This is a genomic window from Polaromonas sp. P1_A2 (assembly GCF_056406895.1).
The window spans coordinates 55,142-110,492 of sequence record NZ_JBFTZI010000008.1 but is presented as its reverse complement, the minus strand read 5'-3'; the positions used below and the strand labels follow the sequence as shown (position 1 = coordinate 110,492).

Annotated in this window: 54 protein-coding genes and 1 tRNA gene (1 of these 55 only partly in view); 31 read left to right on the top strand and 24 right to left on the bottom strand. The window is 65.6% G+C overall.

Going from position 1 to position 55,351, the window contains the following annotated elements; genetic code table 11:
* The 7 genes from AC1D09_RS22950 to AC1D09_RS22920 form a co-directional block, all read right to left on the bottom strand.
* A protein-coding gene (locus tag AC1D09_RS22950; RefSeq protein ID WP_477663886.1) for a helix-turn-helix domain-containing protein crosses the window boundary here: on the bottom strand, positions 1–206 show its 5' end (the start). Its footprint begins 496 nt before the window's first position; the window shows 206 of its 702 coding nt (coding positions 1–206); it begins with the start codon at positions 204–206; its stop codon lies off the left edge, out of view.
* Positions 207–216: 10 nt separating this feature from the next.
* Positions 217–1,254: a lipoyl synthase gene (gene lipA, locus AC1D09_RS22945; RefSeq protein WP_477663885.1), complete on the bottom strand. Its 1,038-nt coding sequence runs from the start codon at positions 1,252–1,254 to the stop codon at positions 217–219.
* A gap of 29 nt (positions 1,255–1,283) precedes the next feature.
* Positions 1,284–1,970: a lipoyl(octanoyl) transferase LipB gene (gene lipB, locus AC1D09_RS22940; RefSeq protein ID WP_477663884.1), complete on the bottom strand. Its 687-nt coding sequence runs from the start codon at positions 1,968–1,970 to the stop codon at positions 1,284–1,286.
* 19 nt (positions 1,971–1,989) lie between these two features.
* Positions 1,990–2,307, bottom strand: a complete 318-nt coding sequence (locus AC1D09_RS22935) for an HP0495 family protein (protein WP_413328639.1) — start codon at positions 2,305–2,307, stop codon at positions 1,990–1,992.
* 14 nt (positions 2,308–2,321) lie between these two features.
* On the bottom strand, positions 2,322–3,224 hold the full coding sequence (locus tag AC1D09_RS22930; protein WP_477663883.1) for a D-amino acid aminotransferase: 903 nt from the start codon (positions 3,222–3,224) through the stop codon (positions 2,322–2,324).
* Between the two features lie 73 nt (positions 3,225–3,297).
* Positions 3,298–3,828 (bottom strand): DUF2062 domain-containing protein, encoded by a 531-nt coding sequence (locus AC1D09_RS22925; protein ID WP_477663882.1) that lies wholly within the window; start codon positions 3,826–3,828, stop codon positions 3,298–3,300.
* Positions 3,825–4,271: a DUF4149 domain-containing protein gene (locus AC1D09_RS22920; protein WP_477663881.1), complete on the bottom strand. Its 447-nt coding sequence runs from the start codon at positions 4,269–4,271 to the stop codon at positions 3,825–3,827. The genes AC1D09_RS22925 and AC1D09_RS22920 overlap by 4 nt, the downstream gene beginning before the upstream one ends.
* Before the next feature lie 197 nt (positions 4,272–4,468).
* Here AC1D09_RS22920 and AC1D09_RS22915 point away from each other — a divergent pair, with 197 nt between their 5' ends.
* The 9 genes from AC1D09_RS22915 (at position 4,469) to AC1D09_RS22875 (ending at position 11,812) form a co-directional block, all read left to right on the top strand.
* Positions 4,469–4,969, top strand: coding sequence for an ATP synthase subunit I (locus AC1D09_RS22915; protein WP_074578713.1), 501 nt, complete (start codon positions 4,469–4,471; stop codon positions 4,967–4,969).
* A gap of 12 nt (positions 4,970–4,981) precedes the next feature.
* Complete coding sequence (gene atpB, locus AC1D09_RS22910) at positions 4,982–5,854, top strand: F0F1 ATP synthase subunit A (RefSeq protein WP_477663880.1); 873 nt, start codon at positions 4,982–4,984, stop codon at positions 5,852–5,854.
* A gap of 61 nt (positions 5,855–5,915) precedes the next feature.
* Positions 5,916–6,179: a F0F1 ATP synthase subunit C gene (gene atpE / locus AC1D09_RS22905; protein ID WP_007868969.1), complete on the top strand. Its 264-nt coding sequence runs from the start codon at positions 5,916–5,918 to the stop codon at positions 6,177–6,179.
* 74 nt (positions 6,180–6,253) lie between these two features.
* A complete protein-coding gene (locus AC1D09_RS22900; protein WP_477663879.1) occupies positions 6,254–6,724 on the top strand; it encodes a F0F1 ATP synthase subunit B in 471 nt (156 codons plus the stop codon).
* A gap of 12 nt (positions 6,725–6,736) precedes the next feature.
* The gene (locus AC1D09_RS22895; protein WP_007868963.1) at positions 6,737–7,267 is read left to right on the top strand and encodes a F0F1 ATP synthase subunit delta; all 531 of its coding nucleotides are present in this window, start codon (positions 6,737–6,739) and stop codon (positions 7,265–7,267) included.
* A gap of 64 nt (positions 7,268–7,331) precedes the next feature.
* Positions 7,332–8,885, top strand: coding sequence for a F0F1 ATP synthase subunit alpha (gene atpA, locus AC1D09_RS22890; protein WP_477663878.1), 1,554 nt, complete (start codon positions 7,332–7,334; stop codon positions 8,883–8,885).
* Positions 8,886–8,949: 64 nt separating this feature from the next.
* Complete coding sequence (gene atpG / locus AC1D09_RS22885; protein WP_007868957.1) at positions 8,950–9,816, top strand: F0F1 ATP synthase subunit gamma; 867 nt, start codon at positions 8,950–8,952, stop codon at positions 9,814–9,816.
* 49 nt (positions 9,817–9,865) lie between these two features.
* Complete coding sequence (gene atpD / locus AC1D09_RS22880; protein WP_477663877.1) at positions 9,866–11,272, top strand: F0F1 ATP synthase subunit beta; 1,407 nt, start codon at positions 9,866–9,868, stop codon at positions 11,270–11,272.
* Positions 11,273–11,395: 123 nt separating this feature from the next.
* Entirely contained in the window at positions 11,396–11,812 is a 417-nt protein-coding gene (locus AC1D09_RS22875) for a F0F1 ATP synthase subunit epsilon (RefSeq protein WP_007868942.1), read from the top strand.
* 373 nt (positions 11,813–12,185) lie between these two features.
* Here the strand turns inward: AC1D09_RS22875 and AC1D09_RS22870 are convergent, their stop codons facing one another.
* The 3 genes from AC1D09_RS22870 to AC1D09_RS22860 are packed head-to-tail and all read right to left on the bottom strand — an operon-like array spanning position 12,186 to position 14,289.
* On the bottom strand, positions 12,186–12,728 hold the full coding sequence (locus AC1D09_RS22870) for a TPM domain-containing protein (RefSeq protein WP_477663695.1): 543 nt from the start codon (positions 12,726–12,728) through the stop codon (positions 12,186–12,188).
* A 5-nt stretch (positions 12,729–12,733) separates the two neighbouring features.
* A complete protein-coding gene (locus tag AC1D09_RS22865) occupies positions 12,734–13,654 on the bottom strand; it encodes a TPM domain-containing protein (protein WP_477663696.1) in 921 nt (306 codons plus the stop codon).
* A gap of 32 nt (positions 13,655–13,686) precedes the next feature.
* Positions 13,687–14,289, bottom strand: a complete 603-nt coding sequence (locus AC1D09_RS22860; RefSeq protein WP_477663697.1) for a LemA family protein — start codon at positions 14,287–14,289, stop codon at positions 13,687–13,689.
* Between the two features lie 44 nt (positions 14,290–14,333).
* Between AC1D09_RS22860 and AC1D09_RS22855 the strand changes: the two genes are divergently transcribed.
* The 4 genes from AC1D09_RS22855 to AC1D09_RS22840 are packed head-to-tail and all read left to right on the top strand — an operon-like array spanning position 14,334 to position 17,267.
* Entirely contained in the window at positions 14,334–15,191 is an 858-nt protein-coding gene (locus AC1D09_RS22855; RefSeq protein WP_477663698.1) for a hypothetical protein, read from the top strand.
* Between the two features lie 40 nt (positions 15,192–15,231).
* Positions 15,232–15,678, top strand: a complete 447-nt coding sequence (locus AC1D09_RS22850) for a YybH family protein (protein ID WP_477663699.1) — start codon at positions 15,232–15,234, stop codon at positions 15,676–15,678.
* A gap of 23 nt (positions 15,679–15,701) precedes the next feature.
* On the top strand, positions 15,702–16,676 hold the full coding sequence (locus AC1D09_RS22845; RefSeq protein WP_477663700.1) for a YheT family hydrolase: 975 nt from the start codon (positions 15,702–15,704) through the stop codon (positions 16,674–16,676).
* Between the two features lie 21 nt (positions 16,677–16,697).
* Positions 16,698–17,267 (top strand): DUF2946 family protein, encoded by a 570-nt coding sequence (locus AC1D09_RS22840; protein WP_477663701.1) that lies wholly within the window; start codon positions 16,698–16,700, stop codon positions 17,265–17,267.
* A 53-nt stretch (positions 17,268–17,320) separates the two neighbouring features.
* On the opposite strand, the gene AC1D09_RS22835 is transcribed toward AC1D09_RS22840, so the two are convergent.
* On the bottom strand, positions 17,321–17,875 hold the full coding sequence (locus tag AC1D09_RS22835) for a c-type cytochrome (protein ID WP_477663702.1): 555 nt from the start codon (positions 17,873–17,875) through the stop codon (positions 17,321–17,323).
* Positions 17,876–18,108: 233 nt separating this feature from the next.
* On the opposite strand from AC1D09_RS22835, the gene AC1D09_RS22830 reads away from it, so the two are divergent.
* Positions 18,109–18,184: transfer RNA gene (locus AC1D09_RS22830), tRNA-Arg, on the top strand.
* 37 nt (positions 18,185–18,221) lie between these two features.
* Here AC1D09_RS22830 and AC1D09_RS22825 read toward each other — a convergent pair.
* From AC1D09_RS22825 to AC1D09_RS22800, 6 genes are all read right to left on the bottom strand, one after another.
* Positions 18,222–19,031: a sugar phosphate isomerase/epimerase family protein gene (locus tag AC1D09_RS22825; RefSeq protein WP_477663703.1), complete on the bottom strand. Its 810-nt coding sequence runs from the start codon at positions 19,029–19,031 to the stop codon at positions 18,222–18,224.
* A gap of 4 nt (positions 19,032–19,035) precedes the next feature.
* The gene (locus AC1D09_RS22820; RefSeq protein WP_477663704.1) at positions 19,036–19,830 is read right to left on the bottom strand and encodes an amino acid ABC transporter ATP-binding protein; all 795 of its coding nucleotides are present in this window, start codon (positions 19,828–19,830) and stop codon (positions 19,036–19,038) included.
* A gap of 21 nt (positions 19,831–19,851) precedes the next feature.
* The gene (locus AC1D09_RS22815) at positions 19,852–20,685 is read right to left on the bottom strand and encodes a transporter substrate-binding domain-containing protein (RefSeq protein ID WP_477663705.1); all 834 of its coding nucleotides are present in this window, start codon (positions 20,683–20,685) and stop codon (positions 19,852–19,854) included.
* Between the two features lie 51 nt (positions 20,686–20,736).
* Entirely contained in the window at positions 20,737–21,384 is a 648-nt protein-coding gene (locus AC1D09_RS22810) for an amino acid ABC transporter permease (protein ID WP_477663732.1), read from the bottom strand.
* A gap of 10 nt (positions 21,385–21,394) precedes the next feature.
* The gene (locus tag AC1D09_RS22805; RefSeq protein WP_477663706.1) at positions 21,395–22,063 is read right to left on the bottom strand and encodes an amino acid ABC transporter permease; all 669 of its coding nucleotides are present in this window, start codon (positions 22,061–22,063) and stop codon (positions 21,395–21,397) included.
* Positions 22,064–22,144: 81 nt separating this feature from the next.
* Positions 22,145–23,194, bottom strand: a complete 1,050-nt coding sequence (locus tag AC1D09_RS22800; protein ID WP_477663707.1) for a Gfo/Idh/MocA family protein — start codon at positions 23,192–23,194, stop codon at positions 22,145–22,147.
* Between the two features lie 111 nt (positions 23,195–23,305).
* Between AC1D09_RS22800 and AC1D09_RS22795 the strand changes: the two genes are divergently transcribed.
* The 6 genes from AC1D09_RS22795 to AC1D09_RS22770 all read left to right on the top strand — a co-directional run bounded on the left by AC1D09_RS22795 (position 23,306) and on the right by AC1D09_RS22770 (position 36,134).
* Positions 23,306–24,232 (top strand): LysR substrate-binding domain-containing protein, encoded by a 927-nt coding sequence (locus AC1D09_RS22795; RefSeq protein WP_477663708.1) that lies wholly within the window; start codon positions 23,306–23,308, stop codon positions 24,230–24,232.
* 354 nt (positions 24,233–24,586) lie between these two features.
* A complete protein-coding gene (locus AC1D09_RS22790) occupies positions 24,587–25,588 on the top strand; it encodes an alpha/beta fold hydrolase (RefSeq protein WP_477701249.1) in 1,002 nt (333 codons plus the stop codon).
* A gap of 134 nt (positions 25,589–25,722) precedes the next feature.
* Complete coding sequence (locus AC1D09_RS22785; protein ID WP_477663710.1) at positions 25,723–28,770, top strand: ShlB/FhaC/HecB family hemolysin secretion/activation protein; 3,048 nt, start codon at positions 25,723–25,725, stop codon at positions 28,768–28,770.
* 10 nt (positions 28,771–28,780) lie between these two features.
* Positions 28,781–32,686, top strand: coding sequence for a beta strand repeat-containing protein (locus AC1D09_RS22780; RefSeq protein WP_477663711.1), 3,906 nt, complete (start codon positions 28,781–28,783; stop codon positions 32,684–32,686).
* Positions 32,673–34,232 carry a lyase family protein gene (locus AC1D09_RS22775; protein ID WP_477663712.1) on the top strand — a complete coding sequence of 520 codons (1,560 nt, stop codon included), beginning with the start codon at positions 32,673–32,675 and terminating at the stop codon, positions 34,230–34,232. The genes AC1D09_RS22780 and AC1D09_RS22775 overlap by 14 nt, the downstream gene beginning before the upstream one ends.
* Positions 34,233–34,277: 45 nt before the next feature.
* Positions 34,278–36,134 (top strand): peptide transporter, encoded by a 1,857-nt coding sequence (locus AC1D09_RS22770; protein ID WP_477663713.1) that lies wholly within the window; start codon positions 34,278–34,280, stop codon positions 36,132–36,134.
* On the opposite strand, the gene AC1D09_RS22765 is transcribed toward AC1D09_RS22770, so the two are convergent.
* Entirely contained in the window at positions 36,086–37,360 is a 1,275-nt protein-coding gene (locus AC1D09_RS22765; RefSeq protein WP_477663714.1) for a cation:dicarboxylate symporter family transporter, read from the bottom strand. The genes AC1D09_RS22770 and AC1D09_RS22765 overlap by 49 nt on opposite strands.
* A gap of 186 nt (positions 37,361–37,546) precedes the next feature.
* Between AC1D09_RS22765 and AC1D09_RS22760 the strand changes: the two genes are divergently transcribed.
* The 3 genes from AC1D09_RS22760 (at position 37,547) to AC1D09_RS22750 (ending at position 40,279) form a co-directional block, all read left to right on the top strand.
* Positions 37,547–38,491 (top strand): LysR substrate-binding domain-containing protein, encoded by a 945-nt coding sequence (locus tag AC1D09_RS22760; protein WP_477663715.1) that lies wholly within the window; start codon positions 37,547–37,549, stop codon positions 38,489–38,491.
* 162 nt (positions 38,492–38,653) lie between these two features.
* Entirely contained in the window at positions 38,654–39,718 is a 1,065-nt protein-coding gene (locus AC1D09_RS22755) for a 3'-5' exonuclease (RefSeq protein ID WP_477663716.1), read from the top strand.
* Positions 39,719–39,796: 78 nt separating this feature from the next.
* The gene (locus AC1D09_RS22750; RefSeq protein WP_477663717.1) at positions 39,797–40,279 is read left to right on the top strand and encodes a hypothetical protein; all 483 of its coding nucleotides are present in this window, start codon (positions 39,797–39,799) and stop codon (positions 40,277–40,279) included.
* 21 nt (positions 40,280–40,300) lie between these two features.
* Here AC1D09_RS22750 and AC1D09_RS22745 read toward each other — a convergent pair whose 3' ends face one another.
* Both AC1D09_RS22745 and rsmI read right to left on the bottom strand, forming a co-directional pair.
* Positions 40,301–41,533 carry a multidrug effflux MFS transporter gene (locus AC1D09_RS22745; RefSeq protein ID WP_477663718.1) on the bottom strand — a complete coding sequence of 411 codons (1,233 nt, stop codon included), beginning with the start codon at positions 41,531–41,533 and terminating at the stop codon, positions 40,301–40,303.
* Positions 41,530–42,378, bottom strand: a complete 849-nt coding sequence (gene rsmI, locus AC1D09_RS22740; RefSeq protein WP_477663733.1) for a 16S rRNA (cytidine(1402)-2'-O)-methyltransferase — start codon at positions 42,376–42,378, stop codon at positions 41,530–41,532. The genes AC1D09_RS22745 and rsmI overlap by 4 nt, the downstream gene beginning before the upstream one ends.
* Positions 42,379–42,428: 50 nt before the next feature.
* Here rsmI and AC1D09_RS22735 point away from each other — a divergent pair, with 50 nt between their 5' ends.
* On the top strand, positions 42,429–42,881 hold the full coding sequence (locus AC1D09_RS22735; protein ID WP_477663719.1) for a YraN family protein: 453 nt from the start codon (positions 42,429–42,431) through the stop codon (positions 42,879–42,881).
* Between the two features lie 34 nt (positions 42,882–42,915).
* Here the strand turns inward: AC1D09_RS22735 and AC1D09_RS22730 are convergent, their stop codons facing one another.
* Entirely contained in the window at positions 42,916–43,224 is a 309-nt protein-coding gene (locus AC1D09_RS22730; RefSeq protein WP_477663720.1) for a hypothetical protein, read from the bottom strand.
* A 257-nt stretch (positions 43,225–43,481) separates the two neighbouring features.
* Between AC1D09_RS22730 and AC1D09_RS22725 the strand changes: the two genes are divergently transcribed.
* The 6 genes from AC1D09_RS22725 to AC1D09_RS22700 all read left to right on the top strand — a co-directional run bounded on the left by AC1D09_RS22725 (position 43,482) and on the right by AC1D09_RS22700 (position 51,277).
* Positions 43,482–43,748 carry a hypothetical protein gene (locus tag AC1D09_RS22725; protein ID WP_477663721.1) on the top strand — a complete coding sequence of 89 codons (267 nt, stop codon included), beginning with the start codon at positions 43,482–43,484 and terminating at the stop codon, positions 43,746–43,748.
* A gap of 240 nt (positions 43,749–43,988) precedes the next feature.
* A complete protein-coding gene (locus AC1D09_RS22720; protein ID WP_477663722.1) occupies positions 43,989–46,964 on the top strand; it encodes a hypothetical protein in 2,976 nt (991 codons plus the stop codon).
* 39 nt (positions 46,965–47,003) lie between these two features.
* A complete protein-coding gene (locus AC1D09_RS22715) occupies positions 47,004–48,545 on the top strand; it encodes a hypothetical protein (protein ID WP_477663723.1) in 1,542 nt (513 codons plus the stop codon).
* Positions 48,542–49,834, top strand: coding sequence for a hypothetical protein (locus AC1D09_RS22710; RefSeq protein ID WP_477663724.1), 1,293 nt, complete (start codon positions 48,542–48,544; stop codon positions 49,832–49,834). The genes AC1D09_RS22715 and AC1D09_RS22710 overlap by 4 nt, the downstream gene beginning before the upstream one ends.
* 184 nt (positions 49,835–50,018) lie before the next feature.
* Positions 50,019–50,618 (top strand): phosphoheptose isomerase, encoded by a 600-nt coding sequence (locus tag AC1D09_RS22705; RefSeq protein WP_007867672.1) that lies wholly within the window; start codon positions 50,019–50,021, stop codon positions 50,616–50,618.
* The gene (locus AC1D09_RS22700; protein ID WP_477663725.1) at positions 50,615–51,277 is read left to right on the top strand and encodes a BON domain-containing protein; all 663 of its coding nucleotides are present in this window, start codon (positions 50,615–50,617) and stop codon (positions 51,275–51,277) included. The genes AC1D09_RS22705 and AC1D09_RS22700 overlap by 4 nt, the downstream gene beginning before the upstream one ends.
* A 66-nt stretch (positions 51,278–51,343) precedes the next feature.
* Here AC1D09_RS22700 and AC1D09_RS22695 read toward each other — a convergent pair whose 3' ends face one another.
* From AC1D09_RS22695 to AC1D09_RS22685, 3 genes are all read right to left on the bottom strand, one after another.
* The gene (locus AC1D09_RS22695; protein WP_477663726.1) at positions 51,344–52,258 is read right to left on the bottom strand and encodes an NAD(P)-dependent oxidoreductase; all 915 of its coding nucleotides are present in this window, start codon (positions 52,256–52,258) and stop codon (positions 51,344–51,346) included.
* Between the two features lie 86 nt (positions 52,259–52,344).
* Entirely contained in the window at positions 52,345–53,481 is a 1,137-nt protein-coding gene (locus AC1D09_RS22690; RefSeq protein ID WP_413328589.1) for a PilT/PilU family type 4a pilus ATPase, read from the bottom strand.
* Between the two features lie 48 nt (positions 53,482–53,529).
* On the bottom strand, positions 53,530–54,573 hold the full coding sequence (locus AC1D09_RS22685; protein ID WP_007873468.1) for a type IV pilus twitching motility protein PilT: 1,044 nt from the start codon (positions 54,571–54,573) through the stop codon (positions 53,530–53,532).
* A 47-nt stretch (positions 54,574–54,620) separates the two neighbouring features.
* Between AC1D09_RS22685 and AC1D09_RS22680 the strand changes: the two genes are divergently transcribed.
* A complete protein-coding gene (locus AC1D09_RS22680) occupies positions 54,621–55,322 on the top strand; it encodes a YggS family pyridoxal phosphate-dependent enzyme (protein ID WP_477663727.1) in 702 nt (233 codons plus the stop codon).
* Positions 55,323–55,351 lie beyond the last annotated feature (29 nt).

The following is a 55,351-nucleotide window of genomic DNA, read 5'->3' as shown; positions in this document are numbered from 1 at the left end:
CGGCTGCCTTCGCGCGATTCAAAGTCGTGGTGCTCGCCGGGCGCGATCACGCAGCCCTGGCCGGCCGCGACGCGGCGCCCGCGCCCCCGCACTTCGAGTTCGAGCACGCCGTCCAGGCCCAGCAAGACCTGGAAATGCGGGTGCGCATGGCTGCCGTGGGAAGCACCGTAGCGGCGCAGCGACAGGGAGCCTTGCGGCGCGTTCATGCTCCGTGGATCAAAGGGCGGCGGCAGCCGCGTCGGCCTTGTCGGCCACGCCGGCGGCGTGGGCCTGCTGGTCGGCATGGTAGCTGCTGCGCACCATGGCGCCCACGGCGGCGTGGGTAAAGCCCATCTTGTAGGCTTCCTCTTCGAACATTTTGAAGGTGTCGGGGTGCACGTAGCGGCGCACCGGCAGGTGGCTGGTCGAAGGCGCGAGGTACTGGCCTATGGTCAGCATGTCGATGTTGTGGGCGCGCATGTCGCGCATCACCTGCAGGATTTCCTCGTCGGTCTCGCCCAGGCCGACCATGATGCCGCTCTTGGTCGGCACCTCGGGATGCAGGGCCTTGAACTTCTTGAGCAGGTTGAGGCTGAAGGCGTAGTCGCTGCCGGGGCGCGCTTCTTTGTAGAGGCGCGGCGCGGTTTCCAGGTTGTGGTTCATCACGTCGGGCGGCGCGGCTTTCAGGATCTCAAGCGCGCGGTCGTCGCGGCCGCGGAAGTCGGGCACCAGGATTTCAATCGTGGTGGCGGGCGAGAGCTCGCGGATTTTCTGGATGCATTCGACAAAATGGCCGCTGCCGCCGTCGCGCAGGTCGTCGCGGTCCACGCTGGTGATCACCACGTACTTGAGCTTCAGCGCCGCGATGGTTTTCGCCAGGTTCAGTGGCTCGTTGACGTCCAGCGGGTCGGGCCGGCCGTGGCCCACGTCGCAGAAGGGGCAGCGGCGCGTGCATTTGTCGCCCATGATCATGAAGGTGGCCGTGCCCTTGCCGAAACATTCGCCGATATTGGGGCAGCTGGCTTCTTCGCAGACGGTGTTGAGCTTGTTCTCGCGCAGGATCTGCTTGATCTCGTAAAAGCGCGTGGTCGGGCTGCCGGCCTTGACGCGAATCCAGTCGGGCTTCTTGAGCATTTCGCCCTGCACCACCTTGACGGGGATGCGCGAGAGCTTGGCCGCGGCCTTTTGTTTGGCCAGCGGGTTGTAGCCTTCCAGGGCCTGGACTTCGCGGACCACGGGGTTGGCCGTGGTTTGGAGGGGGTCGGGTGTGCTCATGAATGTGTTTCGTGTTGGCGGCAGGTGGCTCAGGGCGCCAGGTAGGTGGCGAGCTTGCGGCCCAGCACATCCGCGGCTTCCTGCCAGCTTGCCGATACCCCGATTGTAGAAAGGTCTGTGGTTTGCAGTCCTACGTAACCGCAAGGGTTGATGCGCGAGAAGGGTTCCAGGTCCATGGCCACATTGAGCGCCACGCCGTGGTAGGTGCAGTGCCGGCTGACCTTGATGCCCAGCGCCGCGATCTTGCCCAGGCCGCGAAACGGGTCGGCAGGGTGCAGCGGGCCGGTCAGTGCGGCGTGCGAGGCCGGGTCGTCCAGGCGCACATAAATGCCGGGCGAGCCGGCCACGCGGTGGCCGGTGACGCCGAAGTGCGCCAGGGTCTTGATGACGGATTCTTCGATGCGGTAGACGTATTCCTTGACGTAGTAGCCGGCGCGCTTCAAGTCCATGAGCGGATAGGCCACGACCTGGCCGGGGCCGTGGTAAGTCACCTGGCCGCCGCGGTTGGTCTGTACCACCGGGATGGCGCCGGGATTGAGCACATGGTCGGGCTTGCCCGCCAGGCCCTGGGTATAGACCGGCGGGTGCTCGCAAATCCACAGCTGGTCGGGCTCGCCCTCATCGGCGCCCGGGTGGCGGGCGGCCGTGAAGGCCTGCATGGCTTCGTAGGTGGGTAGGTAGTCGACCCGGCCCAGGTAGCGTGGTTCTGCCTGCATTTTGCGGCGCTATCGTGGCCTAGAGGACCACCTTGACCATGGGATGCGTGGACAGCGTGCGGTAAAGCTCGTCGAGCTGTTCGCGGCTGGTGGCGGTGACAGTGACGGTGACGCCCAGGTATTTGCCGCCCTTGCTTTCGCGCAGCTCTATGGTGGAGGCGTCGAAGTTCGGGTCGAACTGGTGCGCCACCGAGGTGATGGCGGCGACCAGCCCGTCGACCTTGTGGCCCATGACCTTGATGGGGAACTGCGAGGGGTATTCGATCAGCGACTCCTGGCGCGAAGGCTCGGAGCCGGGGACTCCGATGATTTTCGGGGTGTCGGGCGATGTGGTCATTACAAGGGGTCCTTTCAGGCCTGTTTGGCGCGCTGGTATTGGGCGTACAGCTTGGCATAGATGGGGCCGGGCTTGCCCTTTTCCAGCCCGTGGCCCACGGGCTGGCCGTCCAGCAGGGTGACCGGCAGCACTTCCTTGGTGGCCGATGACAGCAAAACCTCGTCGGCCGCCAGCACCTCGGCGCGCGTGATGCGGCGCAGCTCAAAGGGGATGCCGGCGGCGCGGCAGATTTCCTCGATGAGGCCGAAGCGTATGCCTTCGAGCACCAGGTTGTCCTTGGGCGGGCCCAGCACCTTGCCGTCCTTGACGATCCAGACATTGCTCGAAGCTGCTTCGCTGAGGTACTCGCCGCGAAACATCACGGTCTCCACCGCGCCGGCATCGACGCTGATCTGGCGCGCGAACACCGCGCCCAGCAGGCTGGTGCTTTTGATGTGGGCTTTTTCCCAGCGGAAGTCGTCGGCCGTCACGCAGGCCACGCCGGCATCGCGCTGCTGCGCGCCGGGCAGCTTCATGGTGTTGGCCATCACGAACACGGTGGGGGTGAGGCCGGGCAGCATGGGATGGTCGCGCATGGCGACACCGCGGCTGAGCTGGATGTAGACCAGCTGGTTGCCGCTGTCGGCCGGCGCCCCGGAGGATTGCGCGTGGGCCGCGATCAGTTTCAGGGCCACGGCCAGCCACTCGGCGCGCGTCATCGGGTTCGGGATGCGCAGCTCGGCCAGGCTGCGTTCCAGTCGCGCCATGTGCTGCTCAAAACGGAACAGCCGGCCGCCGTAGGCCGGCACCACTTCGTACACGCCGTCGCCGAAGATGAAGCCGCGGTCCATCACGCTGATCTTCGCGTCCTTGAGGGGGGTGTATTCGCCGTTCAGGTAGCAGGGCGTGTCGGGAAGGCTGGGGGAAAGCGTGGTCATGGTGGCTTGAAACGAAGAAAAAAAGGAAGAAAAAGAAAGAAGCGTAAATACCCGATTGTCCAGGGTCCGGCGTTCAGCGGCGGCGGCGCTTGAACCAGATGCGCAAACGCCAGGCCAGCTTGACCAGCAGGTAGCCGGCGGCGGAACCCAGCAGCGCGAACAGGCCCATGCCCAGTATGGCAGGCCCGCCAAACGAAGCCAGCCAGCTGATCACACCCGCGCCCTCGGACATGGGCACCGGCGGCGGCGCGTCCAGCAGCAGGCTGCCGGCCTGGTAGGCCAGCCAGAGCCAGAAGCCCACGGTGAAGGGGTTGGTGATGAAGGTGATGCCGACGGCGACCGGAATATTGGCGCGCCACCAGACGCTGTGGGCGGCGGCCGCGACGATTTGTGCGAAGGGCAGGGCAAAGGCCCAGAAGATGCCTATGGCCGCGCCGCGCGCCACGGCTTCGTGCTGCAGCCGCCATAGCTGCGGGTCCAGCAGGCGGTGCGCCACGGGCCTGAGCCAGGGATGGGCGGCCAGCGCCTCGCGGGTCGGCACCGAGGCCTTCAGGCGCTCCAGCCAGCCGGTTTTTTTCCGGGGTTCGGGCCGCGCCTTCTTCACGCGAGAAAAATGACGGCGGCGATCGCCAGCGCGCCCAGTGCGAGATTGGCCATGGCCAGGGTGGCGATCTGGCCGACACGGCGCCCGCCTTCGGGCCAGTCGGACGCGGCCACGGCCTGCTTGAGGCGGCGATAGGGGCCGAAATACAGGTGGCCGAACAGCGCGAACATCAAAAGGCCCAGGCCGAACATCATGTGCCAGCCGGTGGGCGCGCTTTTCATGCCGACGGCCAGCAGCATGGCCAGGCCCGTCAGCAGCAGGACCGCGATGCCGGCCCACACCCCGACGAAGAAGCGCCGCAGGACCTGCACGATCAGCGGCAGGCGCTGCGGTGGCGCGAGCTGTTCGGCCGCGGCGGGGCGCAGGGCGAAGAGCATGAAGGAAATCCCGCCCAGCCAGGCGATGGCGGCGGCGAGGTGCAGGAATTTCATCAGGGCGTGCATGGGGGGATCTTTCCGTGGGGCGTTGTTGGCCGGCCCATTGTGAACCACTGCCCGGCGCCAGCCCCGGCGCCGGTGTGAGAGGCCCCTAATTCACCCGGGAGCGGGGTTTTTTATGGGGGTGCAGGGGTTTCTACGTATAATCAAGGGCTTTGCTAATAGCGGCCCCTGTAACTTTCCCGTAATTTGTAGGTTTCAGAATGACAAATTCGGCGAATTCGGCGACGGACCCGGTCCCCCGGGCAGTTACATATGAGCTTGAGGCGGACGACGAGGGTTTCAAGACCCTGACGCGGGAAGAAGCCCAAAAGCTTCGTGAAACGAGTCCGTCGATCTCCCCCTGGTCGGTATTGGCGGGGCAACTGGTGGTCGGGGTTTTGGTGGCATGTGCCGCCTGGGCGCTGACAGGCCAGCGGTCCGCCGGCTGGTCGGCGCTCTACGGGGCGCTGGCGGTGGTGATTCCGGCCGCGCTGTTTGCGCGCGGCTTGACCGGCAAAGTGTGGTCCATGAACCCAGGCACTGCGGTGGCTGGTTTCTTTTTGTGGGAAATGGTCAAGATCGCCTTGACGGTGGCAATGCTGTTTGCCGCGCCAAGGCTGGTTTCGATGCTGAGTTGGCCGGCCATGCTGGTCGGCCTGGTGGTGACAATGAAAACGTCCTGGCTCGCGCTGTTGTTCGCGGTCAGGAAAAATAAACTTTGAGGCGAGCAATAAATGGCTGCTGAGAATGCTGCTGGACATGGCGGTCCAACCGCCGGTGAATACATCGTTCACCACCTGACGCACTGGCGCAACAAGGAACTTGTTGGCCCGTTCGATCTGAGCGTCATCAACCTGGATTCCACCGTTTTCACCATCTTGCTGGGCGTGCTCGGTTGCTTCCTGCTCTGGAAAGCCGCCCGCAAAGCCACCTCCGGCGTTCCCGGCCGCTTCCAGGCCGCGGTTGAAATCCTCGTCGAAATGGTCGACGCGCAAGCCAAGGGCATCGTGCACAACGCCGAAAGCCGCAAGCTGGTCGCGCCGCTGGCCCTGACCGTGTTTGTCTGGATTTTCCTGCTGAACGCCATGGATTTGCTGCCGGTCGACCTGCTGCCCGTCATCTGGGCCTGGATTTACGGCGCCGCCGGCCATGACGCGCACCACGCCTACATGCGCTCGGTGCCCACCGCCGACCTCTCCATCACCATGGGCCTGTCCATGGGCGTGCTGATCACCTGCCTGGTCTACAACGTCAAGATCAAGGGCCTGGGCGGCTGGATCCATGAACTGTTCACCGCGCCTTTCGGCAACCACTGGGCGCTGTACCCCTTCAACTTCCTGATGCAGGTCATCGAGTTCGTCGCCAAGACGGTCTCGCACGGCATGCGACTGTTCGGCAACATGTATGCCGGCGAACTGATTTTCCTGCTGATCGCCCTGATGGGCGGCGCCTGGTCGCTGTCGGCGACCGGCATCGGCCTGGCCATAGGCCACATCATCGCGGGCTCGGCCTGGGCCATTTTCCACATCCTGATCATCACGCTGCAAGCCTTCGTGTTCATGATGCTGACGCTGGTGTACATCGGCCAGGCGCACGATCACCACTAACCCGTTGTCCCCGTTTTCCGTTTTTCTTTTTCTCTCGTAACCAAAGTCCTAAGGAGTCATCATGGAAGTTATTAGTTTTGTCGCTCTGGCCGCTGGCCTCATCATCGGCCTCGGTGCTGTCGGCGCCTGTATCGGCATCGGCATCATGGGCAGCAAATACCTCGAAGCAGCTGCACGCCAGCCTGAGCTGATGGGCGAACTGCAGACCAAGATGTTCCTGCTGGCCGGTCTGATCGACGCCGCTTTCATTATCGGCACGGGTATCGCGCTGTGGTTCGCCACCGCCAACCCCTTCCTGGCGCAAATCGCCAACCTGCCCAAGTAAGCATTGACCCAAGTCCCAAGAATGTCATTCCTTCGGGCCGGCTTGCAGCTGGGCCCCAAGGGAAAGGATGAGCAGTGAGCATTACCGGTACCCTTATTGTCCAGCTGATCGTGTTCCTGATTTTGGTCGGGTTCACGATGAAGTTTGTGTGGCCACCCATCGCGGCGGCCCTGGACGCGCGTGCGCAAAAAATCGCTGACGGCCTTGCTGCTGCCGACAAAGCCAAATCCGAACTTTCCGTCGCCAACAAGCGCGTGGAAGAGGAGCTGGCCAAGTCGCGCAACGAAGCGGCCGTGCGCCTGGCCGAAGCCGAGCGCCGGGGCCAGGCCCTGATCGAAGAAGCCAAGGCCAGGGCCACCGAGGAAGGCAGCAAGATCATTGCCGCCGCCAAGGCCGAAGCCGAGCAGCAGGCCGTGAAGGCCCGCGAAGCCCTGCGCGAGCAGGTGGCTGCGCTGGCCGTCAAGGGCGCCGAGCAGATTCTGCGCAAGGAAGTCAATGCCGGTGTGCATGCTGACTTGCTGGGCCGCCTGAAGACCGAACTCTAAGCGAGCATCAACATGGCCGAACTAGCCACCATTGCCCGTCCCTACGCCGAAGCGCTGTTCAAGGCCTCCGGCTCCGACCTGGGCGGCACCGCCGCCTGGCTCGACGAGCTGGCCGCCATCGCTGCGAATGCGCAGCTGCAGCAGTACGCCGGCAACCCCGGCGTCACTTCGGCGCAGGCGTTCGACGTGATTTCGGGCGTTGCCAAGACCAAGCTGCCGGACGCCGCGAAAAACTTCCTGCGCACGGTGATCGAGAACGGTCGCCTCAGCGTCCTGCCGGAAATCGCCGCGCAGTTCCGTGTCCTGAAAAACGCGCAGAGCGGTTCTTCCGACGCGACCGTCTACAGCGCTTTCGCGCTCGACGGCGCGGCGCTGGCCGACCTGTCGGCAACGCTGGAAAAACGCTTCGGCAAGAAGCTCAACCTCCAGGTTGAGCTGGAGCCGGCCCTGATAGGCGGCGTGCGAGTCGTGGTGGGTGACGAGGTGCTGGACACCTCGGTCAAAGCCCGTTTAGAGCAAATGAAAGTGGCGCTGATCTCCTGAGCCCGGTGCTCAGGCGCCACCCGCAGGTTTTTAGCCAACAACATACTGAAAGAAGGAAAGAGTCATGCAACTCAATCCCGCAGAAATTTCTGAACTGATCAAGAGCCGTATCGAAGGCCTGACCGGCAGCAGCGACATCCGCAACCAGGGCACCGTGGTGTCCGTCACCGACGGTATCGTCCGCATTCACGGCCTGTCCGACGTGATGCAGGGCGAAATGCTGGAATTCCCCGCAACCGCCGACGGCACCCCCACCTACGGCCTGGCGCTGAACCTCGAGCGCGACTCGGTCGGCTCCGTGATCCTGGGTGAATACGAACACATCGCCGAAGGCGACACCGTCAAGTGCACGGGCCGCATCCTGGAAGTGCCCGTCGGCCCCGAGCTGCTCGGCCGCGTGGTGAACGCCCTGGGCCAGCCCATCGACGGCAAGGGCCCGATCAACGCCAAGATGACCGACGTGATCGAGAAGGTCGCGCCCGGCGTGATCGCCCGTAAATCCGTCGACCAGCCCCTGCAGACCGGCCTGAAGTCCATCGACTCCATGGTGCCCGTCGGCCGCGGCCAGCGCGAACTGATCATCGGCGACCGCCAGACCGGCAAGACCGCCGTGGCCATCGACGCCATCATCAACCAGAAGGGCAAGGGCGTTTCCTGCGTCTACGTCGCGATCGGCCAGAAGGCTTCCTCGATCAAGAACGTGGTGCGCGCGCTGGAACAAGCCGGCGCGATGGAATACACCATCGTCGTGGCCGCCGCGGCTTCCGAGTCCGCCGCCATGCAATACGTCAGCGCCTACTCCGGCTGCACCATGGGCGAGTACTTCCGCGACCGCGGCGAAGACGCGCTGATCGTGTATGACGACCTGTCCAAGCAGGCCGTGGCCTACCGCCAGGTTTCGCTGCTGCTGCGCCGCCCGCCAGGCCGCGAAGCTTACCCCGGCGACGTGTTCTACCTGCACAGCCGCCTGCTCGAGCGCGCAGCCCGCGTGAACGAGAAGTATGTTGAAGACTTCACCAAGGGTGCCGTCAAAGGCAAGACCGGTTCGCTGACCGCGCTGCCCATCATCGAAACGCAGGCCGGCGACGTGTCCGCGTTCGTTCCGACCAACGTGATCTCGATCACCGACGGCCAGATCTTCCTGGAAACCAGCCTGTTCAACGCCGGTATCCGTCCCGCGATCAACGCCGGTATCTCGGTGTCGCGCGTCGGCGGCGCCGCCCAGACCAAGCTGATCAAGAACCTGTCCGGCGGTATCCGTACCGACCTGGCCCAGTACCGTGAACTGGCTGCCTTCGCGCAGTTCGCCTCCGACCTGGACGAGGCCACCCGCAAGCAGCTGGACCGCGGTGCCCGCGTGACCGAGTTGCTCAAGCAGGCCCAGTACTCGCCGCTGTCGATCTCCAACATGGCTGCCACGCTGTTCGCCGTGAACAAGGGCTTCATGGACGACATCGAAGTCAAGAAGGTCCTGGCTTTCGAACACGGCCTGCACGCCTACCTGAAGGACAAGAACGCGGCCCTGATGGCCAAGCTCGAAGCCAACAAGGCCATGGACAAGGACGCTGAGGCTGAACTGAACACGGCCGTGACCGAGTTCAAGAAGTCGTTTGCCTGATCTCGCCTGACCTCATCGTCAAGCAGGTAATTAAGCAACCCTCAGGAACCCCTTAGGAATCCATATGGCAGCAGGCAAGGAAATACGCGGCAAGATCAAATCGGTGGAAAACACCAAGAAGATCACCAAGGCCATGGAGATGGTGGCCGCCTCCAAGATGCGCAAGGCGCAGGAGCGGATGCGCGCTGCCCGTCCTTACAGCGACAAGATCCGCAACATCACGGCCAACTTGAGTCAGGCCAACCCCGAGTACACCCACGCGTTCATGGAGTCCAACGACGCCAAGGCCACCGGGTTCATCGTGGTGACGACCGACAAGGGTCTGTGCGGCGGCATGAACACCAACGTGCTGCGCGCCGTGACGGCCAAGCTCAAGGAAGTGCAGGCCGCCGGCCATGACGCGCGGGCGGTGGCCATCGGCAACAAGGGCCTCGGTTTTCTGAACCGGGTCGGCGCCAAGGTGGTGTCGCACGCGACGCAACTGGGCGACAAGCCGCACCTGGAAAAACTGATTGGCCCCGTCAAGGTGCTGCTCGACGCTTACAGCGAAGGCAAGATCAACGCGGTGTACCTGTGCTACACCAAGTTCATCAACACCATGCGCCAGGAACCGGTGGTCGAGCAGCTGCTGCCTTTGACGGCCGCGCACCTGCAGGCCGACAAGGACCAGCACGGCTGGGACTACATCTACGAGCCTGACGCGCAGACCGTGATCGACGACCTGCTGGTTCGCTACGTGGAAGCGCTGGTGTACCAGGCGGTCGCCGAGAACATGGCGTCCGAGCAGTCCGCCCGCATGGTGGCCATGAAGGCCGCCACCGACAACGCCGGCAGCGTGATCGGCGAACTCAAGCTGGTTTACAACAAAACGCGTCAAGCGGCGATCACGAAAGAACTTTCGGAAATCGTTGCCGGTGCTGCAGCGGTTTAAGCCGCCACACCCGATTTAAAGATTTAAAGAAACGGAAAAGGATTCAATCATGGCTCAGGCTCAAGGCAAGATTGTTCAGTGTATTGGTGCGGTGGTTGACGTGGAATTCGCGCGCGACCAGATGCCCAAGATTTACGACGCACTCAAGATGGAAGGCTCCGCGCTGACCCTGGAAGTCCAGCAGCAGCTGGGCGACGGCATTGTGCGCACCATCGCGCTGGGCACCTCCGACGGCCTGCGCCGCGGCAACGTCGTGTACAACACCGGCGCCAACATCACGGTTCCCGTGGGCAAGGCCACGCTGGGCCGCATCATGGACGTGCTGGGCGCGCCCATCGACGAGCGCGGCCCGGTCGACCAGACCCTGACCGCCCCCATCCACCGCAAGGCACCCGCGTACGACGAACTGTCGCCCTCGCAGGAACTGCTGGAAACCGGCATCAAGGTGATCGACCTGGTCTGCCCCTTCGCCAAGGGCGGCAAGGTGGGCTTGTTCGGCGGCGCCGGCGTCGGCAAGACCGTGAACATGATGGAACTGATCAACAACATCGCCAAGGCGCACTCGGGCCTGTCCGTGTTCGCCGGTGTGGGTGAGCGTACCCGCGAAGGCAATGACTTCTACCACGAGATGGCCGACTCCGGCGTCGTGAACCTCGAGAACCTCGGCGAATCCAAAGTGGCCATGGTCTACGGCCAGATGAACGAGCCCCCAGGAAACCGCCTGCGCGTTGCGTTGACCGGTCTGACGATCGCCGAATCCTTCCGTGACGAAGGCCGCGACGTGCTGTTCTTCGTGGACAACATCTACCGCTACACGCTGGCCGGTACCGAAGTGTCCGCGCTGCTGGGCCGTATGCCTTCCGCCGTGGGTTACCAGCCCACGCTGGCCGAGGAAATGGGCCGCCTGCAAGAGCGTATTACCTCCACCAAGGTCGGCTCCATCACCTCCATCCAGGCCGTTTACGTGCCTGCCGATGACTTGACCGACCCGTCGCCCGCCACCACCTTCGCCCACCTGGACTCCACCGTGGTGCTCTCGCGCGACATCGCTTCGCTGGGTATCTACCCCGCGGTCGATCCGCTGGACTCCACCAGCCGCCAGCTGGATCCGAACGTCGTCGGCGAAGACCACTACAACACGGCCCGCGCCGTGCAGGGCACGCTGCAGCGCTACAAGGAACTGCGCGACATCATCGCGATTCTGGGCATGGACGAACTGGCCCCTGAAGACAAGCTGGCCGTGGCCCGCGCCCGCAAGATCCAGCGTTTCCTGTCGCAGCCTTTCCACGTTGCTGAAGTGTTCACCGGCTCGCCCGGCAAGTACGTCAGCCTGGCTGAAACGATTCGCGGCTTCAAGATGATTGTGTCCGGTGAGTGCGATCACCTGCCGGAACAGGCTTTCTACATGGTCGGGACCATTGACGAAGCCTTCGAAAAAGCGAAAAAGGTGGCGTAAAGCGGCCATTTGAGCGATCCGCGTTGTTGGCGTGCTCAATGTGCTTTCTGCACATTTCCGCGCGCCGCCTAGCGGCTCATCTCAACTGACCACTTTCCATCCCCCTTTTTAATTGGAGTACGTATGAGCACCATTCACGTCGACGTCGTATCCGCAGAAGAGTCCATCTTCTCGGGCGAAGCCAAGTTCGTGGCATTGCCCGGCGAGGCTGGCGAGCTGGGCATTTACCCGCGCCACACGCCGCTGATCACCCGCATCAAGCCGGGTGCCGTGCGCATTGAAAAAGCCGACGGCACGGAAGAGTTCGTCTTCGTGGCCGGCGGCCTGCTCGAAGTGCAGCCCAACTGCGTGACGGTGTTGAGCGACACCGCCATCCGCGGCAAGGACCTGGACGAGACCAAGGCCAGCGAAGCCAAGGCCGCTGCCGAGGAAGCGCTGAAGAACGCCAAGAGCGACATCGACATCGCCATGGCCCAGTCTGAACTCGCCGTCATGGCCGCGCAGATCGCCGCCTTGCGCAAATACCGCCAGAAGAAATAAAAACCAGCCTTCCGGCTTTATCGCCGGATCGCGCCAAGCCCCTGCCGAAAGCCAGGGGCTTTTTTCATGGGCGGCGCATGAACGCTAATCCTTTCGCACTCATGCTGTTGCGCCGGCGCCTCAGCTTAACAACTGGAAACCCTAAATGACAGCCAGCGAGGGCGCCGCTGCCGTATCGTGGATCCAGGGATTCACGCTAACCGACGAGGTGGGACTATGAACAGCGCACTGGACAGTCTGACGTGGGACGAAGAGCTTTCGCCGCACCCCAGGGGACGACGTTCGCTCAGGACATGGATACGCCGCATCCTGGTTGTGCTGACGGGGTTGTTCGTCCTGGGCGTCTTGCTGTCGTCCTGATTCTTTGACTCTCTTATTGGAGCAGCGGCGCATCGGGCAGCTCATTCGCCTTGGCCTGCGCACCTTCCTCTGAGCCATCCACCGCGAAGTGCTGCATCAGCACCGCCGAAGTTTCTTCCAGCGCCTGCGTCAGCCCGTCCTCATAACGCTGCTCGCGAAACGCGGCCGCCATGCGCGCCACCATGGCCTGCCATTGATGGGGGTCGACATGCCGCGCTACGCCGCGGTCGGCGACGATCTCGATCGCACGTTCGGCCAGCAGCACGTAAATCAGCACGCCGTTGTTGTGTTCCGTGTCCCAGACGCGCAGCTTGCCGAACATCGTGACCGCGCGCTGGCGCGTCAGCGCGGCGATGGACGTGTGCCGGCCCAGGCGCCAGAGATAGCTCAGGGGCAGTGAGGCCTCCACGCAGATGCGGATCTCGCCGCTGTGGCGCCGTTCGCTCGCCGCCACGCGCCGCGCGAGCCGTTGCAGCATGTCGGGCGGAATCGCGCGCCGGGTATCGGAGGCGTCCAGCCACAGGTGTTTGAGCAGGGTCTTGAGCTTGTTGAGCATGATGGCTACCAGTCTCCCGAGGCGCCGCCGCCGCCAAAATCACCGCCGCCGCCACTGCTGAAGCCCCCGCCATCGCTGCTGCTGCTGCCGCTGCTCCAGCCGCCGCCACCGCTGCCTATGCCGCCGGAGGTCCAGCCGCCCGAAGAGCGGCGGCCCCCGCCCAGCGCACCCAGGCTGGCGACCAGCGCGAACACCGTGCCCACCAGGACGGCGAGGCCGGCCACGATCAGGCTGCTGGTGAAAATCCAGGCCAGCACGCCGACCACACCACCGGTGGCCAGCGAGCCGAATTTGCGCCCCAGGACCATGGCTGCTATGCGCCCGGCAATCGGCACCGCAAAAAACAGGAAGACGGCCAGGTCCGTCCACTCAAAACCGTCGTTGTTGCCGCTGCTGCCGCTGTGTTCCGGCGCGGGCAGGTTTTCGCCGCTGATCAGTGCAATGAGCTGGTCGGCCGCGGCATCGAGCCCGCCGGCGAAGTCGCCCTGCTTGAAGCGCGGCGTGATGGCCGTGTCTATGACCTGGCGTGCCGCCAGGTCGGGAATGGCGCCTTCCAGCGCCTTGGTGGTTTCTATGCGCACCTTGCGGTCGTTCTTGGCCACCACCAGCAGAAGGCCGTCGCCCACGCCCTTGCGGCCTATCTTCCAGCTGTCGCCCACGCGCTGCGCATAGGCGGCGATGTCTTCCGGCTGGGTGGTTGGCACCAGCAGCATCACCACCTGGGCGCCGCGGCTTTGTTCAAAGGCCGTGAGCTTGGCTTCCAGCGCCTCGCGCTGCGTGGAATTGAGCGTGCCGGTGCCGTCCATGACGTGGGCCGTCAGCGCCGGCACCGGCTGCACGCCGCCCTGCGCCCAGGCCGTCAGCGGCAGCCAGGCGGCCAGCAGCAGGCCCCCCAGCAGCCGGGCACCGCCGCGAACAAAAAGCATGGAGCGCCGCACGCTCAGGCCCGCCGTGCTCTTTATTTCTTGTTGAAGTCCACCACCGGCGGTGTGGAGATCTGCGCCTCGTTCTGCACCGAGAAGTTGGGTTTGACCTGGTAGCCAAAGACCATGGCCGTCAGGTTGTTCGGGAAGCTGCGCGTGAGCACGTTGTACTCCTGCACGGTCTGGATGTAGCGGTTGCGCGCCACGGTGATGCGGTTTTCCGTGCCTTCGAGCTGCACGCGCAGGTCGCGAAAGCCCTGGTTGGCCTTGAGGTCGGGGTAGCGTTCGCTGACCACCATGAGGCGGCTCAGCGCGCTGCCCAACTCGCCCTGCGCCGCCTGGAATTTGCTGAAGGCGGCCGGGTTGTTCAGGGTTTCGGGCGTCACCTGGATGGAGGTGGCCTTGGCGCGTGCTTCCACCACCTTGGTCAGCGTATCCTGCTCGAACGCCGCTTCACCCTTGACCGTGGCCACGATATTGGGCACCAGGTCGGCGCGGCGCTGGTACTGGTTCAGCACTTCGGACCAGGCCGACTTGGTCTGCTCATCCAGGCGCTGGAAATCGTTGTAGCCGCAACCCGAGAGCAGCAGGCCCAGCAGGGCCGCGAGGGTGAATGTCAAAAAGCGGGATATCGTCATGGCAATGCCTCCGAAAATGCAAGCCGCAACACTAACATAGTCGAATGTCCCCGCTGCCCACACCCTCCGCTTCCGGCAGCCCGCTGCAAGCCCTGCAGTCCGCCCTGCGCCCGCCGCCGCCCGCCCAGGCCAAGCCGCGCCTGCTGGTGGCCGGTGCCACCGGCGTGCTGGGCAACGAGGTGCTGCGCCGCCTGGTCGGCAGCGGCCGCTATGCGCACACCGAGGTGCTGGCCACCGAAGCCATGGCGACCGGGCTCTCCGGCGTCGGCATCGCGCTGGCGGGCGTGCCTTCGCCGATCGCGCAATGGGCCTTGAGGCCGCTGCCGGCGCATACCGGGCTGGTCATGTTCGAGCCGCCGCGCATGTATTACGGACGTGAGCGCACGCTCTGGACACCCGCGCCTTCGGAGCTGCCCGCGCTGGCGCAATGGCTCAAGCGCTGCGGCGTGCAGACCCTGGTCGTGGTGGTGCCGCACGCCACCGGGCGCCTGCCCGACGCGCTCAAGCGCGGCCTGGCCAACCTCGACGAGCAGGCCGTCGCCGCCCTGGGCTTTGAACGCCTGCTGCTGGTGCGCTCAGCCCGCAAGGCGCAGGATGCCGCGGGAAGAAATGTGCTGGAACGGGTCGCGGCCTGGATGCTGTCCACGCTCAAGTTCATGATTCCCCAAACCGAGCAGCCGGTGCGGCCCGCCAAGCTCGCCGAGTTCGTCGATGCCGCCCTGCAGGTGCTGCCGCCCGGCACCCATGTGGCCGCGCCCGAGCTGCTGTGGCAGGCCAACCAGAGCGGCAGCGGCCGCGGCGCGGGCCAGGCGGGCGGCGGCATGCAGGGCGTGGTCCAGGCCTGGCTTGCTGCGGCGCGCAATCCCGCGCAGAATTCAGCACCAAACGCCAAGCCGGATTGAAGCCGCCATCCCCTTGCCCGAACTCTTTTTGATCGTCCCCATGCCCAAACCCAAAGTCCCGCCCGCCAGCAGCGGCAACGCCGATGACATCGAGGCGGCGTTTTACGACGCGCTGCAAACCGGCGACATTGAAAAACTCATGGCCTGCTGGGGCGACGAGGACGACATCGTCTGCGTGCATCCCGGGGGCGCCCGCCTCGTGGGGCCGGCGGCCATACGCGCGACCTTCGATGCGATGTTCTCCAACGGCACCATACGCGCGCAGCCCATCAAGGTGCGCAAGGTGGAGGCCATGAGCGCCAGCGTGCACAGCGTGCTCGAGCGCATCGAGGTGCTGACCGAAGAAGGCCCGCGCCACGCCTACGTCATCGCCACCAACGTCTATCACAAGACCGCGCAGGGTTGGCGCATGGTGGCCCACCATGCCAGTCCCGGCACGCCGCGCGAAATGCAGGAAGTGTCGGAAACGCCCACCGTTCTCCATTGATCCGGCTGCGCATGGAACCCGCCATGAACTATGCCGCGCCCTGGTGGCTCCCGGGCGGCAACCTGCAAACCATCTGGGCCGCGCTGCAATCGCGCCGCTTCCTCGGCCCGCAGCCGGTGTTTCGCCGCGAGCGCTGGACCACGCCGGATGAGGATTTTGTCGATGTCGACTGGCTGGTCACGGACGACGCGACTCCGGAACCCAAACCCTTACTGGTGGTGTTCCATGGCCTGGAGGGCTCCTCGGCCAGCCACTACGCCGAAGCGCTGGCCGATGCAGCGCGCCAGCGCGGCTGGGCCTGCGCGATTCCGCATTTCCGCGGCTGCTCGGGCGAGATCAACCTCGCGCCGCGCGCCTACCATTCGGGCGACTTCGCCGAGATCGACTGGATACTGCGGCGCTTCGCGGAACAGCGCGGCGGGCCGGTGATGGCCGTCGGCATCTCGCTGGGCGGCAACGCGCTGATGCGCTGGGCCGGCGAGATGGGTGCCGAGGCCCGGCAGGTGGTGGCCGGCATCGCCTCAGTGTGCTCGCCGCTGGACCTTGCCGCCAGCGGCTGGGCCATAGGCCGGGGCTTTAACCGCCTGGTCTATACCCGCATGTTCCTCAAGACCATGGTGCCCAAGGCCTTGCAAAAGCTCGAGCAGCACCCCGGGCTCTTCGACCGCGAGCGGCTGCTGGCTGCGCGCGACCTTTATGCATTTGACGACGTCTTCACCGCACCGCTGCACGGCTTCAAGAACGCCGACGACTACTGGTCGCGGGCCTCGGCCAAGCCGCACCTGCACCGGATTGCCGTCCCCGCGCTGGCCCTGAACGCGCTCAATGATCCCTTTGTGCCGGCGTCCAGCCTGCCGCAGGCTTCGGAGGCGGGCCCGCACGTCACGCTGTGGCAACCGGCCCAAGGCGGCCACGTGGGCTTTCCCTCGGCGCCCTTCCCGGGCCATGTGCGCGCCATGCCCGACGCCGTCACCGCCTTTCTGGCGGCGCAGTTATAGCTCCGCGCGCAGAATAGGCTTATGGACGACATAGTTCGGCAGGCGATTGCCAAATGGCCCAATGTGCCCGACTGCTACGGCTGGCTCGGGCTGGACGCGCGCGGCAACTGGTATATGCGCGACGACAGGGCCCAGGCCGCCGGGCCTTTTAGCGGTGTCCCGGGTGCGGACCCCGCGCGCAACAAGGCCGCCAAGGGCTCGCTGCTCAAGCACGACAAGCTGATCGACTTCATCCAGCGCAATTACGAAAGCGACGCCGGCGGCCGCTGGTTCTTCCAGAACGGCCCGCAGCGCGTCTATGTGGAGCTCGAAGCCACGCCGCTGGTCTGGCGCGTGGGCCCGGCGCCGTCCTTCGCCGTCACCGCGCACACCGGCGCGGCCGCGCGCGCGCAGCGCTGCATTCTGGATGAAGCCGGGCGGCTTTATCTGGAAACCGACCTGGGTTTTGGCCTGGTCCACACCCAGGACATGACGCATGCCGCCGATGCGGTGGAGCAGGGCCTGTGGGTACCCGAGGACTACAAGGCCCGCGACCTGCCGGCGCGCTTTGCTTATGTGCGCAGCCCGCAGGCGCAGCAGCAGCAAAAGTAGCGGCCATGAAAAAAGCCGGTCGAAACCGGCTTTTTGGGAAACTGCGTGAGGGCTTACTTGGCCGCGCTGGCTGCCGCTTCGGGCGCGGACGCTGCCGCGGCAGGCGCCTTGGGTTCGGCAAACTTGCCGCCGGCGGCTGTCGTCATGTAGACCACGGCCTTGCCGATCTCGATGTCTTCAAAGTCGCCGCCGCCTTGCGCGCCCATGGCGCCCTTGCCCTTGAGGGCCGAATGCCAGAGCGTGTCGAAGCCGGTCTTGATGCGGGGGCCCCAGGCGCCCGCGTCGCCGAACTTCGGTGCGCCGGCGGCGCCCGTGCCGTGGCAGGTCACGCACTGGGCTTTGTAGACTTCTTCGCCGGATTTGAGCGGGCGGTTCGCATCACGGATTTCAACCGAACCGATTTTCTGGATGCGTTGTGCGACGGTTTTGGCGTCTTCGTTGGCGCCGGCGGCCGGCTTGTTGGCCGAGGCGACGTAATAAACCAGGCCGATGATGGCGAAAACGGGGACGACAAAAGAGAAAAAAACCGCTGCCAGCAGCTGCTGGGGCGTCTTGATCGGGCCAGTGTGGGCTTCTTCGTGGGCCGTGGTGTGGTCGTTTGCGCTCATGGCGTCCTCAAAAAACTAAAAATCGGGGGGCTATCGCGTATTGGTGGCGCGCCTGTACAGCGCTTGCTCAGCAACCTCGCATTATAGCTGGGGCTCTTGCCGGGCCCGGGGAGTGCCGCGGCCGGCTGGTAGAATCGGACACGCTGCGCGGCGTGAATCGCCCGCGCGGCGCAAATGCCCCGATTTCGCGCCTTCCCCGGCCGCGAATTCCGGCGCAAACCGTTTCCAGCGTTGCGGCTGTAGCTCAGTGGATAGAGTATTGGCCTCCGAAGCCAAGGGTCGTGGGTTCGATCCCCGCCAGCCGCACCAATTGCCGTCGCCGTGCCGCAGGACCCAGCCTGCGAAACTAACGAGACGGCCGCCAGGATTTCAGCAGCTCCCGCGACGCGGCGCAGGCCCGCGCGGCGCGCTGCGGCAGTCCCAGTTCCGGATGGGTCTTGCCGGCCGGCGCCTCCACCGATAAGGGGATATCAGCCGGCAAGGCATCCATGTAATCCTTTAGCGGCAGCTCGCCTTCGCCCGGGAACAGGCGTCCCTGGCGCGCTTCGTCGGTGACGCCGGCGTCGGTCGGGTCCTTGAGCGGCGCGTCGCACAGTTGTACCGAGCCGAGCAGGGCGGCCGGGATCTCGCGCAGCATGGCGGCCGACCCTCCGGAGCGGTACAGGTGCAGCATGTCCACCAGCAGCCTGCCGTTGGGCCGTGCCGCGCGCGTGACGATTTCCAGCGCCTGCGGCAGCGTGCCGACGATGCGAAAGCGCATGAACTCCAGGTCCACACCGAGGCCGACGCCGGCGGCAAGGTCGCACAGCACGCCGAAGTTGTCGGCCAGGCGGCCGAAGTCCGTGTCGTCGCCCGAGACGCTGAGGCGCCGTGCACCCAGCTCGGCGGCCAGCGCCACGGTGGCGGCGTAGTCGCCCACGCGCAACTGCGGCGCGACAGAGAGGAACTCCACGTCATGCACGCCGACGCCGGCATCGGCCAGGCGGCGGCGCCATTCGATGACCGTGGGCCGGCTCAGCGGATAACACAGGCCGCCGGGCACGGCGGGAAAGACGCGGATGCCGACCTTCTGGTAGCCGGCCTGGGCCGCGAGGTCGAAGAAGGCCGGCGGCGCCGCGTCCAGCACGGTGAGATGGGCAAGAGACAGTGGAATCATGGTGTTATTTGTGGAGGATCTGGCCGAGGAAGTCGCGCAGCCGTTCATGTTGTGGGTTGACAAAAAACGTCTCGGGCGGCCCCTGCTCGACGATCTCGCCGCGGTCCATGAACAGCACGCGGTCGGCGACGCTGCGCGCAAAACCCATCTCGTGCGTAACGCACAGCATGGTCATGCCTTCTTCGGCCAGCCCTATCATGGTGTCCAGCACTTCCTTGACCATCTCCGGGTCCAGCGCCGAGGTTGGCTCGTCGAAGAGCATGATCTTGGGCGTCATGCACAGCGCCCTGGCGATCGCCACGCGCTGCTGCTGGCCGCCCGAGAGCTGCGCCGGGTACCTCTTCGCGTGTTCGGGTATGCGCACGCGCGCCAGGTATTTCATCGCAATGGCTTCGGCCTCGGCCTTGCCGGTGCCGCGCACCTTCATGGGCGCGAGCATGCAGTTCTCCAGCACCGTGAGGTGCGGGAACAGGTTGAACTGCTGGAACACCATGCCGACCTCGGCGCGCACCGCGCTGACGTTCTTCGTGCCGGCGCCCAGGTCCATGCCGTCGACCACGATGCGGCCCTTCTGGAAGGGCTCCAGGCGGTTGATGCAGCGTATCGTTGTCGACTTGCCCGAGCCCGAAGGCCCGCAGATGACGATGCGCTCGCCCCTGCGCACCGTCAGGCTGACGTCGTTCAGCACCTGCGCCGCGCCGAACCACTTGCTGACGCCCTCCATCGCGATGATGGTTTCCTTGCCGGCGGCGCGCGGCACCGCGTGGTCCGGCGCGATGCCGGAATCCCTGGAGATCATGGTCCTTGCTCCGCTGTGCAACTATTTCGCCACCACGGCGGGCAAGGCGGCTTCGGTCTCGCCGGAGGCCGGCATGTCCGTGCGCATGTCCTGCCCAATCCATTTTTTGTAGAGCGAGCCCAGTTCGCCGCTGGCGATCTTGCGCGCGATGAAGCCGTTGATGTAGTCCGCCCATTCGCGCTCGCCCGGCCGCACGGCCGCGCCCTGGTAGCCGCGCGCCACCACGAGCTTGATGTCGTATTTGCCGGCACCGGCGATCTGCGCGATCGAGCCGAGCTGCGTGTGCGCCGCGCCGGCCAGGTCCACCTGGCCCGACAGCAGCGCCTGCACCGCCGCGGCATCGTCGTCAAAACGCTGCACGGTCGCGCCGGAGTTCGCCTTGGTCATGGCCGAATCCTGCACGCTGCCGCGCGGCACGCTGATGCGCAGGCCCTTGAGGTCGGCATAGCCCTTCATCGCCGGAAGCGATGTCTTGCCGATCAGCACGGTCTCCAGATAAGAGTAGGGGCGCGAGAACAGCACCACCTTCTGCCGGTCGGCCAGGATGGTGACGACCGCGGCCAGCACGTCCACCTGCCCGGTCAGCAGCGCCGCCGTGCGGTTGGCCACCGTCACCGGCGTGAACTCCGGCTTGACGCCGAGGTCCTTGGCGAGCATTTCCGCGAACTCGATGTCATAGCCGGTCAGCTTGTTGTCCTTGTCGCTGAAGCCCCAGGGAACCTGGGCGACCTGCGCGCCAACCTTGAGCACGCCGGACCTTTTGATGTCGGCCACTTTCTGCGCGTGCGCCAGGCCGGCCATGGTGAGCGCGACGGACAGGGCGATCAGGTTGCGGCGGGTGAATTGTCGAATCATGGTTTGTCTCCTCGAATGAATGCGGAAATCCGCGGGTCTTGCGTGATGGGATCAGCTTGCAACGGCAAAGCGCTTCTCCAGCCGCGCGCTGTAGCGCGACAAGGGAAAACAGATCGCGAAGTAACAGGCCGCCACCAGCCCGAAGGCGAGCAGCGGTTTGTAGGTGACGCTGGAGACGAGCTGGCCCGAGCGAGAGAGCTCGACGAAGCCGATGATGGCCGCGAGCGAGGTGCCCTTGATCAGCTGCACCAGGAAACCGACGGTGGGCGCAAACGACATGCGCAGCGCCTGCGGCAGCACGATGTGGCGCATGCGCGTCCAGTAGGAAAGGCCCAGTGCGTGCGCCGCTTCCGACTGCCCGCGCGGCACGGCCTGGATGCCGCCGCGCCAGATCTCGCCCAGGAAGGCACCCGCATGCAGCGTCAAGCCCACGGCTGCCGCGACCCAGACATTGACCTTGAAGCCGAACACCGGCAGGCCGTAAAACACCAGGAACAGCTGCAGCAGCATGGGCGTGCCCTGGAAGAAGTCGATGAACACCCCGGCCGCCACGCGCAAGGCCCTTACCGGTGCGGTGCGGGCGAGCGCCACACCCAGCCCGGCCAGGCCGCCGCCCAGGAAGGCGATGGCCGAGAGCTGCAGCGTGGCCCACAGGCCGCTGGCAATGACCCAGAATTCAGTGAGCGTGAAGTCGCGAATCATGGCGGCCTCACCGGGTGGGGTAAGAAAAGTAGAAGCGGTCTACCAGCTTGAAGACCGTCGAGAAAACCGTCGACATTGCCAGGTACAGCAAGGCGGCGACGATGTAGACCTCAAAGCTGCGGAAGGTGTCCGAGTCGATGTTCTGGGCCACCGAGGTCAGCTCCTCCGCGGAGATGGAGGAGACGATGCTGGTCGTCAGCAGCAGCATCACGAATTGCCCGGCCAGCGAAGGGTAGACCGTGCGCAGCGCAGGCTTGAAGATGATGTGGCGAAAAGTCTGCAAAGGGTTCAGGCCCAGCGCGGCGCCGGCCTCGAACTGGCCGCGCGGCACCGATTCAATGCCGGTGCGTATGATCTCCGCCGAAAAAGCACCCAGGTTCAGGCTCAGCGCCGCCACCGCCGCGGTGTTCGGCGTCAGGCTCAGGCCCAGCGAGGGCAGTCCGAAAAAGATGAACAGCACCTGCACCAGGAAAGGCGTGTTGCGGACGATCTCGATATAGCTTTGCGCAATCCAGCGTAGCGGCGCGGCCGCGGAGCGCTTGCCCAGAACGGCCAGCAGGCCTATGGCCATGCCAATCGCCACCGCGATCGCCGAAAGCCGCAGCGTCAGCCAGCAGCCCTGGGCGAATTGTTCCCAGTGCGGCAGCAGCACCGCGAAGTTGAAGCTGTAATTCATGTCTGTCGCTCTTGTCTCGTGAATAGGTTTTTTGGGGAACCGACATGGGCGCGCCGGCCCGGCGCCCTCGGGCTTGGCTTTCTAGGCCGGCAGCGAAACCGCGCTCCCCGTGCTTGCCGCCTGCGTCACCGCCAGGGTCGCCTCCAGCGTACGGAAACCGTCCTGCGCCGAACACACGGGCGCTTCGCGGCCTTCGATGAGCGCGGCGAAATGGCGTAGCTGTTCGGTGTAGGGGCAGCCTAGGTGCAGGGCCGTGCGCTCCATGGTCAGCGGGTCGTGCCAGCCCTGGGCTGGGCCCTGGTCCTGGCGGTAGCGCCAGACTTCCAGGCGTGGCAGGGTCAGCGAGCCTTCCGTGCCTGAATAGAAATGCGCGTTGATGTCCTGGCGCGGGAAGCGCTCCGCCTCGCCGGCTGCCAGGTCCCAGTTCCAGGGCGCGGCCGCCGTGTCCGACACGGTGACCGTGCCCAGCGCGCCGTTGCGAAAGCGCAGCGCGACCACCGCGGTGTCCTCGACGCCGAAGCCGCGCACCGCGCTGGACGCCAGCGCCTGCACGCTGTCGATTTCCCCGTAGAGGTGGCGCATCAGGTCGATGTCGTGGATCAGGTTGATCAGGATGGGGCCGCCGCCCGGCTCGCGGCGCCAGGCCACGTCGAAGTAGTCGCGCGGCTTGAGCCAGGTGCACATCACGGTGGCGCTGACCGGCCGGCCCAGCGTGCCGGCGGCCACGATGGCCTTGGCCTTGCGCATGATGGGGTTGTGGCGGCGCTGGTGGCCCACCAGCACCGGCAGCCCGGTGGCGCGCGAGGCTTCGCAGATGCGCAGCCCGTCGGCCAGCGTGTCGGCGATGGGTTTTTCGACCAGCACGGCGGCGCCATGCGCCAGGCAGTCGACCGTGATCTGGGCGTGTGTCACATTGGGCGTCGCGACGATCACGCCTTTCGGTTGGGTTTCGGCCAGCAGGCTTTGGTAGTCGGGGAAGCAGGGCACGCCGATGGCGCTTGCGAAGTCGGCGGCTGCCGGTGTCGGGTCGGCGATGCCGGCCAGTTTCACGTCCGGGCTTTTGAGCGCGCGGTCTATGTGGGTGATGCCGATCAGGCCGGCGCCGATCACGGCGATAGGAAGTCTGCTCATGGGTCCTTTTTTGATGAGGGCTGCTGTTGGGCTGGAGTCTAGTAACAACAAAAATATCTACAATCCGCAAATAGTTGATTCGTATTCAACGAATTGTTGATAATCAAGGCCATGGACCTGAAGGATCTGCACGTGTTCTGCGAGGTGGTTCGCCGCTCCGGCTTTGCCGCCGCTTCGCTGGAGATAGGCACGACGCCGGCGCACATCAGCAAGCGCATTGGCATCCTGGAGGCGCAACTCGGCGTGCGCCTGTTCCACCGCACGACGCGGCGCGTGGTGATCACCGAGGACGGCGAGCGCGCCTACCAGTGGGCGCGGCGCATCCTGGACGACAGCAACGCGATGTCCGAGGCCTTCAGCAGCGCCAAGAGCGAGCCTTCGGGCCAGCTGCGCATCGCCACCAGCCAGCGCCTGGGCCGCGAACATGTGGCGCCCATACTGTCCCTGCTTGGCACGCGTTACCCCCGCATCGAGGTCTGGCTTGAGCTGCTGGACAGGCGCGTGGACTTGGTCAGCGAGAACTTCGACCTCGACATCCGTGTCGGCGAGCCGGCCCAGCCGCAGCTGATTGCGCAGCGCATGGTGGAGAGCTGGCGCATCCTGTGCGCCTCACCCGAATACCTGGCGCGGCGCGGCCACCCCAAGTCGGTGGCCGAACTGGCCGAGCATGAATGCCTGCTGTACCGCGAGCGCGAGCAGCCCTTCGGCACCTGGCGCCTGACAGGGCCCAAAGGGCCGGAGTCCGTCAAGGTGACCAGCCGCTTCAGCTCCAACCACAGCGACGTCGTGAAAGGCTGGAGCGTGGACGGCAAGGGCATTTGCCTGCTGTCGATCTGGGATGTCGCGCAGCCTTTGCGCGACGGCCGGGTGGTGAGGGTGCTGCCCACACACCACGAACCGGCCGACGTCTGGGCCATGACCAGCACCCGCTCGGCCGGCTCGGCCAAGGTCAGGGTCTGCGTCGAGTTCCTCAAGGAACAGCTGGTGCGGGGGCCGCACGCGCTGCAAATAGGCGCGCGCTCGTCACGGCCAGCCTAGGCCGCGAACAGAGGCCCCGCGCGGCCCCCCGCCTGGCCGGGTAAGGGGAGAAAAGCCTCTTTGGATACTTTAAAAGTATCCAATAGCCCGAATTAAGATATTTTACATGCTGCACATGCGTTCCTAGAATCGCGCCAAACAGCCGGGATTTGCAAGTTGTTACAGCTTGCTTTTCCGGTGGCCGGGCAAAAAGATCGTCAAGGAAACGCTGGACTTGCAGTCCATCTGTGTCGCGTATGCGGGGAAGCCGCCATAGCGCACAAGGCGTGAAGCCATGTCGATCTCCGTATTTTTGACAAGCGGGGGATAGGCATGATGTGCATTCGCAATCGATGGTTACAAGTTGTCGTGGCAATGGGCCTGGCTTTTCTCTGTGTGCGCCTTTTTGCCGCGGCCGACAAAACCGCTGGCGAACCGCCCAAGGAGCAGGTGATTGACCTGGAAACCGCGGGCGCGGCCTATCCCTTTGCGGTCTATTCCAACATCGACCTGCGCCGTCCGGATCCCGGCATCCGGCGCGCGGTGGTTTTTGTGCATGGCGTGCAGCGCGATGCCGACCGCTACTTCGGCGTGGGCCTGGGGCTGCTGCAGGCCGCGCGGCTGGACGCCTCCAGCACCGTGCTGCTGGTGCCGCATTTCCTGACGGCCTCGGACCCGTCGCCGGACGGCAGGATCCCGCTCTGGCGCGGCGGCAACTGGATGCAGTGCCAGGAGTCCCGCGGCAAGGAGGCGATCAACTCCTGCGGCGTGCTCGACGATATCGCCCGCTACCTGAGCGCGGACAAGCGTTTCCCCGTGCTCAAGGAAATCGTCTTCATCGGCCACTCGGCCGGCGGCCAGCTGATGCAGCGTTATGCCGTGCTGAACAACAGCGAGGAGGCGCTGCGCAAGGCGGGCATACGCGTGCGTTATGTGGTCTCCAGCCCGTCCTCCTATCTGTACCTGGATGCCAACCGCCCCGAGGGCGAGGACTTCAAGCCGGTCAACAGCATCCTCTGCCCCGGCTACAACAATTTCCGCTACGGCCTGGGCAACATGGTCCCTTACGGCCAGGGCCTGGACGGCGAACAGCTGTTCAAGCGTTATGCGGCGCGCGAAGTCCTCTACCTGGTGGGCGCGCAGGACAACGACCCGGCCTACGAGTCCCTCGACAAATCCTGCGGCGCCGCCCTGCAGGGTACGGACCGCCTGAACCGGCACAGGAACTACCTGCGCTACGAACAATTTCTGGCCCGCAAGTGGGGCACGCCCGTGGCGCGCGCCGTCATGGTGGTGCCCGACGCGGGCCACGAGGCGGCCGACATTTTTGAATCGCACGAGGTCGCCGCAAAAATTTTCCCGGCCGCCGGCCACTAGCAAAAAGCGGGGACAGCATAAGGACACACAGGGACAAACAGGGACAAACAGGGACGCGCCGAAACGCGGGCACACGAAGAAAACACGGAAGAAGCCCACGGCGCGCGCACAACAACAAGACAGAAAACGAATACATGATGGAATCCCCACGCCTTGCCGCACCCCGGCGAAAAATCCTCGCGTCGCAGATTTGCGCAATGCTGGCCGCCGCGCCCTTCACCCTGCCATTTGCTGTCCATGCGCAGACGCCACCCAGCGCCGGTACCCTGTTTGACGCGAACCGGCAGCAGCTCTCGCCCACGGAAAACACCGGCGCGCCGGCAGCCGTGCAGCGCCCCGCGCGCATCGAGAAAGAAACGGAAGGCAGCGATGAAGGCCAGGGCCTGGCCGCGGGCGGGCCGGGCGTGCAGGTCACGGGCTTTGTGCTGAGCGGCAACCGGTCCCTGCCGGCTTCCGAGCTGCAGGGCCAGTTGCAGGAATTTGTCGGCCGCGAGCTGGACTTCGCCGGGTTGGGCAAGGCCGCCGCCAAGGTCACCGCCTACTACCGCGCGCGCGGCTACCTGGTGGCGCGCGCCTACCTGCCGGCCCAGGAAATACAGGGCGGCGTGGTCGCCCTCGGCATCCGTGAAGGCGTCATAGGCCGGGTGGTGGCCGAGCCCGACACCAATGTGCGCCTGGACCCGGAACTGATAGGCCGGCACCTCGCGGGGCTGCAGCCGGGCGAGGTGATCCAGGAATGCGACCTGGAAAACACGCTGCTGCGCCTGTCCGATATCGCCGGCGTGACGGTCAAGGCGGTGCTGCGCCCGTCGGCGGAGCCGGGCGCCACCGACGTCATCGTCAAGCTCAGCGAAATGAGCGCGATCACCGCGCGCGTGAGCATAGACAACGGCGGCAGCTTTTACACGGGCGCCAATCGCCTGTCCGCCAACCTGAGCCTCAACGACGCACTGGGCATGGGCGAAAGCTTCAGCCTCAACACGCAGCAGACTTTTGAAGGCCTGCGTATCGCCGGCGTCGGCTACCAGCAGCCTTTGGGCACGACGGGCCTGACGGTGGGCGCGAACTTCGCGGGCCTGCAGTACAACATCGGCAAAAATCTCAAGGAGGTCCAGGCCAGCGGCGAGGCCCGCATCAGCACGCTGTTCCTCAATGCCGCGCTGCTGCGCAGCCGGCGCGCCAACGTCAATGCCTCGCTGGCGGCGGAATACCGGCATTTCCAGGACACCACAGGCGGCACCACCGTCGACAAATCCGCCCATGTGCTGAGCGCGGGCCTGTTTGGCGACTGGCGCGACGATTTCACCGGTGCGCCGGCCAGCAACAGCTGGAATGTGCGCATGGGCATGGGCCACCTGAAAAAAGAAACCGCCAACGACGCCGCGCTGGACCGCTTTACCGCCAACGCGGCCGGCGACTACAAAAAACTCAACCTGTCCTATAGCCGCCTGCAGCAGCTGGGCGGCGGCTTCTCGCTGCTGGGCTCCGTCAGCGCGCAGTACGCCGACAAGAACCTGGACGCGTCGGAAAAAATGAGCCTGGGCGGCTCGAACGGCGTGCGCGCCTACCCGGCCGGCGAGGCCGCGGGTGACCAGGGCATGCTGGCCCGGCTGGAACTGCGCAAAACCCTGGGCGTCGTCGGCAACGCGGTGGTGGAAGGCGCGCTGTTTGCCGACGCGGGGCGCGTGACCATCAACAAGAAGCCCTGGGATGCCAGCGAAAACCGCGCCAGCCGCTACGGTTACGGCGTGGGCCTGAACGTCTACCACAAGGACCTGGTGTTCAACGCGAGTTTGGCGATGTCGCCCGGCGTCAACCCGACCAGCGAACCGAAAAGCGCGCGCCGCCTGTGGCTGTCGGTCTCGGGTTCGCCCCAGGCCTTTACCGGCCTGGCTTCCAGCAGCAGCGGCGGCAACCGCGGCGAGGATTTCGAGGAAGCGCAGGACGGCATGCTGTTTTACGGCTCGCTGGGCATCATCCCCGAATACGTGAGCCGCTCGGACTCGACACCTGCGGCACCCGCCGACCAGAGCAAGCTGGCCACGCCCAACGGGCGCAATATGTCGGGCTTCTGGCGCGCGCGCGACAACGTCTCTTATATAGGCGCGCGCGGCGGCATCCCGATTTACGAGCAGTGGAAGCTGCTGTGGCAGCTGGAGCTGGGCCTGTCGCTGAGCGCCGGCGCCGCCGGCGTTGATGCCTCGCCGGATTGGACGCACAGGCAGGAGCTGCGCAACACCGGCGTGGCCGTCGCCCATCCCGACGCCGGCACCGCGATGTACGGCAACTGGGACATGCCGCTCAAGGAGAGCACGACTTCCTTCGACCCCTTCGGCGCCACCACCAGCGCGGCCCACTACAACATCATCGGCTCGCCGGGTTTTGCCACCAGCATCACCCGGAATTCGGGCCCGGTGGGCACGGCGGCGGTGAACAACAACGACGATGCCGCTTTCAACCGCCGCCAGGCCGGCGTGTACGGCTACTGGACGCCGAAGATGGGGGGCTTTCAGCTCAAGCTGGCGTACTCGAACAACGGCATGAAGGCCGCGCCCGACGTGGACACCGGCTACCTCTACGGCGGCAGCCTGTCCTATGAGAACGGCGGCTTCTCCGCCGTGGTGGCAGCCGAGCAGCACATCAACTACTTCGGCATCGCGAGCCTGGGCCGCAACGCGCGCGGCGTCGGCACCAACACCCACGTCACGCAGGGCACCACCTCGGACGACTACAGCGTGCGCTACGGCGTGGCCTACGACTTCGGCGACACCAAGGTCTCGCTGATCGCCGACGAGCTGCGCTACGCCGAGTCCGGCGTCGTCAACACCAGCGTCACCTCCAGCGACATGTCCAGCTACCGCCGCCGCGCCTACATGGTCGGCGTCACCCACAAGATAGGCGCCTGGCAGCTGCGCGCCAGCCATGCCAAGGCCTTTGCGGGCGACTGCACCATGATTTCCGGCAACGGCGTGAACTGCTCGACCGAGGGCATGGGCGCGACTTCCCAGGCGATCGGCTTTTCCTATAACTGGAGCAAGCAGCTCAGGATCTTCGGCCAGTACGTGGTGCTGCGCAACCAGCCGCTGGCCAACTACAACTACGCCGTCGCCGGCGTGTTCGGCACCTCCGGCGTAGGCACCACGATTCGCGCGATCGGTGTCGGTATCAACTACACATTCTGAGGGGCTCGCCATGACGCACCAACCTTCCCCGGCTTCTTCCATTCATGCGGCGCGTAAAAATCGCCCGAGGCTGACGCCGCTGACGGCCGCCATGCTGTCGGCGCTGTGCAGCATCTACCCGCTGCGGGTATACGCGCTGGATCCCGGTGCCCTGCCGACCAACGGCCAGGTCACGGCCGGCAGCGGCAGCATCAGCCAGAGCGGCAACGTGATGAACGTGGTGCAGGGCAGCGACCGCATGGCCGCGACCTGGAACACCTTCAACATCGGCAGCGCGGCCAGGGTCAATTTCGCGCAGCCCTCGGCCTCGTCGGTGGCGCTCAACCGCGTCACCTCCAGCGACGCCTCGCAGATCATGGGCCAGCTCAATGCCAACGGGCAGGTCTACCTGATCAACCCTTCGGGCATCCTGTTCGGCCAGGGCTCGGCCGTCAACGTCGGCGGCCTGGTGGCCAGCTCGCTGAATCTCTCCGACGCCAACTTCATGGCCGGCAACAACCGTTTTGAAGCCGGCGGCACGGGCGGCGCCGTGATCAACCAGGGCAGCATCGTCGCGGCCGACGGCGGCTACGTGGCCTTGCTGGGCGCGCAGGTGCGCAACGAGGGCAGCATCACGGCCCGCCTTGGCAGCGTGATGCTGGGCGCCGGCGAAAAAGTCACGCTGGACTTCAACGGCGACGGCCTGATCACCATGCAGGTCAGCGACCCTTCGCTGGGCGCCAGCGTGGTGAACCAGGGCCTGCTCAAGGCCAACGGCGGCGTGGTCGTCATGTCGGCGCGCTCCGGCGACGCGCTGATGTCCCATGTGGTCAACAACGAGGGCGTGATCGAGGCGACCAGCCTGCAGCGCCGCAACGGCGCCGTGCTGCTCGATGGCGGCGGTGCGGGTGTCGTCGCGGTCAGCGGCCGTGTCGACGTTTCGGGCCGCGGCGCCGGCGAAACCGGCGGCAGCTTCAAGGCCCTGGGCCAGTACGTCGGTGTGTTCGACGGCGCGCGCATAGACGCCTCGGGCGACGCCGGCGGCGGCACCGTGCTGGTGGGCGGCAACTACCAGGGCAGCGGCACCGAGCGCCAGGCCGTGGGGACCTTCATGGGCGAAGACGCCCGCATCCAGGCCGACGCGATCAGCAGCGGCGACGGCGGCAAGGTCATCCTGTGGTCCACCGACAGCACGCGCTTTCACGGCGGCATCACCGTGCTGGGCGGCGGGCAGGCCGGCAGCGGCGGCTTGGTCGAGACCTCGGGCCACGCCCTGGAGGCGACGGGTTCGGTGGATCTCAGCGCGGCCTCCGGCAAGGGCGGAACCTGGCTGATCGACCCCTACAACATCAACATCACGAGCACGGCGAGCGTCGGCGCGACCGGGAGTTCCCCATTCACCTCCAGCGGCGCGGCCAGCTCCAACCTGAGCTCAGCCGTGCTCAACGCCTCGCTGTCCGAAGGCGCCAACGTGATCGTCCAGACCTCCGCCGTCGGCGGCACCTCGGGCGACATCAATGTGCTGGACAACGTCAAGGGCGTGGGAAATGCTTCGCTGACCCTGCAGGCGCACCGCAACATCATCATCGGCAGCCGCAGCATCTCCAACGGCACCGGCAAAAGCCTCAACGTCTCGCTGGTCTCCAACTACGGCGACACCGGCAACGGCTCGGTGGCATTGACAGGCAGCACCATCACCACCAACGGTGGGGCCATCACCATCAGGGGCGGCAGCAATCCGCTGACCGGCTATGCCGCCACCAACCAGAGCGGCGCCTCGGGCGTGGCGATCACCGCGGGCACCACGCTGAGCACCAGCGGCGGCAACATCACGATACGCGGTGCCTCCACCTCGACAAGCTCCAGCACCAGCGCGGTGAATATCTCAGGCTCCACGCTCAATGCCGGCGGCGGCAATATCTCCATCCTGGCCAACGTCGGCATCGCCAGCGGAACCGGCGACGCCTTTGTGCTCACCGGCGGCAGCAATGTCCTGACCAGCGGCGCCGGCTCGATCACCGTGGACAGCAGCAACCTGGGCAGCGGCAACGGCACGCGCATCTTCAGCACCAACAACACCCTGGCCGCCAGCGGCTCCGGCAACCTGACGATCAGCGGCAACGCGACTTCCGGCTTCGGCGTACTGATCTGCTCGACCGCCAGCGGCTCCTCGCAGCAACTCACCGTGGGCAGCGGCAAGCTGACGGTCCAGGCCAATTCCAACGGCTTTGCCGGCGCCGGCCGCGGCGTCTACCTGGCGGCCTCGGGCACCGGCGGCGTGGTGCTCAATGCCACGGCAGGCGGCGCCATCACGCTGGGCGGCAGCAGCACCGGCAGCTACGGTACCGTGCTCAATTCGACGGGCTCGGGATCTTCCATCAGCATCTTCTCGGACGGCGCCATCACCGTGGCCGGCAACACCTCGGGCGGCACCACGCCCGCGCTGGGGCTGCTGAGCTCGGGCAGCGGCGCCAGCGCGGCCACCGCTTCGAAGATCAACATCAACACCACGGCGGGCGCACTCAAGCTGCTGGCCAACAACAGCGTGGTCAACCCGACCACCGGCTCGTTCAAGGCGGTGTCGCTGGACGCCAGCGGCGCCTACGCCAGCATCAACCTGGGCACGCAGTCGGGCACGCTGACACTGGACGGCACCAGCTACTCGGGCCGCGGCGTCGACATCGCGCCCTCCGGTGCCAATGCGGCGATCAACATCAGCACCGGCAGCGGCGCCATCGCCGTCAACGGCAACAGCACCAGCAGCTTCGGCGGCTACGGCATTTTCCTGAACTCCACCGGCAACGCCAGCGGTGTCAACGTCACCACCGTGAGCGGCGACATCACTTTCCGCGGCGACTCCATAGGCACCTCGGACGCCATCTCGCTGGGCGGCAGCGCTTCGAGCACCAACTCGGTCAACAACATCGCCTCGCAGGGCGGCAACATCACGCTGCTCGGCAACTTCCACTCGCCGAACGTCGCGGAGCTGGACCACGGCATCGCCATCCAGAGCGTCACCAACCGCATCCAGACCACAGGCTCGGGCAACGTGACGCTGGTCGGCAATGCCGCCGACCAGGGCAACGGCGTCAGCATCTACGGCGGCGGCAAGGCGCTGCTCAGCGTCGAGAACGGCGCGCTGGCCATCACCGGCAGCAGTGTTTACGGTGACGGCGTCGGCGTGCTGACCGGCAACAACGTCATACGCGCCACCGGCAGCGGCACGGTGAGCGTGGCCGGCAGCTCCACCTACGGCAGTGGCGTCACCCTCTACCCTTCGACGGCGACCAGTTCCGCCGCCATCTCCACGGTGTCGGGCAAGCTATCGGTCACGGGCAACAGCGGCGCGGCCTCGGCCGCGCCGGCGGTGCTGCTGCGCAGCGCGGCCTCGGGCGCCGCCAACGGCGTCAGCATCACCTCGGGCAGCGGCGACATCGACATCCAGGCGACGGCCGCGGGCTCCGGCGAGGGGCTGTCCATCGTCGGCAGCAGCGCCAATGCCTTCAACACCGTCAGCACGGGCGGCGACGGCAGCCTGCGCGTTTCGGGTTCGGGCGGCAGCTACGGCGTGCGCATAGACGGCGGCACCAACAAGCTGCAGGTGGAGAACGGCCTGCTGCTCATCAGCGCCAGCGCGCCCAACGGGCAGCCCTTCAGCCAGTCCTCGGATGTCACGACGATTGCCGCCACCGGCTCCGGCACCGTGCTGCGCAACCTGGGCGGCACCATGAACAACAGCCTGACCAGTGCCGCGTCGGCTGGCGCCACCGCCGCGCTGCAGACCGAAATGGCCGGCGGCGACTGGATGGCGCCGCTTGCGGGCGACACCGCGGCGCCGTCCCCCGGCATCGGCACGGACAGGCTCACCATTTCCGTGCTGGCGCCCGGCGCCGATCTCAATGCATCCGCCGGGGGAAAAGACGATGCGACGCCTTGAGCCCGCGCCCGCCGCGGCGACCATCCGTTTCCTGCCGCCGCGCCGGACCGGGCGGCGGGTGCTGCTTGCGCTGCTGCTGGCATCGCTGTCCGGCGCGGCCATCGCCACGGACAAAACCTCCGGCAAGGCCGAGCACGACAATTTCCATTTCCTCGGCGAAATGAACAAGGCTTCCACCGTGATGGTGGTGGAGACCCGGATCGTGCCGCCCGAGCTCGGTAAAAAAATCGCGCGGGCGGTCGACCAGGTGATCCGCGACGGCAACCAGCCCGGCGCCAAACGCCCGGGGGACTACCTGCAGTACGAGCCGCTGATCCTGGCGCTGGCCGGCCCCGACGGCTCGCGCATGCATTCGGGCCGCAGCCGGCAGGACATCCTGTCCACCACACGGCGCCTGATGCAGCGCGAGCGCGCGCTGGCCCTGATGGCCGCGATGATCCAGTCGAAAGCGCAGCTGCTGGCCGTGGCCGAGAAAAACCTGGACACCATCGTGCCGGCCTATACCAACGGCGTGCAGGCCCAGCCCACCACCTACGCGCATTACCTGCTGGCTTTTGCCTCGGTCTTCGGGCGCGACAGCGCGCGCCTGAAGGAAGCCTATGCGCGGCTGAACCTGAGCCCGCTGGGCGCGGGCGCGCTCGGCACCTCGAGCTTTCCGGTCAACCGCGAGCGTCTGGCGGAACTGCTGGGTTTTGACGGCGCGCTGGAAAATTCCTACGACGCGGCCCAGCTGGGCGCGCTGGACCAGGGTGTGGAGCTGGTGGGCCTGTGCAGCAACGCGGCGCTGATGATGGGCCTGCTGGTGCAGGACATGCACGCCCAGTACCACCAGGCCGCGCCCTGGATCACCCTGCAGGAAGGCCGGCTCACCGGCACCAGCAGCATCATGCCGCAAAAGCGCAACCCCTATGCCCTCAACTCGCTGCGCTTGCAGGCCAGCGAGGTGGTGGGCCGCGCCTTCACCTACCAGCTGGAGGCGCACAATGTCACGCCCGGCATGCCCGACTACAAACGCGACCAGGTCGAGAAAACCCTGGAGCTCACCACCGATGCCTTTGTGAAGCTGGCCGAGCTGATGAACAACCTCGTCATCGACCGCAGCCGCGCCCTGCAGGAAGTCGAGGCTGATTACTCCACCACCACCGAGCTGGCCGACATCCTGCAGCGCGACTCCGATGTCCCGTTCCGGGTCGGCCACCATTTCGCCTCGGACCTGGTCAGCTACGGGCGCGCCCACAAGCTCAAGCCTGCCGAGATTCCCTTTGACGTCGTCAAGCAGCTGTACACCGAAGCGGTGAAGGCCTTTGATTTCCCGCGCACGGAATTCCCGCTCACGCGGGATCGCTACCAGACCGCGCTGAGCGCGCAGAACATGCTGGCCTCGAGCAAAGGCCTGGGCGGCCCCCAGCGTGCCGAGACCACCAGGATGCTGGCGGCCGAAAAGCGCCGGCAGGACCAGGACGCCGCCTGGCTCAAGGCGCAGGAAGAAAAACTCGCGCTGGCCCAGCGGAAGCTGGACCGCACTTTTTCCGGGCTGTTCCAATGAGCCTGGCGTCGGCAACGGTGATACTGGCGTTGCCGGAGGGGCGCCATGGCTGAGGACTTTTTTTCGCTCGAGAACTTTGAATACCTGTGCTACTCCCGGCAGCAGGAGCCGGCCGCGCGCGAGCTGGTCAAGCTGCTGCTGCTCATAGACAGGAACTACGGCAACCTGGATGGCAATTTCGCGCTCAGCCTGTCGGCCGCCGTGGGCGCGCAGGAGCGCGACGCGCACGGCCTGACCCGCATCACCAGCGCCATCTCGGCGCTGTTTTCCGACCCGGGCTTTCACGTCACGCCAAACGGCTTCGGCCAGCTCATCAACTTCCAGCGCTGGCTCTCGGCGCTGTTCGCCGCCAGCGCCTTCGTCCACTGCGACCACATCCTGAAGTCGCTCAACTTCCTGGGCCCGGGCGCGCCGGAGTTCCACGTGAGCGAGCAGGACCTGGTGAAGTTCTGCATCCTGTATTCGCCCGAATCGGAAATCCCGCTGGACGCGGAGCTGCTGTGGCGGCAGAACAAAAAACTGGCCGCCGCGCTGTTCACGGCCCTGCTCTCGCCGCGCTTTCTCGGCTCGCCCGCCGCGCACTCCAAACGCGAGGCTTTGCTGGCCTGGCTGCCCGATCACCTCGAGGAAATCGACAGCCTGGACCTGCTGCCGCTGGGCATCCTGCACGACGTGTACATGCATTGCAGCTACGCCGACCTGCCCGGCCGCCATGAGATCAAGCGCCCCATCAACCGCCTGATCCGCAAGAAGCTGGAGGCGCTGGGCCTGGCCCGCGTGCCGGCCACCCTGACCCTGGCCAGCGCCGACAAACCCGTCATGCTGGTGCTGCTCGAGTGGTTTTCCGGCGGGCATTCGATTTACCGCACGCACTCCAGGAGCATGGAGGCCGCGCGCCGGCATTTCTACGTGGTGGCCGTCGCCTATCCCGGCAACATCGACGAGCTGGGCCGGGCGGTGTTCGACGAGGTCGTGGATTTCGAGGTGCCCAACGACATGATGGCCTGCCTGCGCCAGCTGCACACGCTGGCCTGCGCCCTCAAGCCCGCGGTGTTCTACATGCCCAGCGTCGGCATGTTTCCCATCACCATGTTCGCGGCCAACCAGCGCCTGGCACCGGTGCAGGTGGCCGCGCTGGGCCATCCGGCCACCACGCACTCCGACCGCATCGACTACATCAGCGTGGAAGACGACTTTGTCGGCGACCCGGCCTGCTTCAGCGAAACCCTGCTGCGCCTGCCGAAAGACGGCCAGCCTTACCGGCCGTCCGCCATAGCGGTCTCGCTGGAGAGGCCGCGGCGGCAGGACTCGCCCGTCGTCAACATCGCCGTGGCCTCGACCACCATGAAACTCAACCCGAAGTTTTTGCTGGCCTGCCAGAAGATACGCGCCGGCTCGCGCAAGCAGGTGCGCTTTCATTTCCTGATCGGACAGGCGACCGGCCTGATCTACCCGCAGGTGCTAAGGGTGGTACGCCGCTACCTGCCGGACGCCGAGGTCTACGCCCACCAGCCCTATCCCGACTACCTCGCCATCTTCAGCCGCTGCGACATGTTTTTGAGCCCTTTTCCGTTCGGCAACACCAACGGCATCACCGACGCGATGACGGTCGGCCTGCCCGGCGTGTGCAAGACGGGGCCCGAGGTGTTCGAGCATATTGACGAGGCCCTGTTCCGGCGCCTGGGCCTGCCGGACTGGAGCATTGCCGCCAGCGTGGAGGGCTACGTCGCGGCCGCCATTCGCATGGCCGACCACTACGAGGAGCGGGCCGCGCTCTACCGCCGGCTGGAGCGGCCCGAGTGCCTGGATGCCCTGTTCCTGGGCCGCGCGGAGTGCCTGGGCGACCGCCTGCATCAGATCTGGTTGGCGGCGGCCGGGAGGTCCTTGCCCGACAGGGCTTGATGCATGGCCTGGCGGTCCAGCGCTTTTTCCCAGGCACAGACGGCGATGCAGGCCACACAGTTGCCGATCACGTTGGTGAGGGAGCGGCATTTCATCAGCCGCTCCACGCCCAGCAGCAAGACCATGCCGGCCAGGGGAATCAGGTTCAGGCTGGCCAGCGTCGCGGTCAGGGCCACGAAGGACGAACCGGCGACGCTGGCGGCGCTCTTGGACGTCAGCATCATGATGCCCAGCAGCGACAGCAGCTGCCAGAACCCCAGGTCGACATGTGCCACCTGCGCCAGGAAGACCGCCGCCATCGCGATGTAAAGATTGCTGCCGTTCAGGTTGAAGCTATAGCCGGCCGGCAGCATCAGGCGCACCACCGGTTTGGCGCAACCCATTTTTTCCAGCTTCTCGACCAGGCCCGGCAGGGCGGCGATCGATGAGCTGGTGAAGAAGACCAGCAGCAGCTCTTCCTTCACATAGGCGACCAGGCGGAAGATGTTGCAGCCGGCGGCGCGCGCGACCAGGCCCATCACGACGAAGACAAACAGGATGCTGACCAGGTAGATGGCGGCGAGAAAGTGCAGCAGCGGCAGCGCCGAGGATATGCCGTAGCGGCCTATCATGAAGGCCACGGCGCCGAAGGCGGCCAATGGCGCCAGCTTCAGGACCATGCCGACCATGCCGTAGAACACCTGCTGCACGCCTTCAATGAGCTCCAGCAGGCCGCGGCCGCGCTCGCCCACGCGCGCCAGCGCGATGCCCGTCAGCAGCGCCAGCAGCAGGACCTGCAGAATGCTGTTGCCGGTGAAGGCGCCAGCGAAGGTCGAGGGAATGATGTCGAGCAAAAATCCGCTCGCGCTTTGTGTGGCCGGCGCGGGCGCCGCGTGCTGCGCGGCCTCGACGGCAAAAACCGGCGCGAAGCCCTTGCCGGGCGCCAGCAGCAGGGCGCCCACCATGCCCGCCGCCAGCGAGAGCGCCGTCATGGCCTCGAAGTAGAAGAAGGCCTTGACGCCCACTTGCGTGGCCTGCAGCCGGTTGCGCATGCCGGCGATGCCGGACACCACCAGGCAAAAAATCAGCACACCGATCAGCATGCCGACCAGGCGCAGAAAGCCGTCGCTCAGGGGTTTCATCAGCGCGCCGGCGGAAGGGAAGAAATGCCCCAGCAGCATGCCGGCGGCAAAGGCGAAGGCCATCTGCGCGATGGGATGGCGAAGTGTTTTTCTGGTTCTGGTCATCGACCGCCCAGTCTACGGGTGATCTTGCCGCGGGGCTTCGCGAGCCGCGCCATACGGTGGATTTTTGGGGATGGGCGGTGAGTGTAAAGACGCGTAGGTGTCATCCTGCGCCCAGGGCATATACCTAAAATCCGAATGCAATATTCCTGATATCTTTAAAAGATGGGCTGAGGCGATGGAACTGAGATGGAACTGAGACACCTGCGCTACTTCCTGATGGTTGCCGAGGAGCAGCATTTCACGCGCGCCGCCGAGCGGCTGAACATGCAGCAGCCGCCCTTGAGCCACCAGATCCGGCTGCTGGAGGAAGAACTGGGCTTCGAGTTGTTCCGCCGCCATCCCAAGGGCGCGGCGCTGACGGCCGGCGGCGCCGTGTTTGTGCAGGAGGCCAAGGCCATACTGCGCGGCGTCGAGCAGGCCGCGGCGCGCGCGGCGCGCGCCGCGCAGGGGTTTGAAGGCACGCTGGCCATAGGCTTTACCAGTTCGGCCGCGGCCCATCCCCTGATTCCGGGCATCATCCGCGCCTACCGCGACGCCTATCCCGATGTCCACCTGGACCTGCGCGAAGCCAATGCGGCCGAGCTGACCGAGGGCATAGACCGGGGCAAAGTCGATGTCGCGATTTTGCGTTCGCCCGTCAGCCATCCGCGCGGCGTGCGTTTTTTCTCCCTGCTGGAAGAAGAGATGCTGCTGATCCTGCCGGTGGGCCACGCGCTGGTCGTGGGCGCCGCCAAGGACAAGATGCCGTTCGTTGACTTGAGGTCCCTGGCCGATGAGCAGTTCATCCTGGTGCGCAGGCACGGCGCACCGGGCATGTATTCGGACCTGATCGAGGCCTGCGAACAGGCGGGCTTCACGCTCAAGATCGCCACCGAGGTCGAGCGCATGCTGACCAACATCAGCCTGGTCGCGGCCGGCGCGGGCGTCTCCGTCGTTCCAGCCTCGATGAAAAATTTCCACCGCGAGAGCGTGGTGTACTGCCGCATCCGCAATGCCAGGCCCGCGCTGGTGGCGCCCATCACGCTGGTGAGCCGGGATGACAGCGACTCGCCGGCCGAAAAGAATTTCCTGGACCTGGCCAAAAGTTTCGCGCGCCAGCACAAGGCCGCAGAGCAGGCGCGCCGCGCATAGGCGTCGAATGTCTCGGTCTCTTGCACGGTGCGCAAACGGTGCCGGCATGAAAGGACCGCTGGCTTGCTATCTGCGAAGATAGCGTGCTTTATTTCCAGCAAACCCAGGAGCAGGCATGCAAGACGCTATCCATCCCCAGAGGCTTCAGGCCTCCCCGCGCGCATGACGGCGGGCGGGCAACTGGGTTTCGGTTTTGACGAGGCCCTGCTGGCGATGGCCGCCGAGGCCGCTGCCGCCAAGCTGCGCAAGCCCAAGGCGGCGAAGGCGCCCAAGCCCGTGGCGCCCGAGGCCGCGGCACTTCCTCCCGCCGCGACGGGCGAGAGCCCCGAGGCCATGGCCCAGGCGCTGGAGCGCCACCCCGACTACCGCGTGCTCAGGCGATTGGTGCCGGCCATGGAATTTCCGCAGGCGCCGCAGGGGCCCGTGGCCCATGTGGTGATCCTGGACACCGAAACCACGGGGCTGGACGCCTCGCGCGACCAGATCATGGAACTGGCGCTGCTGCGCATCCAGGTCGACACGCAAACCGGCCTCGCGACCGGCCCGGTCCGGGTTTATGACGGGCTGCGCGACCCGGGCATGCCGGTGCCGAAAATCGCGCGCGAAATCACCGGCATCACCGACGCGATGCTGGCGGGCCAGGAACTGGACATGGCGCGTGTCGCCGGCCTGCTGGACGGCGCGGACCTCGTCATCGCGCACAACGCGGGTTTTGACCGCCCTTTCGTCGAAGGCCTGATTCCACAGGCCCAGGCGCTGAACTGGGCCTGCTCTTTCGCCGACATCGACTGGACGGCGGCGGGCCACAGCTCGGCCAAGCTCAGCTACCTGGCCTCCGAACTTGGCTGGTTTTACGATGCGCACCGCGCGGAAATGGACTGCCATGCGCTGCTGGCGGTGCTGATGGCCGAACTGCCGGGCCAGGGCGTCAACGGCCTGGCGCACTTGTTGTCCACTGCCCGCCTGCCCAGCTACCGCCTGCAGGCCACAGGCGCGCCTTTCGCCGCCAAGGAGCTGCTCAAGAACCGCGGCTACCGCTGGGACAGCACCGTCAAGGTCTGGCACACGCGGCTGGGCGGCGATGCCGCGCTGCAGGCCGAATGTGAATGGCTGCAGCGGGATGTTTATGGCGGGCGGGCCGCGCGGCTGGCCTGGGAGCGTTACGACGCGACCAGCCGCTACTCGGGCCGCGCGGGCACGCCGGGATGGGCGCAGCTGAACAGCTAGCCCGTTCCAGTTCGTCGGGAACATTTCGTGTGCCGGCGATGTCAGACAAATCCAGGGATGAATCCAGGAGCTACCCCTATGACCATGGTTAAAACTGTTTCCGCGGCGGCCCTTGCCGCTTTGTTGGCCGCGGGCTGCGCCGTCGGCGTGCAGCCCGGCATGTCGCGCGAGCAGGTTCTCGCGAGTTATGGAACGCCCACGCGCACAGTGGCGCTGGCCTCGGGCACGCGCCTGCAGTATTCCCGCCAGCCGGCGGGCCAGTCAGCTGTGATGGTCGACCTCGATGCCGCTGGCAAGGTGGTGAGCGTCAGGCAGGTCCTGAACCCGCAGGACTTCTCCAGGATAGAAGTCGGCAAATGGACGCGTGCCGACGTGGAGCGCGAGTTCGGGCCTCCCGCGAAGGTCGACGGCGTGGTCTCCTGGTCGGGCGACATCATGACCTACCGCTGGCGGGACGGCGACCAGGACATGTTCTTTTTTGTCTATCTCGATGCCGGCTACGTGGTGCGGCGTGTGGGTCAGGGCATGGAGTTCCCGATCAGGATGAACGACCGCTTGTAAGGCGGTCTCCGGTATTTGCTCTCAGTCGCGCGAGGCGACGCGGCCTATCTCGGGCCAGCGGTGGTGCAAATACATCCAGGCCGTGAGCCCTATGCACATCATGCCCAGCGACACCGCGGCCAGCGCGGGCGTGGAATGCATGACCAGCGGCGCGACGATACCGGCCACGATGCCGTTGGCGGTGGAGCCGATAAAGGCCTGTAGTGACGACGCCATGCCGCGCCGCTCGGGATACAGGTCCAGCACCAGCAGCGTGACCACCGGCACCATCAGCGCCCAGCCGAAGGCGAACACCGCGATCGGGAACAGCGCCCAGGAGGCATGCGGCGTGAACAGCAGGTTGGCCGTGAGGTTGAGCAGCGAGGTCAGCAGCATGATGACAAAGCCGTGGCGTATCTGCTGCTTGGGCGCGATCTTGCCCGCCAGCCGGCCGCTGAGCCAGGCGCCGGACATGATGCCGGAAATGGTGAGCAGGAAAAACCAGAAGAACTCGGTGGGCTGCAGCGCCAGGTGGTCCCCCAGGAAGGCCGGCGCCGACAGTACGTACAAAAACATGCCGTTGAAGGGCACGCCGCTGGCCAGCGCCAGCAGCAAAAAGCGCGGGCTGGAGCCCAGCTGCCAGTAGCCGCGCATCAGGTGCCGCACCTCAAACGGCTGGCGGTCCAGCGGCGGCAGCGTCTCGGGCAGGAAGCGGAAATTGGTCGCCCACAGCACCACGCCCACACCGGTGAGGAACCAGAAGATGCTGTGCCAGCCCAGGTGCACAAACAGCCAGCCGCCGACGATGGGCGCCAGCGCGGGCGCCACACCGAAATAAATCGTGACCTGGCTCATGACCTGCTGGGCCTGCGCCGGCGGGTACATGTCGCGGATCACGGCGCGCGAGACCACGATGCCGGCGCCCGTCGACAGGCCCTGCACGGCGCGGAAGAACACCAGCTGGCCTATGCTTTGCGACAGCGCGCAGCCGGCCGAGGCCAGGGTGAACAGCGCGATGCCCCAGAGCACCACGGGCCGGCGGCCGAAGCTGTCGGCCAGCGCGCCGTGGAACAGGTTCATGAAGGCAAAGCCGAACAGGTAGGCCGACAGCGTCTGCTGCATCTGCACTGGCGAGGCGCCCAGCGACTGCGCGATGCCCGAAAACGCCGGGATGTAGGTGTCTATGGAAAACGGCCCCAGCATGCCGAGGATGGCCAGCAGGGCGGCGAGTGTCCAGCGCGGGGCGCGCCAGAGCTGGTCGGCATTGGGGTTCATGCGTTTTTGAGTTTGAGGGCGGTTTCGTAGAGTTCGTTGCGTCCCAGGCCGGTGATGTCGGCGGCCAGCTTCACCGCGGTCTTGAGCGGCAGTTCGGCCAGCAGCAGCTGCAGCACCCGCGTGCCGTCCTCGGCGCTTTCGGGCGCGGCGCACGGGTGCAGCACCAGGGCGAATTCGCCGCGCGTGCGCTGCGGCCCCGCGGCCAGCCAGGCCGCGAAGTCCTGCGCCGGCACGGTTGCGATTTCTTCAAACTGTTTGGTCAGCTCGCGGCCCACGGTGACCAGGCGTTCCCCCAGCACGGCCATGGCGCGCGCCAGCGCCTCGATGCGGTGCGGCGCTTCAAGAATGACGACGGCCCGCGTATCGGCCTGCAGCGCCGCGATGGCCTGGTCGCGTTCGCCGGCCTTGCTCGGCAAAAAGCCGGCAAACACAAAACCGGTCTCGCCGCCGGGGCTGGCCAGGCCGGCCACGCTGAGCACCGTGGTGACGCTGCTGGCGCCGGGCAGGGGCATGACGGCCAGCCCGGCCGCGCGCACCGCCGCGACCAGGCGCGCGCCGGGGTCGCTCACGGCGGGCGTGCCGGCATCGCTGACGTAAGCCACGCGCTCGCCGCGCTGCAGGCGTTCAATCACCAGGTTCGCGGCCTCCGCCTCGTTGTGCTCGTGCACCGCGAGCAGCGGCTTGTCGATGCCGTACTGGCGCAGCAGGGGCTGGGAGTGGCGCTTGTCCTCGCAGGCAATCGCGTCCGCCAGCTGCAGCACCTGCAGCGCGCGCAGGCTGATGTCGGCCAGGTTGCCTATGGGCGTGGCCACGACGTACAGCGCGCTTTCCGGATAATGCTGCATGCCCGCCGCGGCGCGCGCCGCATCCAGGGCCAGGTCGAAAGAAGCGTTCAATGTGGTTTTCCAGAAAGGTTTCCAAGGTCCCGCCGGTGGGCGCGGCCGCCGAGGCGCGGCCCCTGCCCGGGCAGGTTACCACCAAGTCGCGCGGCGATGCCGCGGAATCCGCCGCGCGCGCCTACCTGGTGCGGGCGGGGCTGCGCTTTGTGCAGGCCAATTATCGAACGCCGGGCCGCGGCGGCGGCGAGATCGACCTGGTGATGCGCGCGCCCGACGGCACGCTGGTGTTTGTGGAGGTGCGGCAGCGCGCGGACGACCTGCACGGCGGCGCGGCGGCCAGCATCAGCAGTGCCAAGCAGCAGCGCATCGTGCTGGCGGCGCGCCACTACCTGATGCGTTTCGCGACCCCGCCGCCCTGCCGTTTTGACGTGTTGCTGGTCAGGGGCGCGCTCGGTGAAGGTTCGGGCGCCGCCATCGAATGGCTGCCCGCCGCGTTCGACGCTTCGTGAACCGTGCCCGCCGCCAGGCGGGGCGCCTGCCGGGTCAGGTCTGGAATTCGCTCGGGTGCACGGTCTCGACCATCTTGTTGTCGCGCAGGAAGGTGACGATCCAGTGGCCGAACTTCTGCGTGAAATGCACGGGGACGGCCTGGTTGAGGGCGAGCGCGATGGATTGCCGCACGGGCAGGTCGATGTCGCGCTTGTCCGAGGGCGGAACGTCCACACGTATCAGCATGAAGGTGTCACGGTCCTGGAGCTCCACGCTCGGGAACGGCCATCTCGCGGCCGTCGCCTGCATGAAGGCGGCGGTCACATTCCTGACGACCTCGGGATCAAAGACGGGACTGCTCATGTGCGTGGGACTGGCTTGTTAAGTAACCGTATGTATATCGATGATGGCGCAAATTTTCCGCAGGCGGCCGCCGTGCGCCGCATTTGTGGAATGAACCGGGCATAGTTCCTGGAACTAGTTCCGCTTTTTGTGCCTTGATGTTCGCGGTGGGCCCGCCTCCCCCGGAGGCGGCGGTTTTTTCGCAAAGCCCTCGATTCTATAAAGTTTGGCGGGGCGGGCCGGCCGTCGCGAGCCTGCCGCCGCCGAGCCGGTGTGACGTGGTGCTGATCAACGGCGCGCTGGGCGCGGGGGGCTGGCGGCGCCATGGAATGGCTGCCTGCGGCGTTCGACGCTTCTGGATCGTCTTGAGCTGCCCATCCGGGTCTGCTGTTTCCATCCGCTTTTTGACTGAAAGAAAACGTAAGGTTTGTTTTGCTTGGAAAGAACAGGCAGAGGCACCCGCGGCAGGATTGCCAGTTGGCTTTATGAGCCAAATGAGCATCCAGTTCAACAGGCATGAAGGTAGTTTGCTATTCATTTTGTAGCAAATAAGGTGCGTGCCCAAGTTGCCGCGGGTTGGGCCGCAGCCCTTGGCGGCGACGTTCTCGGGTCTTTATTCCCTTTCAGCGTCACCGTTGCCAGTGATAGCCTGTCGTGGCTTTGCGGCAGGCGAGGTGCCCGCAGGGTCGCAAAAGGTCCCCTCCGTGCGTCAATGGCGGCCAATCGCCAGCGTCGCAAGCCGCGGGCCATGCCATTTCAGTGACACCCATCCAAGGGGGGGCGACATGATCGTTGATGAACTGAGCAGCTTCTACGTTTTGCGTACACCGGACAAGCTGGACGACAACTCACCCCATCCCCGCGTCGTGCCGGCCTATGGCCGAAGCGCCACGGATGAGACCCTGGCGTATCTCAATGACGTCAAGGCCCTGATCCACCAGGGCGACTGGCGCACGCCGCTGAGGGCGCGCATCAAGGTGGAGGCAGCCCTGGAGACCTGGAAGGGCGGGCGTTCGCCGTTTGCCATCGGGTTTGCGCCCCACGTCAAGGCGCTGCGAAAGTTTGCCGAAGCCCGCAGCGAAGGCCGCGCCCTCGACTATGTGCTCAGCGAGTTTGTCACGCACGGCGCCGCGCTCGGCAGCAACCTGGACAAATGGCTGGGCGAAGAGTCGGGCGTGCTGACCGAGGCTTTGCTCCAGATGGCGGCCCGGCGCGCCGCACTGGCCGACGTGCTGCTGGCCGCCGTGCTGTGCAACGATGCCACCGTAGACCGCGAAGGCACGGCCGCGACGATTTGCGCGATGGAGTCGATTGAGCGGCTGCTGACTTCGCGGCGCAACCCTGACCGCCTGCTGGCCTGGGAGCCCGCCATCCTGCAGGGCATCCTGGTGTTCCCGATTGAAGCGGCGCCGCCCAAGCCGTCCATGTTCGGCAACCTGCGCAAGCGCGACCTGGAGCTGCTCAAGGGCGAGCCTAAGCCCACAACGCCGTCCGAGCCGATACGGCCGGTACACCAGTATGTGGGTGACCTGGTGGTGGTCAAGCAGCACCTGCTCTCGTATGCCATGGGTGAAGTCGCTCATATTGAGAACGTGCTGAAAAGCGAAAACTACCAGCGTTCGTTCCGCAATTTGAAGCGCGACGAGGTCCGGCTGCTCAGCGAAGAGATCCAGGAATCGGTCACCGAGCGCGACCTGCAGTCGACCACGCGTGACGAATTCAAGCGTGAGTGGTCGGCGCAAAAGCAGGACAACCTGACCTTGCAAGGCGGCCTCAATGCCATGGTCAGCGGGACGACGGGGACCGGGCAGTACGTGATCACCGCGGGCGCCTCGGCCAGCTACAACCGCAGCACCGAAACGCGTGAAGCCGCCGCCCAGCAGCATGTCGGCGAGATCGTGTCGCGGGTGCAGGAAAAAATCACCGACCGGGTCCGCACCGTGCGCGAGTCGATCACCACCTCGGAAATCCGCGACACGACCACGCACGGCTTCAACAATGTCCAGGGCGACGGGCACATCGTCGGCGTGTACCGGTGGATTGAAAAGAAATACCAGCTGCACCTGATCAATTACGGCCGGCGGCAGTTTTATGAATTCATCATCCCGGAGCCCGCGGCCTTCTGGGCCAGCCTGGAGGGCATGCGTGCGTCCAGGATCGCAGGGCCGGCGCCCCTGCCGCCCCTGCTGCCGGGCGATGGGCAGGGCGCGGCTCCCAGGGAAATCGATTTGGGTGACTTTGCGTTGAGCCGTACGGTGCGCGGCGTGCCGCAGCGGCTTGACGAGCCCGTGCGCTGGCACGACATCGTCACGCTGGCGGGCCAATGGGGCGTGCAGCTGGAGCTGCCGCCCAGGCTGACGGAGCAGGCCCATGGCATGGCATCGCTCACGCCGGATGACAAGCCCGATGAAAAGGCGCTGGCGCATAAATTTCGCGCCAACATCAACGGTGCGGACACCGACTGGTGGGAGTCCCTCAACTCCAAATCCGCCGTGCCGGAAGCGGGCATCAAGATCCCGGCCGGCTACGCCGCGGAAGACGGTGAAATCGCGTTCAAGACATGGCAAAAGGCCCGCCTCAAGCAGCCAGAGCTGGCTTTGCACGAGACCAACTCTTTCGTGCATGAAAACGGCTATGTCACTTTGCTGATGGGCGGGCGCCGTTTCACGCTGATGGTGCCGGTGGCGGGCGCGAACAATGGCGCGGGCGGGTTCGTCTATGGCCTGAACCAGGCGCTCCAGGAGCAGGGCCAGGGCAGGGTGCATCTTGAAGGCGAAGTCTCCATCGGGGTGACCACCACGCTGGAGGCGGCGATTTTTTCCATCCGCCTGGACTGCGTGCGCACGGCCGCCAAAGAGCGCGAGTGGGCGGAAAAAAGCTATGCCGTCTTCATGGACGCCTACCGCGCCCGGCAGGCCGAGCATGCGGCAGCCCTGCAGCGCGCCCAGCTCGACAACGCGCGCGTCGACATGGTCCGCCCAGATTCTTTTTACCGGGAAGTGGAGCGCAATGAATTGAAGCGGGCCATCATCGACATGCTGATGGGCCTGCAGCTGCCGAGCCTGGCGGGCAATGTGCTGGCGGCGTCCGGCGACGGCAGCCTGCCGGCCATCAATCGCCAGGCCCTGCCCGCCTATGGCGTCATGATTGATTTCTTCGAGCGTGTGTTCGACTGGGCGAACCTGGCTTATCGCTTCGAAGCCTATTTTTACGGCCGCGGCGAGCAATGGGGGGCGCTTGCGACCGCCTACAACGCCGACCCGCAGTTCGCGCGCTTCCTGGGGGCCGGCGCCGCGCGCGTGCAACTGCCTTGCCTGCCCGGCATGGAGCCGCTGGTGGACCTCTACCTCAATGGGCAGTTCCTCAATGACCCGAGCCGGATGGTGCCGTGGTTCTCACGCCAGCAGCCCATCGCCGAAGACCTGGCGCGCGCCGCCCGCGACGGTTTTTCGCTGTCGCCGGGCCGCGTCACCATCGCGGCCGGCGCGCGGCGCGCGACTGTGCGCGGGACCAATTTCAGCGAACCCGCGGACCTGCAGCGTGAAGTGCGCATAGGCGGCAAGATCTATGTGGTCAAGGCCATCGCCAACCCTTTCACTTTTGATCTGGACCGGCCGGTCGCCGCCGCGGTCGACGATGCCTTGTTTGAAGTGGGGGGCATTGTTGTCGGCGCGCCCATCGATATTTCGCTGCCGACCACCCTGGTGGCCATCGATACCCCCACCCTGACCCTGCCGGCTTTTCCCGGCCGTTATGCCTGAGCCCATTTTTGGCCATCCAGGCACAAGCGGAAATCGCAGATGCTGACCGAACCCGGTGAGATGGTGCCAGGCCAGCACTTCGTGCTGGCCATTCCCGAGCGGGTCACTGAAACCCGCGGCAGCTACGGCAGCGCCGCTGTGCTTGACTTGCTGAAGGCGGAAGCCGAGCACCCGATGCCGGCGGGTGAGCCTTTGCGGCCGCAGGACCTGCTGCTGGATGTGCATGAGGCCGTGCCTGAAACAGGAAAACCTTATGGCTCGCTGATCAAGCTGTCTTTTGACGTGGCCTCCAAAGATCTGGCCGCGGAGTTCAAGGCCTGTTGTGAAATGGTTTTTTCCATCTACGGCCGCGCGGCTTTCGAGGCGATCCATGGCGCCATCGTCGGTGTCGCGCGCTGGCCGGTCAAGGAGTTCGGCCTGCGCGGTGACCCTCCGATGGTGCTGCATCCGGAATCGCCGCGCCGCAAGCTGTTCAATCTCTGGGCGCTGGAGCGCGAGCAGACCAAGCAGCGCATCGCGCAGATACAGGCGGCGATGGCTGCCGACATCGCACTGTTCGCGCGCATCCGCCTTGCGCGGTCGGGTGTGGAGGCGCTGCGGGAGGCTTCGCTGCTGTTTGAGTTGGGCGACAGCGCTGATCCCGGCAAGCAGGAGGCGGCTTTTAGGGGCCTGCCGGGGCTTGCCGATCCTTATCCGCTCAAAGCCGGCCGGCTTGAGCGGCTTTTTCAGGCCCTGCTCGACATCGCCGAGTGGAAAGCCCGGCTTGAGAAGATCACCCAGGATGCGAACCGCAAGGGACTGGCCGTGGCGCTGACCGCGATGACGAGTTACCACAACCCCGGTGCGTTCAAAGGCGCCGAAGCAGCCTCGCTGGCCGCCCGGCAGGTGCGCAATGAGCAGCTTGCGGCGTTCGCCGTCGAGCTGGCCCGGATCGGCCTGGAAATGCCCATCATGTTCAGGCTGCACGCCACCGACCTGCCGGCCATGGCGATGAACCTGCAGCTCGATCAGCCGCGCCGGCCGGCGGCGCAAAACGCGGGGGATTTTTTCCGCTACCTGTTTCCGCGCCGTGAAATCTGGCTGCAGCTGGAAAAAGTGATCGATGCCTCGCGCGAGGTCGGCGCCGAGTTGCAGGAAAGCCCGGACAAGGTCTGGGCCTACCCGTTCCTGGTGCATGGCTACCTGGAGGATGTGGCCATTGAACCCGGGACCCTGGCTTATGCCGCCGCCGAAGACAGATTGGCCGAGGAGGGTGAGCCGTCCCTTCTGCAAAAGGCCTCGATGGCGGCCGGGACCGGTGAGCTGATGGCCATGGCGCTGGGCTCGGCCGAGGTGCCGCCTGTGGCTGCGACCATCGCGATTGTTTCCACGCTGCTGGGTGTGGCGTCGACGGCCGAGGAAGAATACAAAAAGTGGCGCGAGCGGGCCGCGTCCTGGACGCATGTCGACCCAGGCAAAAGCCTGGCCGCGGGGCCGGGCTATGCCTGGTCGGTCTTCAACGTCGCGATGACGGCCATCGACGTGGCGGGACTCAAGGGCAATGCCAAATTGCTCAAAGGTAAAGGCGCGGTGTCGCCATGAGTACGGGCGGCGGACAGCAGCAGGTGCGAAAGGCCACGGCCGCGGCATTCCAGCTGCCTTTCGGGTTTTCTGTGGTGCTGGGCCGCAGCTGGCGCTCCATCTTCACGCCGCTGATGGGGCTGTCGCCCGAAGTGGCCCGTGCGGCCGACTTCTACATCAAGGCCGCCGTCCGGCTTCGCCATCATGCGTCCGAAGGCAGTTTTCTGGCCTATCTTGAGGCCGCGCACAGGCTGGACGGAAAACTTGAGGGTTTGAGCGGTGACTACCTGGAGCCAATCTTTCGCGACGTGGAGACGCGCTGCCTGGCCTATCAGACCCTGGGCCCGAAGGGGGTGAAACTGCCGCAGGTGCGGCCCCGCAAGGTGTTCCAGGACCGCCTGGACGTTCTGCGCGAGGTTGACGTGGCGCGTATGCAGAGCCGTTTCAATCGCAATTTGCACCAGGTCGACAAGGACTTGCGCGAGGCGCGCCAGCTGGATCTGTTGCCCGCATTCCGGAAACTGGGCAGTGTCATCGGGCCGGATTTTGACGAAGCCTGGGCGCCGGTTTTTGAGTACCTGGCAAAACACGAAGCCGGCATTGCCGCGGCGATGAACCGGCTGAAAAATGCGGGCGGCCAGGGCCAGGACGTATTGGCGCAGGCTGCGAAGTCGGTGCAGGGCTATCGCAGCAAGATCAAGGGACTGCTGGGCGAGGCCTATGTGCGCAAGTGGAGGCACTGGCTGGACATGAAAAGTGTGCTCAAGGAGATGGCCGAAGTCCGTGTGCTTGAGCTCAACCGCGCCGCGCGCGCCAATGGCCAGGACGTGGTCTGGTCGCTTCTGGAGGTACCGCCGGGCAAGATCCGCCTGGACAGCCAGGAGACCTGGGACGAAGCCCTGCTGATCGTCGAGGAGGCGCGCGGCGGTGCTCCCTATCGCCGTGCCGATGTCTTCGCGACCGCGCAGGTCAAGGTTGAGGAAGACCTTTCTGCGTTGATGCAAAGCTGGAAAGACGAACTGCGTGAGGGCAGTTTTTTCAGCAGGAAGCAGGCGTCGGCCTTACCCGTCGTGTCCGTCGAGCACAAAGGCGGCGGCACGGACCTGTTTTTTGTCGTGCCGCCGGATCCGAACCACCGCCCGATCCGCTGGGCGTTTGCCCCTGAAGGCGTCAACATCCCGATGGCTGATGTCAGATTGCTGGAGCGCGCCGGGCTTCAAGTGATTACCCGGGAGATCGACCGCCCCATCGCCGACTTCAACGTGGTCGCAGACGGGTTGATGCATTCGCTGACGCTTGCGGCGCCGTAAAAACGGCCCCTGCCCGCTGTCACCCGCTTTAACAATTCACCCTGGCAGAGCCGGCCAATCCCGGGTACAAAAGCGGTTTTCGCCTCTGTAAGTTCTTGATTTGCATAGGGTGCGCCGTTGGACCCGACGGCTTGCCATTCGGCCGTCACGATCAGGCGCAATCCCGACCCGCTATCATTGGCGCATGCTTGAACAACGCATTGAACAGCAGTTTATCGACAGCGCCGACCTCAAGTACCAGGCCGCCCAGGTTCTTTCCAAACCGGTCGCGGCGGCGGTGCAGGCCATACTGGCCAGCGTCACCAGCGGCGGCAAGGTGCTGGCCTGCGGCAACGGCGGATCGGCCGCCGACGCCCAGCATTTCGCCGCCGAGTTCGTCGGCCGCTATGAACGCGAGAGGCCCGAGCTGGGCGCGATCGCCCTGACGACGGACAGCTCCATCCTCACCGCGATCGCCAACGACTACGATTTTTCGGTGATCTTCTCCAAGCAGGTCCGCGCGCTGGGCGTCGCCGGCGATGTGCTGCTGGCCATAAGCACCAGCGGCAACTCGGCCAATGTGCTGGCCGCCATCGAGGCAGCCCACGAGCGCGAGATGACCGTGGTGGCCCTGACGGGCCGCGGCGGCGGCAAGATCACCCATGCCCTGCGTGAAACCGATGTGCATATCTGCGTGCCGCATGAGCGGACCGCGCGTATCCAGGAAGTGCACCTTCTTGTCCTGCATTGCATCTGCGATGGCGTGGACACCCAGTTACTTGGCGATCAGGAGACCTCTGTATGAAATGTGTTTCGTTTAAACGGCTGACTTTGACCGTGGTCGCGGCCACCCTGTTGGGCGGCAGCCTGACGGCCTGCTTCCCTCTGGTGGTGGGCGGCGTCGCGGGCGGCGCGCTGGTGGCGACCGACCGCCGCACCTCCGGCGCGCAACTGGAGGACGAGGGCATTGAGCTGCGCGCCACCAGCCGCATCCGCAGCAATGTCGGCGAGCGCGTGCACGTCAACCTCACCAGCTACAACCGGCAGGTGCTGCTCACCGGCGAAGTGCCGAATGCCCAGGACAAGCAGCTGGTCGAGCAGATCGTCGCGCGCGTGGAAAACGTGAGTTCGGTGGTCAACGAACTGTCCGTCATGGGCGCCTCGACCCTGACGCAGCGCTCTTCCGATGCCCTGGTCACCGGCCGCGTCAAGGCCATGCTGCTCGATGCGCGCGACCTGTCCTCCAACGCCTTCAAGGTGATCACGGAGCGCGGAACGACCTACCTGATGGGCCGCGTCACGCAGCGCGAGGCCGATCGCGCCACCGAGGTGGTGCGCTCCACGCCCGGCGTGCAGAAGGTCATCCGCATTTTCGAGATCATCAGCGAGGAAGAGCTGGCGCGCATGCTGCCGTCCAAGCCTGCCACGCCGCCAGCCCAAAGCACCAAGCCCGCGGGCGGCTGAACCAAAAGCAAAGCGGCCGCACCGGACAAGCCGGTGCGGCCGCTTTTTTTTGCCTGTGGGGTGGGCTTAGCGTAAGCGCTTGACCAGGCTCGAAGTATCCCAGCGCTGGCCGCCCATGGCCTGCACGTCCGCGTAGAACTGGTCCACCAGGGCGGTGACCGGCAGCCGGGCGCCGTTGCGCTTGGCCTCGTCCAGCACCAGGCCCAGGTCCTTGCGCATCCAGTCGACGGCGAAGCCGAAATCGAATTTGTCGGCGACCATGGTCTTGCCACGGTTGTCGAGCTGCCAGCTTTGCGCCGCGCCCTTGCCGATCACCTCCAGCACCTGGTTCACGTCCAGCCCGGCTTTCTGGCCGAAGGCGACCGCTTCGCTCAGGCCCTGCACCAGGCCGGCGATGCAGATCTGGTTGACCATCTTGGTCAGCTGGCCGGCGCCGCTGGCACCCATCAACGTGAAAGCCTTGGAAAACGCCATGCCGGCGGGTTTGACGGCGTCGAAGGCCGCCTTGTCGCCGCCGCACATCACGGTGAGCGCACCGTTCTGCGCGCCGGCTTGGCCGCCCGACACCGGGGCGTCGATAAACTGCAGGCCCAGCTTGGCCGCCGCCGCGTAGAGTTCGCGCGCCACGTCGGCCGAGGCCGTGGTGTGGTCGACAAAAATGGCGCCCGGTTTCATGCCGGCGAAGGCGCCGTCCGCGCCCAATGTGACGGCGCGCAGGTCGTCGTCATTGCCGACGCAGCAAAACACGATGTCGGCGCCGGCGACGGCCAGGCGCGGCAGGGCGGCCTGCGCCGGCTTGCTCGTGGCCGCGAATTCGGCAACCCAGGCGGCGGCCTTGGCCGCGCTGCGGTTGTAAACCGTGACGCCGTGCCCGGCCAGCGCCAGGTGGCCGGCCATGGGGTAGCCCATGACGCCCAGGCCCAGGAAGGCGACCTGGCGGGGGGACGATGATTCGTAGGTTTTGGAGGTGGTGCTGGACATGGGAATGGATTCAGGGAACGGATGCGTGGGAAGAGAAGAAAGAGAAAGAAGAGAGCCGCGCCGGCGCGAGGCCGGCGCCTCGCGCCTTAAACGATGGCGAAGTTTTCGGTGCCGGCCGACAGGTCGGTCGACTTGGCGCGCTGCGAATTGAGCTTGATCTGCAGGCGCAGGTCGTTCACCGAGTCGGCATTGCGCAGGGCATCTTCGTAGGTGATGAAGTGGCTTTCAAAGGCGTCGTACAGGGCCTGGTCGAAGGTCTGCATGCCCAGGTTGCGGCTTTTCTTCATGATCTCCTTGATCTCGGAGACTTCGCCCTTGAAGATCAGGTCGGAGATCAGCGGCGAGTTGAGCATCACTTCCACCGCGGCAAAACGGCCCTTGCCGTCCTGCTTGGGCACCAGGCGCTGCGAGATCATGGCCTTGAGGTTGAGCGACAGGTCCATCAGCAGCTGGGTGCGGCGCTCTTCGGGGAAGAAGTTGATCACGCGGTCCAGCGCCTGGTTGGCGCTGTTGGCGTGCAGCGTGGCCAGGCACAGGTGGCCGGTTTCGGCGAAGGCGATGGCGTGTTCCATGGTTTCGCGGTCCCGTATCTCGCCCATCAGGATCACGTCGGGTGCCTGGCGCAGCGTGTTTTTCAGGGCCGCTTCCCAGCTGTCGGTGTCCAGGCCCACTTCGCGCTGCGTGATCACGCAGTTCTTGTGCGCGTGGACGAACTCCACCGGGTCTTCAATCGTGATGATGTGGCCGTAGGACTGCTCGTTGCGCCAGTCGACCATGGCGGCCAGCGTGGTGGATTTGCCCGAGCCGGTGGCGCCGACCAGGATGGTCAGGCCGCGCTTGCTCATCACCACTTCCTTGAGCACCTGGGGCACGCCCAGCCCGTCGATGGTGGGCAGCGTGGCCGGAATCGTCCGCATGACCATGCCGACCTTGCCCTGCTGGATGAAGGCGTTCACGCGAAAGCGCCCGACGCCGGGCGGCGAGATCGCGAAGTTGCACTCCTTGGTGCGCTCAAACTCCGCCGCCTGCTTGTCGTTCATGATGGAACGCGCCAGCGCCAGCGTGTGGTTGGCGTTGAGCGGCTGGGGCGACACCTTGGTCACCTTGCCGTCCACCTTCATGGCCGGCGGAAAGTCGCCCGTGATGAACAGGTCGCTGCCGTTGCGGCTGACCATGAGTTTGAGCAAGTCGTTGATGAATTTACTGGCCTGGTCGCGTTCCATGAGCGACTCCTTTCAAACAGATTCTGTTGTCAACGAAAGACGGCGGACTTAGCCGGGGAAGTTTTCCGGTATCTTGGCCTTGCCGCGCGCTTCCGCGGGGGAAATGACGTTGCGTTTGACCAGGTCGGTCAGGTTCTGGTCCAGGGTCTGCATGCCCACGCTGTTGCCGGTCTGGATGGACGAATACATCTGCGCGACCTTGGCTTCGCGGATCAGGTTGCGGATGGCGGAGGTGCCCAGCATGATCTCGTGGGCCGCGACCCGGCCCGCGCCGTCCTTGGTCTTGCACAGCGTCTGCGAGATCACCGCCTGCAGTGACTCCGACAGCATGGAGCGGATCATTTCCTTTTCCTCGGCCGGGAACACGTCGATGATCCGGTCAATCGTCTTGGCGGCGCTGGAGGTGTGCAGCGTGCCGAAAACCAGGTGGCCGGTTTCAGCGGCCGACATGGCCAGGCGTATGGTTTCCAGGTCGCGCATTTCGCCCACGAGGATGGCGTCCGGGTCTTCACGCAGCGCGGATTTCAGCGCGGCGTTGAAGCTCAGCGTGTGCGGGCCGACTTCACGCTGGTTGATCAGGCATTTTTTGGATTCATGCACGAACTCGATGGGGTCTTCCACCGTGAGGATGTGGCCGTACTCGGTTTCGTTCAGGAAGTTGACCATGGCCGCCAGCGTGGTGGACTTGCCCGAGCCCGTGGGGCCCGTCACCAGCACCATGCCGCGCGGCTTGAGCGCCAGGTCGCCGAAAATCTTCGGGGCGTTGAGCTGCTCCAGCGTCAGGATCTTGGACGGAATGGTCCGCAGCACGGCACCGGCGCCTCGGTTCTGGTTGAAGGCATTGACGCGAAAGCGGGCCAGTCCGTCGATCTCGAACGAGAAGTCGACCTCCAGGAATTCTTCGTAGGTTTTTCGCTGGGTGTCGTTCATGATGTCGTACACCATGGAATGCACCTGCTTGTGGTCCAGCGGGTCGATATTGATACGCCGCACGTCGCCGTGAACCCGAATCATGGGCGGCAAGCCAGCCGACAAATGCAAGTCAGACGCCTTGTTCTTGACGCTAAAGGCCAGCAACTGCGTGATATCCATCCCGGGACCCTTTTAAAAATGACTCAACTAAAGTTTACAGTTCGATTATGACCACGATTGTGCGCAATCTCCAGCTTGTCCGTGACCGTATCACCACGGCCTGCTTCGCCGCCGGGCGCAACCCGGCCACCGTGCGGCTGCTGGCCGTGTCCAAGACCTTCGGCGCCGAAGCCGTCGCCGATGCCGCCTCGGACGGGCAGCGCGCCTTCGGCGAAAACTATATCGCCGAGGGCGTGGAGAAAATCCTCGCGCTGCGGGGCCGGCCGGGCGGCCAGGCCCTGGAGTGGCACTGCATAGGCCCGGTGCAAAGCAACAAGACCCGCCTGGTCGCCGAGCATTTTGACTGGGTGCAGTCGGTCGACCGGCTCAAGATCGCCCAGCGCCTGAGCGAGCAGCGGCCCGACGGCCTGCCGCCGCTGCAGATCTGCCTGCAGGTCAACATCGACGGCGGGGCCAACAAGTCGGGCCTGGCGCCGGCCGAGGTCCAGGCCCTGGCGCAGGAGGTCGCGCAACTGCCGCGCCTGGTCCTGCGCGGCCTGATGGCCATTCCCGAACCCGCCGCCGATTTTGATGCGGCCTGTGCGCTGCATGCCAGGACCAAGGCCGTTTTTGATGCGGTCAATGCTTCGGGTGTCCTGCCGACACCTATGGATACCTTGTCCTTGGGCATGACCGCCGACCTGGAGGCCGCCATCCATGCTGGCAGCACCATGGTCCGCGTAGGCACCGCCATATTTGGTAGTAGATAGCCCCCACGGTCACTCACTTCGTGTAGTTC

Coding starts and splice junctions, on each gene's coding strand:
- lipA (WP_477663885.1), bottom strand. CDS start 1,254: ATGAGCACACCCGACCCCCTCCAAACCACGGCCAACCCCGTGGTCCGC.
- lipB (WP_477663884.1), bottom strand. CDS start 1,970: ATGCAGGCAGAACCACGCTACCTGGGCCGGGTCGACTACCTACCCACC.
- AC1D09_RS22935 (WP_413328639.1), bottom strand. CDS start 2,307: ATGACCACATCGCCCGACACCCCGAAAATCATCGGAGTCCCCGGCTCC.
- AC1D09_RS22930 (WP_477663883.1), bottom strand. CDS start 3,224: ATGACCACGCTTTCCCCCAGCCTTCCCGACACGCCCTGCTACCTGAAC.
- AC1D09_RS22920 (WP_477663881.1), bottom strand. CDS start 4,271: ATGCACGCCCTGATGAAATTCCTGCACCTCGCCGCCGCCATCGCCTGG.
- AC1D09_RS22915 (WP_074578713.1), top strand. CDS start 4,469: ATGACAAATTCGGCGAATTCGGCGACGGACCCGGTCCCCCGGGCAGTT.
- atpB (WP_477663880.1), top strand. CDS start 4,982: ATGGCTGCTGAGAATGCTGCTGGACATGGCGGTCCAACCGCCGGTGAA.
- atpE (WP_007868969.1), top strand. CDS start 5,916: ATGGAAGTTATTAGTTTTGTCGCTCTGGCCGCTGGCCTCATCATCGGC.
- AC1D09_RS22895 (WP_007868963.1), top strand. CDS start 6,737: ATGGCCGAACTAGCCACCATTGCCCGTCCCTACGCCGAAGCGCTGTTC.
- atpA (WP_477663878.1), top strand. CDS start 7,332: ATGCAACTCAATCCCGCAGAAATTTCTGAACTGATCAAGAGCCGTATC.
- atpG (WP_007868957.1), top strand. CDS start 8,950: ATGGCAGCAGGCAAGGAAATACGCGGCAAGATCAAATCGGTGGAAAAC.
- atpD (WP_477663877.1), top strand. CDS start 9,866: ATGGCTCAGGCTCAAGGCAAGATTGTTCAGTGTATTGGTGCGGTGGTT.
- AC1D09_RS22875 (WP_007868942.1), top strand. CDS start 11,396: ATGAGCACCATTCACGTCGACGTCGTATCCGCAGAAGAGTCCATCTTC.
- AC1D09_RS22870 (WP_477663695.1), bottom strand. CDS start 12,728: ATGCTCAACAAGCTCAAGACCCTGCTCAAACACCTGTGGCTGGACGCC.
- AC1D09_RS22865 (WP_477663696.1), bottom strand. CDS start 13,654: ATGCTTTTTGTTCGCGGCGGTGCCCGGCTGCTGGGGGGCCTGCTGCTG.
- AC1D09_RS22860 (WP_477663697.1), bottom strand. CDS start 14,289: ATGACGATATCCCGCTTTTTGACATTCACCCTCGCGGCCCTGCTGGGC.
- AC1D09_RS22855 (WP_477663698.1), top strand. CDS start 14,334: ATGTCCCCGCTGCCCACACCCTCCGCTTCCGGCAGCCCGCTGCAAGCC.
- AC1D09_RS22850 (WP_477663699.1), top strand. CDS start 15,232: ATGCCCAAACCCAAAGTCCCGCCCGCCAGCAGCGGCAACGCCGATGAC.
- AC1D09_RS22845 (WP_477663700.1), top strand. CDS start 15,702: ATGAACTATGCCGCGCCCTGGTGGCTCCCGGGCGGCAACCTGCAAACC.
- AC1D09_RS22840 (WP_477663701.1), top strand. CDS start 16,698: ATGGACGACATAGTTCGGCAGGCGATTGCCAAATGGCCCAATGTGCCC.
- AC1D09_RS22835 (WP_477663702.1), bottom strand. CDS start 17,875: ATGAGCGCAAACGACCACACCACGGCCCACGAAGAAGCCCACACTGGC.
- AC1D09_RS22825 (WP_477663703.1), bottom strand. CDS start 19,031: ATGATTCCACTGTCTCTTGCCCATCTCACCGTGCTGGACGCGGCGCCG.
- AC1D09_RS22820 (WP_477663704.1), bottom strand. CDS start 19,830: ATGATCTCCAGGGATTCCGGCATCGCGCCGGACCACGCGGTGCCGCGC.
- AC1D09_RS22815 (WP_477663705.1), bottom strand. CDS start 20,685: ATGATTCGACAATTCACCCGCCGCAACCTGATCGCCCTGTCCGTCGCG.
- AC1D09_RS22805 (WP_477663706.1), bottom strand. CDS start 22,063: ATGAATTACAGCTTCAACTTCGCGGTGCTGCTGCCGCACTGGGAACAA.
- AC1D09_RS22800 (WP_477663707.1), bottom strand. CDS start 23,194: ATGAGCAGACTTCCTATCGCCGTGATCGGCGCCGGCCTGATCGGCATC.
- AC1D09_RS22795 (WP_477663708.1), top strand. CDS start 23,306: ATGGACCTGAAGGATCTGCACGTGTTCTGCGAGGTGGTTCGCCGCTCC.
- AC1D09_RS22790 (WP_477701249.1), top strand. CDS start 24,587: ATGGGCCTGGCTTTTCTCTGTGTGCGCCTTTTTGCCGCGGCCGACAAA.
- AC1D09_RS22785 (WP_477663710.1), top strand. CDS start 25,723: ATGATGGAATCCCCACGCCTTGCCGCACCCCGGCGAAAAATCCTCGCG.
- AC1D09_RS22780 (WP_477663711.1), top strand. CDS start 28,781: ATGACGCACCAACCTTCCCCGGCTTCTTCCATTCATGCGGCGCGTAAA.
- AC1D09_RS22775 (WP_477663712.1), top strand. CDS start 32,673: ATGCGACGCCTTGAGCCCGCGCCCGCCGCGGCGACCATCCGTTTCCTG.
- AC1D09_RS22770 (WP_477663713.1), top strand. CDS start 34,278: ATGGCTGAGGACTTTTTTTCGCTCGAGAACTTTGAATACCTGTGCTAC.
- AC1D09_RS22765 (WP_477663714.1), bottom strand. CDS start 37,360: ATGACCAGAACCAGAAAAACACTTCGCCATCCCATCGCGCAGATGGCC.
- AC1D09_RS22760 (WP_477663715.1), top strand. CDS start 37,547: ATGGAACTGAGACACCTGCGCTACTTCCTGATGGTTGCCGAGGAGCAG.
- AC1D09_RS22755 (WP_477663716.1), top strand. CDS start 38,654: ATGACGGCGGGCGGGCAACTGGGTTTCGGTTTTGACGAGGCCCTGCTG.
- AC1D09_RS22750 (WP_477663717.1), top strand. CDS start 39,797: ATGACCATGGTTAAAACTGTTTCCGCGGCGGCCCTTGCCGCTTTGTTG.
- AC1D09_RS22745 (WP_477663718.1), bottom strand. CDS start 41,533: ATGAACCCCAATGCCGACCAGCTCTGGCGCGCCCCGCGCTGGACACTC.
- rsmI (WP_477663733.1), bottom strand. CDS start 42,378: ATGCAGCATTATCCGGAAAGCGCGCTGTACGTCGTGGCCACGCCCATA.
- AC1D09_RS22735 (WP_477663719.1), top strand. CDS start 42,429: ATGTGGTTTTCCAGAAAGGTTTCCAAGGTCCCGCCGGTGGGCGCGGCC.
- AC1D09_RS22730 (WP_477663720.1), bottom strand. CDS start 43,224: ATGAGCAGTCCCGTCTTTGATCCCGAGGTCGTCAGGAATGTGACCGCC.
- AC1D09_RS22720 (WP_477663722.1), top strand. CDS start 43,989: ATGATCGTTGATGAACTGAGCAGCTTCTACGTTTTGCGTACACCGGAC.
- AC1D09_RS22715 (WP_477663723.1), top strand. CDS start 47,004: ATGCTGACCGAACCCGGTGAGATGGTGCCAGGCCAGCACTTCGTGCTG.
- AC1D09_RS22710 (WP_477663724.1), top strand. CDS start 48,542: ATGAGTACGGGCGGCGGACAGCAGCAGGTGCGAAAGGCCACGGCCGCG.
- AC1D09_RS22705 (WP_007867672.1), top strand. CDS start 50,019: ATGCTTGAACAACGCATTGAACAGCAGTTTATCGACAGCGCCGACCTC.
- AC1D09_RS22700 (WP_477663725.1), top strand. CDS start 50,615: ATGAAATGTGTTTCGTTTAAACGGCTGACTTTGACCGTGGTCGCGGCC.
- AC1D09_RS22695 (WP_477663726.1), bottom strand. CDS start 52,258: ATGTCCAGCACCACCTCCAAAACCTACGAATCATCGTCCCCCCGCCAG.
- AC1D09_RS22690 (WP_413328589.1), bottom strand. CDS start 53,481: ATGGAACGCGACCAGGCCAGTAAATTCATCAACGACTTGCTCAAACTC.
- AC1D09_RS22685 (WP_007873468.1), bottom strand. CDS start 54,573: ATGGATATCACGCAGTTGCTGGCCTTTAGCGTCAAGAACAAGGCGTCT.
- AC1D09_RS22680 (WP_477663727.1), top strand. CDS start 54,621: ATGACCACGATTGTGCGCAATCTCCAGCTTGTCCGTGACCGTATCACC.